At 51.6% G+C, this 57,671-nt stretch carries 42 protein-coding genes and 1 tRNA gene (1 of these 43 running past the window's edge); 21 read left to right on the top strand and 22 right to left on the bottom strand.

Going from position 1 to position 57,671, the window contains the following annotated elements:
- On the top strand, positions 1-1,333 hold the 3' end of the coding sequence (gcvP, locus tag ABD843_RS10850; protein ID WP_345082883.1) for an aminomethyl-transferring glycine dehydrogenase. Its footprint begins 1,541 nt before the window's first position; 1,333 of the gene's 2,874 nt are visible here — the last part of the coding sequence; its start codon lies beyond the left edge, outside the window; its stop codon occupies positions 1,331-1,333.
- Between the two features lie 67 nt (positions 1,334-1,400).
- Here the strand turns inward: gcvP and ABD843_RS10845 are convergent, their stop codons facing one another.
- From ABD843_RS10845 to ABD843_RS10815, 7 genes are all read right to left on the bottom strand, one after another.
- Positions 1,401-2,471, bottom strand: coding sequence for an NAD(P)H-dependent flavin oxidoreductase (locus tag ABD843_RS10845; protein WP_345082881.1), 1,071 nt, complete (start codon positions 2,469-2,471; stop codon positions 1,401-1,403).
- 537 nt (positions 2,472-3,008) lie between these two features.
- Positions 3,009-5,777 (bottom strand): tetratricopeptide repeat protein, encoded by a 2,769-nt coding sequence (locus ABD843_RS10840; RefSeq protein WP_345082878.1) that lies wholly within the window; start codon positions 5,775-5,777, stop codon positions 3,009-3,011.
- Between the two features lie 1,271 nt (positions 5,778-7,048).
- Entirely contained in the window at positions 7,049-7,372 is a 324-nt protein-coding gene (locus tag ABD843_RS10835; protein ID WP_345082875.1) for a DUF1493 family protein, read from the bottom strand.
- Between the two features lie 43 nt (positions 7,373-7,415).
- Positions 7,416-9,821: a TonB-dependent receptor gene (locus ABD843_RS10830; RefSeq protein ID WP_345082872.1), complete on the bottom strand. Its 2,406-nt coding sequence runs from the start codon at positions 9,819-9,821 to the stop codon at positions 7,416-7,418.
- Positions 9,822-9,868: 47 nt separating this feature from the next.
- A complete protein-coding gene (gene rpe, locus ABD843_RS10825) occupies positions 9,869-10,522 on the bottom strand; it encodes a ribulose-phosphate 3-epimerase (RefSeq protein WP_345082869.1) in 654 nt (217 codons plus the stop codon).
- Between the two features lie 46 nt (positions 10,523-10,568).
- On the bottom strand, positions 10,569-11,594 hold the full coding sequence (locus ABD843_RS10820; protein WP_345082866.1) for a tetratricopeptide repeat protein: 1,026 nt from the start codon (positions 11,592-11,594) through the stop codon (positions 10,569-10,571).
- A 163-nt stretch (positions 11,595-11,757) separates the two neighbouring features.
- Positions 11,758-12,936, bottom strand: a complete 1,179-nt coding sequence (locus tag ABD843_RS10815) for an acetyl-CoA C-acyltransferase (protein ID WP_345082863.1) — start codon at positions 12,934-12,936, stop codon at positions 11,758-11,760.
- A gap of 338 nt (positions 12,937-13,274) precedes the next feature.
- Here ABD843_RS10815 and ABD843_RS10810 point away from each other — a divergent pair, with 338 nt between their 5' ends.
- Positions 13,275-14,912, top strand: a complete 1,638-nt coding sequence (locus tag ABD843_RS10810; protein WP_345082860.1) for a T9SS type A sorting domain-containing protein — start codon at positions 13,275-13,277, stop codon at positions 14,910-14,912.
- A gap of 76 nt (positions 14,913-14,988) precedes the next feature.
- On the opposite strand, the gene ABD843_RS10805 is transcribed toward ABD843_RS10810, so the two are convergent.
- The 3 genes from ABD843_RS10805 to ABD843_RS10795 are packed head-to-tail and all read right to left on the bottom strand — an operon-like array spanning position 14,989 to position 17,056.
- Entirely contained in the window at positions 14,989-15,573 is a 585-nt protein-coding gene (locus tag ABD843_RS10805; RefSeq protein ID WP_345082857.1) for a DUF3109 family protein, read from the bottom strand.
- A gap of 2 nt (positions 15,574-15,575) precedes the next feature.
- Complete coding sequence (locus tag ABD843_RS10800; RefSeq protein ID WP_345082854.1) at positions 15,576-16,235, bottom strand: CBS domain-containing protein; 660 nt, start codon at positions 16,233-16,235, stop codon at positions 15,576-15,578.
- A gap of 59 nt (positions 16,236-16,294) precedes the next feature.
- Positions 16,295-17,056, bottom strand: coding sequence for an alpha/beta fold hydrolase (locus tag ABD843_RS10795; protein ID WP_345082851.1), 762 nt, complete (start codon positions 17,054-17,056; stop codon positions 16,295-16,297).
- A 267-nt stretch (positions 17,057-17,323) separates the two neighbouring features.
- On the opposite strand from ABD843_RS10795, the gene ABD843_RS10790 reads away from it, so the two are divergent.
- Entirely contained in the window at positions 17,324-17,911 is a 588-nt protein-coding gene (locus ABD843_RS10790) for a DUF4294 domain-containing protein (protein ID WP_345082848.1), read from the top strand.
- 90 nt (positions 17,912-18,001) lie between these two features.
- Positions 18,002-18,355: a hypothetical protein gene (locus tag ABD843_RS10785; protein ID WP_345082846.1), complete on the top strand. Its 354-nt coding sequence runs from the start codon at positions 18,002-18,004 to the stop codon at positions 18,353-18,355.
- An 80-nt stretch (positions 18,356-18,435) separates the two neighbouring features.
- Here ABD843_RS10785 and purL read toward each other — a convergent pair whose 3' ends face one another.
- Positions 18,436-20,640, bottom strand: a complete 2,205-nt coding sequence (gene purL / locus ABD843_RS10780) for a phosphoribosylformylglycinamidine synthase subunit PurL (protein WP_345082843.1) — start codon at positions 20,638-20,640, stop codon at positions 18,436-18,438.
- Between the two features lie 197 nt (positions 20,641-20,837).
- Here purL and ABD843_RS10775 point away from each other — a divergent pair, with 197 nt between their 5' ends.
- From ABD843_RS10775 to ftsZ, 14 genes are all read left to right on the top strand, one after another.
- The gene (locus ABD843_RS10775) at positions 20,838-22,424 is read left to right on the top strand and encodes a hypothetical protein (protein ID WP_345082840.1); all 1,587 of its coding nucleotides are present in this window, start codon (positions 20,838-20,840) and stop codon (positions 22,422-22,424) included.
- Positions 22,425-22,826: 402 nt separating this feature from the next.
- A complete protein-coding gene (gene mraZ, locus ABD843_RS10770; RefSeq protein ID WP_345082837.1) occupies positions 22,827-23,282 on the top strand; it encodes a division/cell wall cluster transcriptional repressor MraZ in 456 nt (151 codons plus the stop codon).
- A gap of 10 nt (positions 23,283-23,292) precedes the next feature.
- Entirely contained in the window at positions 23,293-24,204 is a 912-nt protein-coding gene (gene rsmH, locus ABD843_RS10765; protein WP_345082833.1) for a 16S rRNA (cytosine(1402)-N(4))-methyltransferase RsmH, read from the top strand.
- Between the two features lie 74 nt (positions 24,205-24,278).
- Positions 24,279-24,641, top strand: a complete 363-nt coding sequence (locus ABD843_RS10760; RefSeq protein WP_345082830.1) for an FtsL-like putative cell division protein — start codon at positions 24,279-24,281, stop codon at positions 24,639-24,641.
- A 27-nt stretch (positions 24,642-24,668) separates the two neighbouring features.
- The gene (locus tag ABD843_RS10755; protein ID WP_345082828.1) at positions 24,669-26,762 is read left to right on the top strand and encodes a penicillin-binding protein; all 2,094 of its coding nucleotides are present in this window, start codon (positions 24,669-24,671) and stop codon (positions 26,760-26,762) included.
- Positions 26,762-28,225 carry a UDP-N-acetylmuramoyl-L-alanyl-D-glutamate--2,6-diaminopimelate ligase gene (locus ABD843_RS10750; protein WP_345082825.1) on the top strand — a complete coding sequence of 488 codons (1,464 nt, stop codon included), beginning with the start codon at positions 26,762-26,764 and terminating at the stop codon, positions 28,223-28,225. Before ABD843_RS10755 ends, ABD843_RS10750 begins: the two co-directional genes overlap by 1 nt.
- Before the next feature lie 10 nt (positions 28,226-28,235).
- Entirely contained in the window at positions 28,236-29,507 is a 1,272-nt protein-coding gene (mraY, locus tag ABD843_RS10745; RefSeq protein WP_345082822.1) for a phospho-N-acetylmuramoyl-pentapeptide-transferase, read from the top strand.
- A 2-nt stretch (positions 29,508-29,509) separates the two neighbouring features.
- A complete protein-coding gene (murD, locus tag ABD843_RS10740; protein ID WP_345082819.1) occupies positions 29,510-30,871 on the top strand; it encodes a UDP-N-acetylmuramoyl-L-alanine--D-glutamate ligase in 1,362 nt (453 codons plus the stop codon).
- Positions 30,872-30,915: 44 nt separating this feature from the next.
- Entirely contained in the window at positions 30,916-32,232 is a 1,317-nt protein-coding gene (locus ABD843_RS10735) for an FtsW/RodA/SpoVE family cell cycle protein (RefSeq protein WP_345082815.1), read from the top strand.
- Positions 32,233-32,236: 4 nt separating this feature from the next.
- A complete protein-coding gene (gene murG / locus ABD843_RS10730; RefSeq protein ID WP_345082812.1) occupies positions 32,237-33,337 on the top strand; it encodes an undecaprenyldiphospho-muramoylpentapeptide beta-N-acetylglucosaminyltransferase in 1,101 nt (366 codons plus the stop codon).
- 8 nt (positions 33,338-33,345) lie between these two features.
- Positions 33,346-34,704: a UDP-N-acetylmuramate--L-alanine ligase gene (gene murC / locus ABD843_RS10725; protein ID WP_345082808.1), complete on the top strand. Its 1,359-nt coding sequence runs from the start codon at positions 33,346-33,348 to the stop codon at positions 34,702-34,704.
- Positions 34,704-36,083 carry a cell division protein FtsQ/DivIB gene (locus tag ABD843_RS10720; RefSeq protein WP_345082805.1) on the top strand — a complete coding sequence of 460 codons (1,380 nt, stop codon included), beginning with the start codon at positions 34,704-34,706 and terminating at the stop codon, positions 36,081-36,083. Before murC ends, ABD843_RS10720 begins: the two co-directional genes overlap by 1 nt.
- 31 nt (positions 36,084-36,114) lie before the next feature.
- Positions 36,115-37,533 carry a cell division protein FtsA gene (gene ftsA / locus ABD843_RS10715; protein ID WP_345082802.1) on the top strand — a complete coding sequence of 473 codons (1,419 nt, stop codon included), beginning with the start codon at positions 36,115-36,117 and terminating at the stop codon, positions 37,531-37,533.
- A gap of 89 nt (positions 37,534-37,622) precedes the next feature.
- Entirely contained in the window at positions 37,623-39,299 is a 1,677-nt protein-coding gene (gene ftsZ, locus ABD843_RS10710) for a cell division protein FtsZ (RefSeq protein ID WP_345082799.1), read from the top strand.
- A gap of 72 nt (positions 39,300-39,371) precedes the next feature.
- Here ftsZ and hemW read toward each other — a convergent pair whose 3' ends face one another.
- Complete coding sequence (gene hemW, locus ABD843_RS10705; protein ID WP_345082796.1) at positions 39,372-40,658, bottom strand: radical SAM family heme chaperone HemW; 1,287 nt, start codon at positions 40,656-40,658, stop codon at positions 39,372-39,374.
- Between the two features lie 69 nt (positions 40,659-40,727).
- Here hemW and ABD843_RS10700 point away from each other — a divergent pair, with 69 nt between their 5' ends.
- Positions 40,728-41,498, top strand: coding sequence for an FkbM family methyltransferase (locus ABD843_RS10700; RefSeq protein ID WP_345082793.1), 771 nt, complete (start codon positions 40,728-40,730; stop codon positions 41,496-41,498).
- A 70-nt stretch (positions 41,499-41,568) separates the two neighbouring features.
- Here ABD843_RS10700 and ABD843_RS10695 read toward each other — a convergent pair whose 3' ends face one another.
- The 6 genes from ABD843_RS10695 to ABD843_RS10670 form a co-directional block, all read right to left on the bottom strand.
- Complete coding sequence (locus ABD843_RS10695) at positions 41,569-43,020, bottom strand: TolC family protein (RefSeq protein ID WP_345082790.1); 1,452 nt, start codon at positions 43,018-43,020, stop codon at positions 41,569-41,571.
- A 30-nt stretch (positions 43,021-43,050) separates the two neighbouring features.
- The gene (locus ABD843_RS10690; protein ID WP_345082787.1) at positions 43,051-46,197 is read right to left on the bottom strand and encodes an efflux RND transporter permease subunit; all 3,147 of its coding nucleotides are present in this window, start codon (positions 46,195-46,197) and stop codon (positions 43,051-43,053) included.
- A 74-nt stretch (positions 46,198-46,271) separates the two neighbouring features.
- Entirely contained in the window at positions 46,272-47,375 is a 1,104-nt protein-coding gene (locus ABD843_RS10685; RefSeq protein ID WP_345082784.1) for an efflux RND transporter periplasmic adaptor subunit, read from the bottom strand.
- Between the two features lie 108 nt (positions 47,376-47,483).
- On the bottom strand, positions 47,484-47,861 hold the full coding sequence (locus ABD843_RS10680; RefSeq protein ID WP_345082781.1) for a hypothetical protein: 378 nt from the start codon (positions 47,859-47,861) through the stop codon (positions 47,484-47,486).
- A 202-nt stretch (positions 47,862-48,063) separates the two neighbouring features.
- Positions 48,064-48,136, bottom strand: a tRNA-Lys gene (locus tag ABD843_RS10675).
- Between the two features lie 138 nt (positions 48,137-48,274).
- Positions 48,275-48,688: a DUF6157 family protein gene (locus ABD843_RS10670; RefSeq protein ID WP_345082778.1), complete on the bottom strand. Its 414-nt coding sequence runs from the start codon at positions 48,686-48,688 to the stop codon at positions 48,275-48,277.
- An 88-nt stretch (positions 48,689-48,776) separates the two neighbouring features.
- On the opposite strand from ABD843_RS10670, the gene ABD843_RS10665 reads away from it, so the two are divergent.
- Positions 48,777-49,349 (top strand): pentapeptide repeat-containing protein, encoded by a 573-nt coding sequence (locus tag ABD843_RS10665; RefSeq protein WP_345082775.1) that lies wholly within the window; start codon positions 48,777-48,779, stop codon positions 49,347-49,349.
- A gap of 86 nt (positions 49,350-49,435) precedes the next feature.
- On the top strand, positions 49,436-51,343 hold the full coding sequence (locus tag ABD843_RS10660; protein ID WP_345082772.1) for an adenylate/guanylate cyclase domain-containing protein: 1,908 nt from the start codon (positions 49,436-49,438) through the stop codon (positions 51,341-51,343).
- Positions 51,344-51,352: 9 nt separating this feature from the next.
- Here the strand turns inward: ABD843_RS10660 and ABD843_RS10655 are convergent, their stop codons facing one another.
- The 4 genes from ABD843_RS10655 to ABD843_RS10640 form a co-directional block, all read right to left on the bottom strand.
- A complete protein-coding gene (locus ABD843_RS10655; RefSeq protein WP_345082770.1) occupies positions 51,353-52,144 on the bottom strand; it encodes a uroporphyrinogen-III synthase in 792 nt (263 codons plus the stop codon).
- Positions 52,145-52,204: 60 nt separating this feature from the next.
- A complete protein-coding gene (locus ABD843_RS10650) occupies positions 52,205-53,074 on the bottom strand; it encodes a DUF4271 domain-containing protein (RefSeq protein ID WP_345082767.1) in 870 nt (289 codons plus the stop codon).
- Between the two features lie 157 nt (positions 53,075-53,231).
- Complete coding sequence (locus ABD843_RS10645) at positions 53,232-54,008, bottom strand: enoyl-CoA hydratase-related protein (RefSeq protein ID WP_345082764.1); 777 nt, start codon at positions 54,006-54,008, stop codon at positions 53,232-53,234.
- A 197-nt stretch (positions 54,009-54,205) separates the two neighbouring features.
- The gene (locus tag ABD843_RS10640; RefSeq protein WP_345082761.1) at positions 54,206-57,394 is read right to left on the bottom strand and encodes a T9SS type B sorting domain-containing protein; all 3,189 of its coding nucleotides are present in this window, start codon (positions 57,392-57,394) and stop codon (positions 54,206-54,208) included.
- Between the last annotated feature and the right edge of the window lie 277 nt (positions 57,395-57,671).

Here is a 57,671-nt window from a genome sequence, read left to right as displayed (position 1 = left end):
CAATGCCGCCAGCGAAATGATGCCCCTTAGCTGGCCGCACTGGAGCAAGATGCACCCCTTTGCCCCCAGGTACCAGACAGAAGGCTACCTGCAGATAGTGAAAGAACTTTCTGCCTACCTCTGCGAGATCACCGCTTTCGACGCATGCAGCCTGCAGCCCAATAGCGGCGCCCAGGGCGAATATGCCGGCCTGTTGGCCATACGCGGCTATCACGAGAGCCGTGGCGACCACCACCGCGATGTGATGCTCATACCCATCTCTGCCCACGGCACCAACCCTGCCAGCGCGGTAATGGCAGGCTACAAGGTAGTAGTGGTAAAAGCCCTGGAGAACGGCTACATAGATGTAGAGGACCTGAAAGCCAAAGCTGCCCTCCATGCCGATAAGCTGGCAGGTATTATGATCACTTACCCCTCTACCTACGGTGTCTACGAAGAGACCGTTAAAGAGATAACTGCCATAGTGCATGCGCATGGTGGCCAGGTATACATGGACGGTGCCAACATGAATGCCCAGGTGGGCCTCACCGCCCCCGGCCTCATAGGTGCCGATGTTTGCCACCTCAACCTCCACAAGACCTTCGCTATACCGCACGGCGGCGGCGGTCCCGGCATGGGCCCCATATGTGTGAAGCAGCACCTGGCACCCTTCCTGCCATCGCACGACGTGCTAGATACTGCTACAGGCAATGGCAACCGCGCTATATGCGCCGCGCCATACGGCTCTGCCAGCATACTGCTCATATCTTATGGCTACATACGCATGCTGGGCAGCGCAGGTGTACGCAACTCTACAGAGTATGCCATACTCAATGCCAACTATATGCGTGCCCGCCTGCAGAAGGAGTACGACATACTCTACACCGGCACCGGCGGCACTTGCGCACACGAGTTCATCGTCGATCTGCGCCCGTTCAAGAAGAGCGCCGAGATAGAGGCCGAAGATGTGGCCAAGCGCCTCATCGATTACGGTTTCCATGCTCCCACCCTCAGCTTCCCCGTAGCAGGCACTATCATGATAGAGCCTACCGAAAGCGAGGACAAGGCCGAGCTGGACCGCTTCTGCGACGCCATGCTGGGCATCCGTGCCGAGATACGCGCCATAGAAGAAGGCACTGCCGACAAGCAGGACAATGTGCTGAAGAACGCGCCTCATACGCAGTTCTCCATCACTGCCGATGAGTGGGCCCACAAGTATGGCCGCCAGCAGGCCGCCTTCCCGCTGCCATATGTAAAGCACAACAAGTTCTGGCCCAGCGTAGCCCGTGTGAACAACACCTATGGCGACCGCAACCTGGTATGCACCTGCGAGCCTACCGAGGCATACGCATAAGCGAACAGAATAATAAATAAAAAAGTAATGGCCCCACTTATCGGTGGGGTCATTACTTTTTACTCGGTCATGTGTTTTCTTTCTTTAGCTCTTCTATTTCTCGTACCAGGTCTTTAAAAATGACCGCCGATGGCCTTTCGGTGACCTTTGCTGTGCATTGCCCTGTCCACAGGTTGGTCATTTCCTTGTTATCTAGTTGCTGCGCTATTGTTCTTATTTTTCCGGTAAGGCTGTTTTGTATAGGGTATGGCGGTATCGGTATATTCGCTGCCTCTACTTCCTCCATAAATGCATTGCGCAGGCCACGCGCCCACCTGCCAGAAAATGCCCGTGTGAGCTTGCTATCGGTATCCGATGCACGGCATACTGCTGCCTTGTACGATGGTATGGCAGCGCTTTCGGTACTGGCAATGAACAATGTACCGATCTGTACACCCGCAGCGCCCATGGCCATTGCGCCATGTACCGATCGGCCATCGCATATTCCGCCGGTCGCCAGCACCGGCGTTCTGGTATGTGCTCTTATGGTAGTGAGCAAAGACATCAGTCCCACCTGCGGCAGTGCACCCTCTATGAACGAGCCGCGATGGCCACCTGCCTCTATACCTTGCGCGGTTATAATATCCACCCCCTTCTCTTCCAATGCCATTGCTTCAGCACATGATGTAGCGGTGCCGGTCAGCGATATGCCCGCCCTTTTCATTATACCTATACTATCATCATCCGGTATGCCGAATGTGAAGCTGACCGCCTGTACCCCTTCCTTTACCAGTATCTCAACCTGTTCTTTGTAAGAAGAAAAGTGGAACGGCTCGAAGTCTCCCTCTTCGAATGGCAACCCGTATTTCGAACAAAGGCCCAGCAGCAACATCTTCATGGGCGCTACCTGCTCTTTGTCGGGCACAGGTATGTCATGAGCAAAGAAGTTTACTGCGAAAGGTTTGTCGGTAAGCGCCCTCGTAGCGCGAATAAGGTCTGTGGTCCTTTGCGGGGAAAGGCCCCCTACTGCCAGCGACCCGAGCCCACCGGCATTCGATATGGCCGCCGCCATTTGCGGCGTAGATACGCCCAGCATAGGCGCCTGTACTATAGGATACGTCACACCCAGCAACTTAGTTATCTCGTTCTTCCATTGCATACATCATGCGTTTATGATCGGCAAAATGAATATATGCATATTTGCTTGAATAATGAATTTTCCCGTTACCGGTCTGAGAATAGTGATCAAATGATCTTTTTCTCTCAAAAATGTATACCGGGTAAAATGGCATTTTCTATGCTGATGACGCTCCGTCTTAGCCGGGTCTCCCGTGCATAGCTTGTGGCAGGCAGGGACCCGGCGCACTCAAGGGGGACATCAAAAAAAAGAGCGCCAGGGGGTGAGCGCTCTTTTATGTTTCAACCGGGTAAGGTGGGGAGGTCTGTAGTAGACCGATCAAATAAGGGGCCTGATATTTTAGCAAAAAGCATATTTCTTATAAGGTATTATATAAGGTATCAAGGCTCTCTTTTGTACCGGAAAATTAGAAAAGCCTCAGTAGAGAAACCTGCCAAATACCCTGACAAACCTGCCATATACATGTAACTACATGTTTTTCAATACACTATAAAAAAACGAAACAGGCAATACCAATGAAAATTCTTACCAGAGAAATGTAAGTGAAATATACTTTCGCTATAAAAAGTCGGCAGGGCGCTTGCCAAAGCGCTCGTAGAACTGCCGGGAAAAATAGCTGGCATCGTCAAAACCCACCTGTTTTGCAGCGTATTCTACCTTGTGTACGCTACCGCTTACCAGCAATTCGTATGCTTTTTGCAGCCGCACTTCTTTGATAAGCTGGGCAGGGGTACAACCCGTCACGCGCTTTGCGAACCGGTACAACTGGCGCTCGCTCATACCCAGCTCATATGCCAGGTCATACACCGATACGTCTATGGTCTTCATTCGGGCCAGCACGAACTCGGATATACGCTCTTTGAATGTTTCTGCCTCGTTGCTTTCCAGAGGTATATCATCGGGCTCGCTGGGCACACTCTCGAACTGGCGGCGTTCCCGCAGGTTGGTAAGCAGGTTGTATACCCTGGCGCGCAGTTCCGATGCGTCGAAAGGTTTTACTATATGATCGTCTATCCCCAGCCGCAGCAGCGCTATCTTGGTAGCCCCTTCGGCAAGGGCGGTGAGGGTTATCACAGGTATATGGCGGTATGCTGGGGTCTTCTTCAGGTTGGTTATCAGCTCCTCGCCGCCCATTTGTGGCATCATCAGGTCGGTTATCACCAGGTCTACCCGGGTGTCTGCCATCTTATCCAGCGCTTCCCGGCCATTGGCCGCCTCTATCAGGTCTACTTTATCGCCTAGTACCTGCCGCAGGTAGTAGCGCATTTCCACATTGTCTTCGGCAATAAGCACGGTCTGCTTTGCAGAAAAATGTTCCCATTTTTCGCCGGGGACCACCATAGGCTCCCGGGGTATATCTGCCCGTGATGATACTTTTTCTGCTATAGGGAACTGTAAGGTGAAGGTAGTGCCCCCTTCTTCAGAGCTATCTACATATACCGTACCCCCCATCAGTACCGTAAATTCCTTTACAAGGCTAAGGCCTATACCTATGCCCTGTGCCTTAGCAGTATTGGTATCGGCCTGGTAGTATCGTTCGAAGACGTGTGGCAGGTCTTGCTGGCGGATACCGCTGCCCGAATTGCTGATAACGAATACCAGGTCGTTACCCGCGATAGCGGTAACAACTTTTATCCACCCACCGGGGGTATTGAATTTTACGGCATTATATACAAGATTGTTGATCACCTTCTCCAGCATCAGCTCATCTACCTGTACATATATACCCGTAGCACGGTCGGATGTGAAGGAAAGTATAAGGCGCTCGTTCTCTATAAAGGTCTCGAAGGCATATACCATTCGCCTGAGCACGGGTACTATGTCCTTTATTTCCAGGTTCAGGCGGGAATTGGTGGTCTCCAGCCGCGACAGGTCCAGTATCTCTTCTACCATATACTGCAGGCGGCGGCTGTTGCTGTAGGCTATATCCAGTTGCTCGCCTATGCGCGGGTTCTGCACTTTGCCGCCTGTTCGCATAAGGTCCAGCATACCGGTGAGAAGTGTAACGGGGGTGCGCAACTCGTGACTGATATTGGCCAGGAAGCGCGATTTCATGCTGGCCGCATGTGTGAGCTGCGAGGCCAGCGATTCTTTTTGCACCAGCGATTCCTGCAGGTGTACCGCCATATCGTCAGACCGTTGTTTTTCCTCGGCTATCTGCTTGTTGGCGGTCTCCAGCTTTGCTTTCTCTGCCAGCAGCCTTACATTGGCCCCCCGCTGGCGGGCATAGTTGCGCCCTATGAGCAATATAATGACCCCCAGCAGCGCTATACTGATGAGGAAGAGCGCACGTTCCTTCTTTTCATTGGCAGCCTGTATCCTGTTCAGTTCTATTTGCTGTTCTTTCAGGTCGGCCTCTCTTTGGGTCTCCAGTGTTGCCACCTTCAGGTGTATGTCTTCAGAGAGCATAGAGTCTTTGTACTGCATATGCTCCTTATAATATCTCAATGCCTCCAGGTGATGGCCGGATGCCTCCAGTGCCTGGGCCAGGCCCAGCGATATGTCTATGGGAAGAAAAACGGGGTTCCTATCGTAGACGGCGTGCGATCCGCGGAAATAATATATGGCTTTCGCCAGACGGGCAGCGCGACCGGCAGGTAGCAGGCTGTCGGCCAGCGTGACGCCGCTGCTATCGTTGGCAGCATCAAGGTATATGCGTCCGAGGTCGCGGAGGGCGATAGCATAGTTATAATTATCATCGGCAATGGAGCTGAAGATGCGCACTGCCTTGTGGGCATAGGCAAGCGCATTCCCTATATCGTGCAGGGAATGGTAGCAGTTGCCTATATTGCCCAGCGCAGTAGCTACCTTGCGACCATCGCCTATCTCTTCGTAGTACTTCAGCGCAGTACGTTGGCATTCTATGGCCTTGTTCAGGTCGCCGAGAATGGCATAACATTCCCCGATATTGGTGAGCGTACGCGATAGGTCGTACTTGTCATGGATCTTGGCATACAGGTCATATGCCTTTCGGAAGTACTCCATAGCCCGCGTAAAATTCTTCATATTGAAGTACACACCGGCCATCACATCGTATGTGCGGGCTGTCTGGTATTTATCATTTATCTGCTCGAAGATCTTTAGCGCCCTCAGCAGGTGATCGAGCTGGTATTCGAAATTACCTTCTATACCGCCAAGCGTAGCCAGACATATACCCTGGCCGTACCTATGGTCTATATCCTGCGCCAGCTGCAGGCCCTGGCCTGCATAAAAGATCACCGAATCTTCTTTGGAGAGCTGCAGGTATGCCCTCGCTACGTTGCATAGCAGGCTCACTTTGCCCGTATCGCGGGCATCGCGGTATGTGTCGGAGGATAACTCTTTCAATAGGGAGTCGAGCCTTGCGCGGGGCTGCTGCGCAAAGGAGAGAAGGGGAAAGAGTAGAAGAAGTAAGATCTTTTTCAGATGACCAAAGTACAGATCTCGGCAGACTGTGCAAAATGTGTAGGGAAATGCCTGAGAAGAAGGGGTATAAAATGCCGCTTTCCGCCTTATTTTACGCACAAGCCCATGAGCTAACTATACGCTGGAGATGGGGTGTCGCTGTGACGTAGTTGGAGGCTGTGCCAAACGAGTCCAGACAAGATAAGTTGTGACCTCTATTTATCGCGTCTTACAACGGAGCCTAATAAAGTTAGCTTTATAGATGTGGTCCCATTGTCGCAGAAGGTAACTAAGCGCAGTCGTTTCAACTCTGCAAGCTGTGCCAAAAGGCTATCGGAAGTGAGAGACAATTCCCTCGATATCTGAAGTACAGTTATCATAGGCCGTGGCTTTATACCGCGAACACTGATCTCCTTTATTTTCCTGAACACTACATTTTCTGTCGACATGGTATCATTTCCGATAAGAATAGGATCATATCTTTCCCCTGCTAAGTTTGTTTAACAATGTAACATATACGGCCTTAGCAGATGGCGATAATTGCTGAACTATTTCTGACTGGATATCCGGATAAGAATGTTCATCTTTCCAGCTAATGGTACCATCCCATTTTTTTTGTATATCGAGGGGCAAAGTTCTTACGAGCTTTGAGAAAGATCTTTCGAACTGCGTGCGCAGTTCAGGGGTGGTAAGCATAGTGTTTATGGCGTTAGTTATAAAGTTAGCCAATTAGATCCATATTAATTTTTTTATTTGAACATGAGTGCAAAATAAGATCAGTAGTGGCAAGACCGTGACAATAGACGAAGGAAGGTCCCATCATAGTCCGGTCGCATCGCTGCTATTTGCCGGTCTGGAGAGCGGGTGTGCAGTGACGTGGTGGGAGGGATACGCAAAAAACGGAAAATGCGGTATTTTTTCGCAAGCGAACGCTTGCTAGAAAGTAGGACGAAGCGGGGCACTGCAACCAGATGGGGAGACCTGTTAAGACAGTACATTTACACGCCGGTCGGGAGACCGGCTACCACTACGACGAAGTCTGGAGACCTCGCCGAACTATTATGGATAAACTACGCCAAACGGATTCTCGCAAGCGGACGCTTGCAGGAAGGTAGGACGAAGTGGGACACTTCGACCAGGCGGGGAGAAATTAAAGAAAGCGTGTAATATCACGCTTGCCAGTGCTATTATCCAAAGTCCAAATTCTATTCTTTTCATATGGTTGAATTAATAACGGTCTCGTCAAGCCGGCCTGCAGCTATTCCCTTTAACAAATGCTTGAAAAGCAGTTTCTTTTTATTCGGTATAGTTCTGGGAATTAACCAGTTCATCCCTTCAGGTTCGAAATATTCTGCCGCCATAAAATTAGAAACATCGACATTGAATTTTTTGCTGTACCAAAGAATCAAGTCAATAGCATCAGCTGCAATTATTTTTAGATCATCATCTATACAACTATCATGCTGTATATAGCATATGTCTACCGCAAATTGTTTTTCCAGATACTTCTTCAAGATATACTCTACCTCATTTTCCATTTTAACGCATTAATGTGGCACGAGCTAATTTATAGCCGTTACCCTAAAAAGTAAAATGCAGCTTCACGTTCAGCAGGCGCGTTGTGAGGCGGTTGGGCACGGCATACATGCTGCCTGAGCTCTGGTCCTGGATCCAGGTGTAGGAGAGGGTGTTCTGGATGCTGAGGAGGTTGAAGACCTCGAGGCTGCCCCATATACTGTGTATATGATTGAAAAAGCTGTGCGCACGGTATTCTTTCTTCAGCCCATCGAGCAGTAGGGCCGAGAAGCCTATATCTACACGCTTGTAATCAGGTATGCGCAGTATGTTCTGATACAGGTGGCCACGGGGTGGGCCTACAGGCAGGCCGCTGGCATACATCACATTCACATGGGCCTTGAAGTTCTTGTTCTTTCGCAGATAGTCCTCGAAATACATGCCCAGCATGAAGCGCTGGTCTGTAGGCATGGGGAAGTAATTGTCGTAACCTGCAATAGAGGGGCTATCAGTGATCTTCTGCTCCGCTTTAAGCATACCTATGCTGATCCACGATGTGGCACCTTCTACAAGCTCGCCATAGAGGCGCACCTCGCCACCGTATACGCGGCCTATGGCATCGTTCTTGCCGGTATAGCGTATACGCACATTGTCGTAGCGGTAGGGGTCCTGGTCCCACAGGTATTTGTAGTAGGTCTCTCCGGTGACCTTGAACGGCCTGCGGAACATGGAGAAATTATAGTCGGCGCCGAGTACGAACTGCCATGACTTCTGCGCCAGCAGGTCTTTATTGACACCACCGTTCACATCGCGCATCTCGCGGTAGAAGGGTGGCTGCACATATTTGCCTGCGGCAAGCTTCAGCACCAGGTCGCGGGTGCGTGAGCGCGGCCTGTAGGACATTTGCAGGCGCGGGCTGATATTAAGCTCGTCGTTGAGGAGGCTATGATTGAACCGTATACCTGCGGTGGCAGTGAGGCGGCCGGAGTCAAGCTTGAAATAATCCTGTACAAAACCGCTGAGGCGGGTATAGTTGAGGTCGGTAGAGGAGTGGTAGAGCGATACCATGTTCACCCCATTGGGATCGTATGGCTGCGAGAAGGCTGCCGAGTCGCGGCGCTCCCACTCGTGCAGTTCATCGCCGATGGCGGTAACGGTGGCATTAGCGCCGAACTGTATTAGGTGATCGCCTGCATCGTAAGAGCCGCGCGTGCCCATGTCGCCCACGTTCACATTAAGATAGTTGCGCGCAAAGTTGTGTATAGCGCCGGCACCGAGATAGGTCTTTATCTGGCCGAAGTCGCGCTTGCTGAGGTCGGTCTGGAGCTCGCCAAGAAGGTAGGCGCCAAAGATATCGTAGGTCTCGTACTCGTTGGTACGGAAGCCCGAGCCCAGGAACTTGATACGGAATTTAGAGCCGACCTTGTGATAAGTGGCCGACAGGCCGCCAAAGCGGGAATCGAATTGATCGAACTCGCCACCCTCATAGAAGACATTGAGCACATAAGCCTGGTTGAGCACACCGAAGCTGGACGAGGAGGTCTCGGGGAAGAAGGTGAACCTGTTGCGGGCATAGTTGGCTATACCTTCCAGTTCCCAGTTGCCCACCCTGTAATTAAGCAGGGCCTGAATGTCGGTGAAGGAAGGATTGTATATACCCTTTGTAGGCTGTGCCTGCAGCACATACTGGTTACTCTTTTGCCGTGCGCCTACCAGGTAGGTAAGGCGCTGGTTCTTGGAGGCGCCCTCCAGGTGCATACTGGCACCCAGCAGCCCCGTAGTGACAGAGCCTGCGAACTCTTTCGGTTTTTTGTAGGAGACATCGAGCACACTGCTCATCTTATCGCCATACTTGCTCTGGAAGCCACCTACGGAGAAATTGACATTGGCCACGAGGTCGGAGTTGACGAAGCTGAGGCCCTCCTGCTGGCCCGTGCGCACAAGGAAGGGACGGTATATCTCGAAATCGTTGACGTAAACAAGGTTCTCGTCAAAGTTGCCACCGCGTACATTGTACTGAGAGGTGAGCTCGTTATTGGTGCCCACCATCTGTTTTATCATGGCAGTGACACCATCTACCACGCTGGGCATGTATACCGCACGGCTCACATCCAGTATCACAGACCCTGCATCCTCGCGCTTGCGCTGGTCCTTTATTACGATATCGGGACCCTGAACGGCCTGCAGGCGCTCCATCTGCACATCGATGATACGGCTGGCACCGGGAGACAACAATACCTCCCTCCGCTTCACAATGTAGCCCTGCGCTATGTATATGATGGTGACCTTTTTGTTGGCAGGCACCTCCATGTAGTAGTAGCCCTGGGTATTGGTAGTGGCGCCAAGGCCGGTCACCTCATCGGCAACGAGGGCCTGGCCGAGGCCTTTATCCATTTCGTTGCGTACCACACCCGATACGATGGCCTTTTGCGCATGCGCGCAAACAGCCGTCGTGAGCAACAGCAAGAGCAAAGAGAGCCTTTGAAGAGTCATGGTATGATAACGCAATGAAGATAAGATCATTTTCCTACCTGCTTCAATCTTTTTATGGTATCGGTGGGATCGGGCGAGGCAAAGACGGTATTGCCAGCCACAAGAGCATCCGCGCCCGAGGCTATGATAGCCGCAGCATTATCGAGCGTGACACCGCCATCTATTTCTATAAGCGTACTGGCGCCGCGCTCGGTTATCATCTGGCGGAGGGCCTTTATCTTCTGGTGGGTATGCTCTATGAACTTCTGTCCGCCGAAACCGGGGTTCACACTCATCATACATACCAGGTCCACATCATGTATCACATCGGCAAGGAGGCTTACAGGTGTATGGGGATCGACGGCCACACCTGCCTTCATGCCCAGGGCCTTTATGGCCTGCAGGCTGCGGTGCAGGTGGGGCGATACCTCCAAGTGTACACTCAGGATATCGGCGCCGGCGGCGGCAAAGGCCTCAAAGTATTTTTCGGGCTCCAGTATCATGAGGTGAACATCGAAGGGCTTGCGGGCCTGCTTCTTCATCTGCGCTATTATGCTCATGCCATAGCTGATGTTGGGCACGAAGCGGCCGTCCATTACATCGAGGTGGAACCAGTCGGCCTCGCTGTTGTTCACCATTTCAATATCGGCTCCCAGCTTCAGGAAATCGGCGGAGAGTATAGAGGGGGCAATTATCGGCATATGGTCATGTTTTGCGGCCACCTGCAGGTGGCCTATTTATAGTTTTTTACATTTTTTGTTTCAATCGCTGCAGCGCCTTTCGGGGCGCAGCATAGCCGGTATCCATGCGGGCGGCCGTGCGGTAGTCGGCCACGGCGTTGGAGAGGCTATCCATTATCTCGCTGCATAAGCCGCGGTTGAAGTAGGCGGTGGTATTCGTAGGATCGGTCTTGATGGCCATATCGAACTGGCGCCATGCCTTGGCAGTAGAATCCTGCTGTAGCAGTATGTAGCCCATATTGAAATAGGCATCTGTAAAATGCCTGTCGGCAAGGATGCAGCGGCGATACTCTGCCTTGGCCCGCTCATTATCGCCACGCTCCTGGAAGTATACTCCCTTGGCATATATGGGAAACACATCGGTAGAGTCCATTACGAAGGCATTATTGAGGTATCGTAGTGCTATGGAGTCGTTCTTTGCGCTGTAGAGCAGGCCCAGCTCCACTACGGCATCGCGGTGCTCGGGAGACACCTGTATGGCGGTCTGCAGGTTGGATATGGCACGCGCAGTGTCCTTGAGGTCCTTATAGAGCATGGCCTTCAGGAAGTATGCCTCGGGGTCGTAGACATTCTTGCGGAGCACTATGTTTATCTCGGCAAAGGCACGGGCATGATCGCCGGTATAGAGGAAAAGCTTGGCTATCTTGAGGTGGGCCTTTCGGTCTTCGGGGTTCTTCCTGATGGCGAGCTGTATCCATTCGAGGGATCCATTTATGTCCTTGTTCTCGAAGAGGAGGTCGCCGATAGCGCTGTAGTATTCGCTCTTGGAGCTATCGAGCGATACGGCATACTTGAAGTCCTTGAGGGCCAGCGAGTCGTAGCGCAGCTTGTGCAGCTGGCGGCCACGCTCGAAGTAGAGGGCAGCGTCTTTGGGGCTTTTGTGTATCTCGTCGGTGATACTTTTGAGCGTGGGGCTGCTGGTAAGCATAGGGTCTTCGCTGGCGCCTGCACCATCGGTATGCTTACCACCGCAGGCAGCGAGGAGCACTAATGCGATGATGAGTGTGAAATGCCTCATCCAAGAGATCTTCATGCGCGCAAAATTATCGAAAAGAAAGATGGGGAGCAAGAAGCCCCTCCCGGAGCTACGCTCGTTCACTACGTTCACCCCCAAGGAAGGAGATGTGCTTCAGATATGTAGGAAAAAGCAAAAGGGGCGCATCACTGCCCCCTTTTGTATTCTTATTAAGAAATAATTACATCCTTTCTATAACTATGGCACTGGCACCGCCGCCGCCATTGCAGATACCTGCGGCACCGTAGCGGGCGTCCTTCTGGTTGAGCACACTGATGAGGGTGGCTATGATGCGCGCACCGCTGCAACCCAGGGGGTGACCAAGAGCCACTGCACCGCCATTCACGTTCACCTTTGCAGGATCGAGGTTCATTTTCTGGGTATTGACGATACCTACCACGCTGAAAGCCTCGTTGAGCTCGAAATAGGAGATATCCTCCATTTTCAGGCCGGCCTTCTGTACGGCCTTTGGCACTGCCAGTGCAGGCGACGTGGTGAACCACTCGGGAGCCTGCTCGGCATCGGCATAGCCTACTATTTTGGCTATAGGCTTCAGGCCCAGCGCCTCGGCTTTTTCCTTGCTTACCAGTACCAGTGCAGCAGCGCCATCGTTCATGGTGCTGGCATTGGCGGCGGTAACGGTACCTTCCTTAGAGAAGGCAGGGCGCAGACCGGGTATCTTGTCGAACTTCACGTTCCATGGGTCTTCGTCCTTGCTGAAGATGATGGGGTCGCCCTTTTTCTGGGGCAGCTCTACAGGCACTATCTCGGCATCGAAGCGGCCTTCGGTCCAGGCGGCCTGGCTGCGTTTGTAGCTTTCTATAGCAAATTCGTCCTGCGCTTCGCGGCTTATGTTGCATTCTTTGGCGCACATATCGGCAGCATTGCCCATAGCATAGTTGTGATATACATCGGTAAGGCCATCCTTGGCCAGACCATCTATCATGGTAGTATTGCCATATTTATTACCCCAACGGAGGGTATCGCTGTAGAAGGGTACATTGCTCATGCTTTCCATACCGCCGGCCACTACTACGTCGGCATCGCCGAGCATGATGGCCTGTGCGCCCTGCATAACGGCCTTCATACCGCTGGCGCATACCTTATTTACAGTAGTACATGGTACATTGTCTGGCACACCGGCAAAACGGGCTGCCTGGCGGGCGGGAGCCTGGCCCAGGTTGGCCTGCAGCACACTGCCCATCAGTACTTCATTCACTTCACCGGCGTTCACACCGGCCCTTTCAAGCGCGCCTTTTATAGCTATTGCGCCAAGACGGGTGGCAGAGAGATCTTTAAGAGCGCCGCCCCAGCTACCCATGGGTGTGCGTACCGCCGATACTATATATACTTCTTTCATTTATAAAGTGTTTTTTTATCGTGAAAAGCGGTGCAAAGGTAAGTAGATAGTCGAAAGTAGAAAGTGAAAAGTCGAAAGCAGAAGTATAAGGTCGAAAGCAGGAAGCTGTGAATAGGGGACAAAAGTTAAGACATAGCACATTTGCAAATGTTGCACAGATGGTCATTCGGGAAGGGTAAGCACCAATAATATCGTGTGCAACTAACATATTCAGTATCATATCCGTCCTTTTAAAGAGGTAGTATCTAAAAACCTGAGAAAAATAGAAACGAATACATTATTTTTACCGTGACTTATCGCTATCTGCCAGGGGCAGGTATGCACAAACTATTTGATGTATGATGCGTAAATTTATTTTGCTGCTGTTATTGTGCATTGGTTCTTATGGGTTTGCGAGCGCGCAGACAGAGGATTCGGTCCAGATATACCTACCCTGGGGCAGCGACACTACATGCCCCGGCACACAGCTCACCTTTACGGCGGTAGAGACCAACGATACTGCGATAGGCACCATATTCAGGTGGTATGCCAATGGGGTGTATACGGGTGTATCGATAGATACGTTCATAACCACGGCCCTGAACGATGGCGATACTGTACACTGCGAGATATTCTTCACGAACAGTGGTGGTTTCCTGGACAGTGCCCTGTCTAACACCATAACCGTACACCGCAGCAACTCTATAATGCCTGCTGTACTGATAGCGCTGACAGCCGGTAGCAACCCCGACTGCCCCGGGCACCCGCTTACCTTTACGGCATACCCTGCCACAGGCGGCCCCAGCCCACTGTACCAATGGCGCGTAGATGGTGTGGATATAGCCGGTGCTACCAGCAATACATACACCAACATCTTCAACGATGGCGATACGTTATCGTGCATGATGGTATCTAACTCGCCCTGCGCTTCCCCTACCGATACTGCATACTCTAACATAATAGAAGTAGTACACGACTCGCTGACGGCAACACTGGGCATAACTGTGGACTGGAATCCCATATGCCAGGGCACGCCCGATACCCTGAGGGCCACTACAACAGATGCCGGCTTGGGATCGACGATATACTGGTTCGTGAACGGAACGCCTGTAGTAGGTGCGCTGGGACCACAGTACATGACCGACTCGCTGGATAATGGCGATATAGTATATGCCATGCTGGTGGCTACCGATGCGTGCGTGATAAATGACACCACGATATCGAGCCCGATAACCATGACGGTACTGCCCAACCTGAACCCGACCGCACACATAGTGATGACACATGGCGCGAACCCGGGCTGTATAGACTCTGCTCTCACATTTACCGCTACCTATACCGATGGCGGCCTGGCGCCAGACCTGCTGTGGCTGATAAACGATACAGTAAGGGGTACAGGATCTACATTCACGCGCACATACAGGGACGGAGACCTGCTCACCTTCAGGCTGCGTACTACCGATGGCGGCTGCTATGTGAACGACTCTGTGACCACTACCGCCGTGCTGATGGTGCGCGACAGCACACCTGTAGCGCCACTGGTATCGCTGATAGACAATATGCTGGTGGCCAATACAGGCGGCAGCTATGTATGGTACTTCAACGGGGTGATAATACCCGGCGCTAACTCGCATACCTACCACCCGGGCACTATAGGCTACTACTATGCAAGGCGCGATACGGGCAACTGTCTTTCAGAGCCATCGAACACCATATACATAGCACTGCTGAAAGCAGGTATGGTGGGTGCAGGCTCTTATGTGAACGTATACCCCAACCCAACGGGAGGTATGGTGACGGTAGACCTGGGCGACCGCAGTAATGTACAGGCAAGGATAACAGTGGCGAACGTAATAGGACAGGTGGTGTACAGCGCCGAAACGAACAGGCAGAAACATGAGGCCGACCTGGGCAACCTGCCAAACGGTAACTACATACTGACGGTGAGGGATGATGCAGGCAATGTATCGACACACAAGGTGACGCTGGCAAAGTAGCACCTACGATGATATAAAGAACGAAAGCTACCTCATGAGGTAGCTTTCGTTCTTTTACGCTGTTCTTAGATGATGCTTATTTGTCCTTCTGGTCGAAGTGCTTGAGGGCTATATGATCGAGGGCGTTGTAAAAGTCCTCGCCATATTTGCGAATAAGGGGCTCTTTGAGAAATTTGTATACGGGTACCTTCAGCTTGCGGCCCAGCTTGCATGCGGGCTTGCAAAGCACAGGACGCGGCTCGTAATTGACAGCCTCATACCCTGGATGCGATGTGATGCGTATGGGATATAGGTGGCAGGATATGGGCTTGCGGAAATCGGTAAGGCCCTCGCGCCACGCCTTTTCTATGCCGCACTTCACAGTGCCGGTCTCATCGGTATAGCCGTATACGCAAATGCCACCATTGACGGTGGGCGTTACATAGCCATACTCGCTGTCTATAGTATGGGTACCCTGGCGTTCTATCTCGGGTATATATGCCTCGTCGAGGCAAGGCTTGATATGGGGGTAGATACGGGCTATGATGTGTGTCTCTTCCTCGGTGAGGGGCGCACCACAGTCGCCATCTACACAGCAGCCACCTTTGCACTTGGTGAGGTCGCACACGAACTCTTCCTCTATTATCTCATCGCTCAGCAGTACATTATCTATGGCTATCATTGTTACATATTGATGTAGTTCATCAGCAGGTTGTATTTCTCCAGCATATCTTCCTTATCGCTCTCCCTGCCATACACCTCGGTAACATGATAATTGTGCCGGCTGAAAGATGCCACTACGGCATCGAGCACGGTGCGGTTCAGCTTCAGGGTCACCTCCAGCATACCTTCCTGGCCGGTGTGCAGCTGCATGCCCAGTATGGCCACATCCTCGTTCTCGCATATGCGGGCTATCTCGTACATAGAGTAGTTGCGCGGAGACACCTCCAGCACCAGTATACCACCCGGGCTGCTGATGCCTGTTTGCGTAGCAAAGTGATCTATAAGGGTGTCTTTGGTGATGCTGCCCATGTATTTGTTCTCTGTATTGATAACAGGCAGGACCGAGAGCTTGGCCTCGTACATGATGCGAAGGGCATCGAACGGATGCGAGAGCGATGAAATGGCAGGCCGGAACTGCAACATGCCCGGGTCATCGAGCGCTACACTATCGTCTGCGGCTTCCAGCAGGTGATCTTCTGTTACCAGGGCTATATACTCCTCGTCGCTCACTATGGGCAGGGCGGCCATCTTGTGCTCGTCCATCATCTGCAGGGCCTTGCCTATGGTATCTGCCGGGGACAGGGTGGGCGTGGACAGGGAGACCGATCTTTCTATACTCATCTCTATTAGAAGGGGGTAATGTCCTTAGGTATGTACAATAAACGTACCAGAAGTACTTTTTAACCTTTGTGTTTCTCCAGGAAGGGTGCAAGGATCTTGTTAAATTCTGCGGGCACTTCCATCATGGGCGCATGGCCGCATTTATCTATCCAGTGCAGCTCTGAATTGGGGAGCAGCTTATGGAACTCCTCTGCCACCATAGGCGGCGTAATGGTATCGTTGCGGCCCCATATGAGGCATACGGGCAGTTTTATCTGCTGCAGCTCCTCGCCCAGGTTGTGACGTATGGCAGAGCGTGCCAGGGTGATGATCTTTATGGCCTTCAGGCGGTTGTTGATGATGCTGAACACCTCGTCCACCAGTTCCTTGTTGGCTATTTTGGGGTCGTAGAAGGTGAGCTCTGTTTTCTTCTGCACATAGTTGTAGTCGCCGCGCTTGGGGTATGTTTCGCCCATACCGTTCTCGAACAGGCCGGAGCTACCCGTGAGGGTGATGGTCTTGATGAGCTCGGGATGTTTGAGCGCGAATACCAGCCCTACATGGCCGCCCAGGGAGTTGCCCAGGAGGTGTACATTGCGCAGTTTCTGATGTTCGAAGAATTTGTTGACGAATTTGGCAAGGCCGCCCACGCTGGTCTCCAGTACTGTAAGGTCGTAGAGAGGAAGTATGGGAATGATAACGCGATGGGTCTGCTTGAAATGGTCTACAAGGTCTTTGAAGTTGCTGAGTGCGCCGAACAAGCCATGCAGCAGTACCAAGGGTTCGCCTGCTCCTTCTTCTACATACTTGAATTTGCCTGAGTGTTTTACTTCGTAGTCCATTGATCGTCTCGAGAGTGTGCTGCTAAAATACTACTGTTTGCGATAAAAAAGTAAAAACGCATGAGGTAGGGCCTAAAAAGCGTAAAGCTCCAGAGAACTGGAGCCTTACTTACACCTTATGAAAAATATACCCACCACAAATGTACGATCAGTTTTAATAAAACAAAGGCTATTTTTTGTTAAAAAGGATCTATACCCTTCATTTTGGAGATAAATGGGCATGGAAGCAGCTATTTTTGGTACAGGTATTGATATATGAACGGTATCATGAAGCAACTGATAATTATAGCTACGCTCATTTTTTCTGTAGGCAATGCCCATGCGCAGGGCCTGGGCGGGTATATGCTGGATACCGTATATATGCTGCCGGAAGCAAGGGTGACCGAAAAATTCAAGAACGATACCGACCGCTACCACTACAACCAGACCAAATATTATGTGACCACTATACTACCCTACCTCGATGCTGCCACAAAACTCTTCAGGGAGATAGACAAAAAGGTGAACGAGCCGGGCATAAGCAAACGCGAACGCAAGGCATATGTGAATGCCAGGGAAGATGAGATGCGCAGGGAGTTCGAGGACAGGGTGAAACAACTGAACGTGACGCAGGGTACCCTGCTGGTGAAGCTGGTAACCCGCCAGACCGAACTGAACATATATAAGATGCTGCAGGAGTTCAAGAACCCGCTGACGGCAGTGAAGTGGCAGGCATGGGCTCGCTTTAACGGGCTGAACCTGGACAAGAAGTACGACCCGAACGAGGAAAATATGCTGGAACTGATAATGGAAGACCTGGGTTACCCGCTGCCGGTGGGCTATAGAGCCGCGGTATACGCCAATGGCGCAAGATAAACTGCTGAAAATGTTTACGGTATGTTATGGGGATAAGATCTTCATTAGATCTTTTCAGAAACACATAACTTTATGCGTCACTACAATGTTATGAAACTCCCCCCTTACACTTACCACGAAGCTAAAGCGCTGAGCGGCGAACACCAGCATATAGTTGGTCTTTCGTACGACCAGCAATGCACTACTACCGTAGATATGGTAGTAGTAGCCCCTCACGACCAGAATAGCAGGAACAGGTTCCTGATGCTGTACCTGATGCTGAACGATGCCGATGCCGCATTATCTCTCGACTACTCGGGCACACAATATGATGTAATGGTCATATCAGGATCGTCGAATGTTAGCGGCATGCAGCAATGCAGCCTGCACCAATGGCTGACCCAGGATGCACAGGACATGGAAATGCAGTGTGCCGATGAAGATATTCGCCAGGTAACATTATAACATAAGCCGGTGGGCTAAAAAGAATGGCGGCGATATGATGTACTCATATCGCCGCTTCTTATTTTATAAAATGCTGCGTGTTATGCATTGAGCATACGCTCCAGGGCGGTATCGTAGGCTTTCTTCCAGTCGCTGATGTAGCCCCAGCCTTCTTCATCTATACATATCTCGGGCTCGGCGGTAACGAAGCCCAGTTTGGTGAAAGGCACATCGGTAAGCTCGGCCTCGAAAAGAGGCTGCAGCTCAGCGCTTACAGACACCACTACACGGCTCTGCCCCTCGCCAAAGAGGGTACCGTCCTTGCGCACATCGCTACGGGTGCTGATGTTGAAGCCAAGACCATTTACCATGCTGCTTTCCAGCAGGCAGGCAAAGAGGCCTCCCTCTGAGATATCGTGCGCAGAGCGGATGAGCTTTGCCCTTATGAGCCGTAGCAACCTTTGCTGCAGGGTCACCTCATCATCGAGCAGGAAATGAGGTGCGGGGCTGTGCGTGACACCGCATATGTGGTGCAGGTATTCAGAGCAATTGATATCGCCGGTATTGACACCAAGCATATATATGGCATCGCCCGCATGTTTGAAGCCCAGGGACATCTTTTGTGTCAGGTTATCCAGCACACCCACCATACCTATTGTAGGCGTAGGGTATACAGGGCCGTCCTCGCTCTGGTTGTAGAAGCTCACGTTGCCACCTGTAACAGGGGTATCCAGCCTGCGGCAGGCATCGCCCATGCCTTTGATGGCATTGACGAACTGGTAGTATACCTCGGGGTTGTAAGGGTTGCCGAAATTGAGGCAGTTGGTAATGGCCACCGGCTGGCCACCGCTGCATACTATATTGCGCGCTGCCTCGCTCACGGCTATCATACCACCCTTGTAAGGATCGGAGAAAACGTAGCGGCTGTTGCAATCTGTGGTCACGGCAAGCGCCTTGTCAGAGCCATGTACGCGCACGACGGCCGCATCACTGGGCTCGTTGGTATGCGTATTGCCGGTGCCTACCATGCTATCGTACTGCTCGTATATCCAGCGCTTAGAGGCTATGTTGGGTAGCTGCACCAGCTCGTAGGCCACCTCTTTCAGGTCGCCGGGAACGGGTATGCTATTGGGGTCGAAGCTGCGTATCTGCTCGAAATATTTAGGTTCGGTGTACTCCCTTTCGTATACGGGTGCGCCACCGCCGAGAACGAGGCTTTCGGCAGGCACATCTGCCATCAGCTCGCCATTCATGTAGTACTTCAGGTTAGTATCTTTTGTCACCTCGCCTATCTGCACACAGTGTATGTCCCATTTATCGAAAATGGCCTGTACCTCGGCCTCGCGGCCTTTCTTCACTACTATGAGCATACGCTCTTGGCTTTCGCTCAGGAGCATTTCCCATGGCTTCATGTTGTGCTGGCGGGTAGGCACCTTGTCCAGGTGAATGATCATGCCATGCTCGCCCTTGGCGCTCATTTCGCTGGTGCTGCAGGTAATGCCCGCTGCGCCCATGTCCTGCATACCTATGAGGGCACCGGTGGGTATCATTTCCAGGCAGGCCTCCAGCAGCTTCTTCTCTTCGAAGGGGTCGCCTACCTGCACGGCAGGCAGTTGCTCGGCGCTCTTCTCATTTATATCGGCCGAGGCGAAAGATGCACCGCCTATACCGTCCTTGCCTGTAGATGCGCCCACTATGAAGACAGGATTGCCAACGCCATGCGATGTGGCAGATACCGTTTGGCCCACTTTCACCACACCCACGCTCATGGCATTCACCAGCGGATTGGTCTGGTAGCAGCTTTCGTAATATACCTCACCGGCCACGGTAGGTACGCCAAAACAGTTGCCGTAATGGCCTATACCCTTTACCACACCCTTTATGAGCCAGCGGGTCTTGGGATTATCGACCTTGCCGAAGCGAAGCGAATTGAGGGAAGCTATAGGCCGCGCACCCATAGTGAAGATATCGCGGTGTATGCCGCCCACACCCGTGGCCGCACCCTGGAAAGGCTCTATGGCCGATGGGTGGTTGTGGCTCTCTATCTTGAACACACAGCCCAGGCCATCACCTATATCTACAAGGCCTGCATTCTCCTCGCCGGCCTTTACCAGCAGCCTGGCTCCATCGCGGGGCAGGGTCTTCAGCCATTTTATAGAATTCTTATAGCTACAGTGCTCGCTCCACATTACGGAGTACATAGCAGCTTCGTTGAAGTTGGGCGTGCGGCCCAGTATCTGTTTTATCTTTTCGTATTCGTCTTCGCGGAGGCCCAGTTTCATGGCCTGTTCGAGTGTGGCTAACATGCGGTAAAATTACGATCTTAGGAGGAGAAGTAAAAGCGTGAGTATCAATGAATACATGTGCCGGCCGAAAATATATGACATATGCTGCCATGCGCACCACCGGCACCAGCCACTGGCGACGGCCCGATATATGTACCTGATAATGTGCGTGTAATGTAATGAACGCAATGTATTTTTGGCGGCCGAATACCCACCTTATGAGAAAAATATCGTTTTTGCTGCTGCTGCTTTGGACCATAACGCCCTGCCATGCACAAATACCTGCCATAGAAAAAAGCGCCCCGGTAGATGTGACCTTTACAAGCTGGAACAGGCTGCTGCAATTAAAGAACGGGAATACACATTATTTCAGTGCGGGGATGAGGGGAATGGAGGTGAACGTATATGACGCAACGAGGAAGATAGTGGCCAAACAGGTAATAAAAAGCAAATACCTGAAGCACAGAAAAATGAAGCGGGTATTCGTAGCTGGGCTGTACGAGATAGGCGGACAGCCTGTACTGTTCTACTGGCAGGCAGAGAAAAGCAAGCCTGTGATGTACCGTATGCGCTTTGATGCAGGCAACGGCAGCCTGGTGCAGGAAGAGCGTATAGGAGATATGCCCGAAATAAAGCTGATGAGGCGGGACGGCAGCGACATATATGTAGAGAAAGACCCGGCGACGGACAACTATGCCATCATATTCTTTAACGGCAATACAACGAAGATAACGCAACGGGTGCGGGTGATACACTATAACGGCAGCCACAATGTGATAAATGCCGCCTACTGCACCCTGCCCGAGGACCATGACCACCAGCGATATATAGGAGCCGTAGTAGATGGAGATAAAAGAGTGTTCCTGGCGTCATTCGCCTTTAACAGGGATGCTAAGGAGAGCTCCCCCGTATATATATCGCGGCTGGGAGTGGGCGATGCCGCCTTTTTTACCAAACGGCTGGCCCTGGGGCAGGAGATGGGCAGAACGGCATCGGTGATGCACTACGACCGGCAGACCAATGCGATAAGACTGCTATCGGCAAAGCTTTCCAGCGCGAAGTATCCCTTTGGCACCCCTACCTTTTATTACAGGGCGTTCCTGTGTTATATAGATGCAGAGCACCTGGGCCTGAAGAGCGAAAAGCCCATACTGAACAAGAAAGTGAACGCCTATGCTATGACCACACTAGGGGCAGAGCAAGGGTTTGCGGGCGTGCCACAGCAAATGATCATGAATGCGGACATGTCCATCACATTGCTTTCGGAAGAGATAACACAAACGATAGTAAGAACACGCAGCACCTACAATGAATACTCTGTGCTGGGCACTATGGTTATATCAGAACTGGATGCCGAGGGGAATGAAACGGACGGCTATATGATAAGAAAGAAGCAGGAATGCGATGGCCTGGTAGAAAGCATGTATATGGCCGACAGGACCAGGGGAAAATGGTATATGAAGCAAGGTGGCGATGAGCATTCATCATTCGCGTACATAAGGACGGAGAAGGGAAAGTATATCATTTTCAATGACAACCGGAAGAACTTTGACCGGGAAGAAGATGATGCAAAACGAAAGATGGCAAGGGGGCTGCACCAATTCGAAGCGGCCTGCTATAAGATAGATGAGGGCGGCGTTAAACGGTCCTACCTGTTCGGCGACCCTGAAAAAACCGATGCAAGACATGTGGTAATGATAACATCGGCCCACCAGCACCCTACCACCGGAGTATATGCTACACTGCTGCGCGAGTATACCGATAAGGGTGAGGCTGTGCGGGTAGCATGGCTTAGATTTCCCTAGCCAAGAGGGGTAAAAAGCTATTTTGGTGCATTTTCCTGCAACGATCCCACACTTTTCCCCACCGTTTCCGGGAGGGCAGGGCTATCATTTATATGATCTTTTTGCTCCCCTCCCCTTCCAAAAACGAAAATATCACCTGTTCTCTCGGCTTAGAATGCATAAAAAGCCACCTTTTCACCCTCCTGAACAGGGTTTTGCACAGTAATCCACAACATTTAACAGGTAATTCACATTAGGATAAGGCAAAAATGAGGCTAAAACAGTCTCAAAACCTTTACTGTAAAGGCTTTCGGCGGAATAATACCGTGTGGAAAAATAAGGGGTCCAAATTATTCAAATAATTATGTTTTTAAGTGGGAAAAGGTGTTACTTTGTGTGAACAAAACGTAACTCTCAACATCAATGACCCGCTTTCTAGGTGAAAATGAAGTAGCTGTGGACGCAAAAGGGCGTTTTCTACTGCCTGCGAGCTTTCGCAAGCAGATAGCGGACGGACTGGGTGAGAAGTTCGTTGTGAAGTGCGGCCTGGAGAAATGCATAACCATATATACCACAGATTCATGGGCAGAGTCGTACGATAAGATATCGAAGCTGAACGACATGAAGAAGGAGAACAGGGATTTCAAAAGGGCATTTCTCTTTGGCGCATCGTATGTGGACATAGATAGCGCCGACCGCCTGCTGATACCCAAGACACTGCTGGAGTATGCAGGCATAGAAAAAGAGGCCGTGCTGATAGGTTCGGGCAAGAAAATGGAGTTGTGGAGTAAAGATACATACTATGCTATGCAACTCAAAAATGTTGCAAGGCTGGAAGATATGGCAGAGAGCGCTGAGATAGACCTGGGAGAACTGTAAAGAAGCAGCAATGGCAACAGAAGGTTTTTACCATACTACGGTGCTGCTGCATGAGGCGGTGGACGGGCTGGCGATAAGGCCGAACGGTGTATATGTGGATGCGACATTCGGGGGAGGAGGGCACAGCAGGCTGATACTGGAGCGGCTGAACAAGGACGGACGGCTGATAGCCTTTGACCAGGACGCGGACGCATGGAGGAACAGACCCGATGACGACAGGCTGATAGCGGTGACGGAGAACTTCAGGCATATGCGCCGGTTTTTGAGACTGCATGGGTATAACGAAGTAGATGGGATACTGGCAGACCTGGGAGTGAGTTCTTTTCAGTTCGATACGGCAGAGCGGGGTTTCTCTATAAGGTATGACGGGCCACTGGACATGAGGATGGACAAACGCGGCGAGCTGACGGCGGCAGATGTGCTGAGGACCTATACCGAGCCACAACTGCACAAGCTCTTCGAGCAATATGGAGAGGTGCGCAACTCGAAACAACTGGCGAAACATATAGTAGAGCAGCGGGGCCGGGCAAAGGTGCAGACGATAGCAGGGCTGAAGGGAATGCTGGCACAGGTGGTAAGGGGCAACCCCAATAAATATATGGCGCAGGTGTTTCAGGCGCTGAGGATAGAGGTGAATGACGAACTGGGCGCGCTAAAAGATCTTTTACAACAGGCGGCAGCGAGCCTGAAGGAAGGTGGAAGACTGAGCGTGATATCGTTCCACTCGCTGGAGGACAGGGTAGTGAAGCAGTATATGAAGCGTGGCAGGTGGGACGAGGCGAACGAATATGAGGAGACCGCACCACCGCCGCTAAAGCCGGTAACGGCAAAGCCTATAGAGCCTACCGAAGAAGAGGTGAGGCAGAACCCGAGGGCCAGGAGCGCCAGGCTGAGGGTGGCAGAAAAGAACCCCACATACTAAGGGGACAAAAGAGTAAAAAATAATTGCGGTACGCCGCAGTGCTACAATAAAGAACGCCCGGTGGGGCAAAGGGTATGAGCAGCGAGGATAAAAATACACAACAGCAGCAGGCCGGTATGGCGCCTGCTCAGAGGGTCAGAAGCGACTGGCGGTCGTTGGTGGAGAAAGTATCTTATAAAGCGATAGTCAATAATATTCCTTTCCTGTCTTTTGTAGTGCTGCTGTGCGTGCTGTACATCAGCAACAGCCAGCGTGCCATAGATATGCAACGCGAGCTGAACAAAAGGAACAAGGAGCTGAAGGAGCTGCGATGGAAGTACATAGACGTAAAGTCGCAGCTGATGGATGTGAAAACGGAAAGACAGGTGATGATAAGTGCAGACAAGATAGGACTGAGGCCATCGGTACTGCCCGCATATAAGATACAGAAACACTAACGATACCAAGCGAGTTCTGAAGTGAACGTGAAGAAAGACATACGATTCAGGGTATACATAACATTCACATGTATGTTCGTACTGGGCTGCGCTATAATAGCGCGCGCGGTATACATACAGGTGAAGCAGGGACCGGAGCTACGCTCTATGGCCCGCGAGATGCATACCCGCTTCGAGACACTGGAAGCAGAGCGCGGCAACATACTGAACGAAGAAGGCAGGCCACTGAGCACATCGATACCGGAGTTCGATGTGCATATAGACTTCTCTGTGATAGACACAGCGCTATTTGCCGACCAAATAGACTCTCTGAGCCGCTGCATGGCCATCCTGTTCGTGAACAAGGGCAAGAGCGCGGAAGACTACAAGGAAGAATTCGTGCAGGCATACGACAATGGCAACAAATACTACCCCCTTGGCCGCAAGCTGAAATACTATGAGTATGAGGCGCTGCGCAATTTCCCCATATTCATAAAAGGCAAGAGCGGTGGCTTCATAGCAGAGCCGAAGGAAAAAAGAAGACTGCCATATGGCGAATTCGCAAGGCGTACACTGGGCATTTTTCGCGACAGCAATATAAACGGCCTGGAGGCAAAGTACAACAAGGAACTGGCAGGTGAGAACGGCCGCAGGGTGGTACAGAAAGCCGCAGGCGGACTGTGGGTGCCCGTGGACGGGAGCGAGGCCGAGCCAGTGAACGGAAAGGATATAGTGACCACGCTGGACATGGACGTACAGGCCGTGGCACATGATGCCCTGCTGAGCAACCTGAGGAAATACCAGTGCCTGTACGGTACATGTATAGTGATGGAAGTGGCCACGGGCAAGATACGCACACTGGTGAACCTGGGCAGGCAGAAGGATAGTACCTATACCGAGGACTTCAACTATGCTACGATACCTACAGAGCCGGGTTCCACCTTCAAGCTGATGACGCTGACCGCACTGCTGAACGACAAGTATATAAACGTGGACAGCATAGTGGATATACAGGGCGGCAGGCGGCAGTTCGCCAACAGAGTGATGGAGGATTCGCACCCCAACCCCTCGCTGGGACCTATGCCTATATGGAAGGCATATGCTATATCCAGCAACGTAGGTATGGCAAAGCTGGCCGACAGGTATTACCACGACCAGCCCCAGAAATATGTAGACCACCTGAAACGCCTGCACCTGGACAAGTACACAGGTATAGACCTGCTGGGCGAGCGTAAGGCCAAAGTGATGGAACCATCGGGCAAGCAGTGGAGCAAGACATCGCTGCCATGGATGGCCATAGGCTATGGCGTACTGATAACGCCACTGCATACCTGCATGCTGTACAATGCCGTTGCCAACAATGGCAAGATGATGAAGCCCTACCTGGTGAGCGCAATAAGGGAGTACGGAAAAGATGTGAAGACCATAGAACCAGAAGTGGTAGCCACGCTGGGCGACGAAGAGGTAGTAAGGCAACTGCGCAAATGCACAAGGGCCGTGGTAGTAGAGGGTACAGGCAAGGATATAGCATCGCCCTACTATAGCATGTCGGGCAAGACAGGTACGGCTCAGGTGGCCGATAAAGGTATAAAGTACACCGATGGTGTGTACCAGGGATCGTATGTGGGCTATATGCCGGCAGAGAACCCAAAATATACCATATGTATAGTGATAAGGACAAAGCCTCATTCATCGGCATACTATGGCGGCACCATAGCTGCGCCGGTATTCAGGATGGTGGCCGATAAGATATTCTCGCGCAATATGGGCGCATGGACCACACCTCTGGACAGCATGGCAAAGACAGGATCGGCAGCATTGCCTGCGAAGGCAGCTACGGCCAGCGCCTACGAGATACTGCTGGGCGCCATGCACAAGAAGATGCCCATACCTGTAGAGCAGCGCAACCTGATGGTGCAGGCCGTGACCGACACCACAAAGCGCACACATGTGCAGGAGAAGGTAGTATACAAAGGTATAATGCCCGATGTAACAGGCATGACCCTGAAAGATGCGGTATACATGCTGGAGAACTACGGTGTGCATGTGCAACTGGCAGGAAAAGGAAAAGTAATAGCACAGTCTGTACCTGTAGGTACAAGGCTGCAAAAAGGACAGAGCATAACACTGCAACTGGGATAATGAGTACGCTAAAGAACATATTGACCGCTATAACGCCCGTGCAGGTACAGGGCGATACCTCTATGCAGGTATCGGGTATCTGCATAGACTCGCGCAAGGTGGGGGCAAGTAGTGTGTTCGTAGCGGTGGCGGGTACGGCGGTAGATGGGCATGCATTTATAGATAAGGCCATAGCGCAGGGCGCGGCAGCCATCGTGTGCGAGCACATGCCACAAGCCATAGCAGGTGTAACATATGTACAGGTGCAGGATAGTGCAGAGGCCGCAGGGCTGCTGGCAGCAGCATTCTTTGAGCATCCATCGCAGGAGATGAAGGTGGTGGGTATAACCGGCACCAATGGTAAGACCACTACGGCCACACTACTCTACAAACTGTTCGAAGCGCTGGGATATAAATGCGGTCTGATATCTACCGTGCAGAACCATATACATGATAAGGTAGTGGTGGCCACGCATACCACGCCCGATGCGATATCGGTACAGGCGCTGCTGCGCCAAATGGCCGATGCCGGCTGTACACATGTGTTCATCGAAGTTAGCTCTCATGCCGTACACCAGCGCAGGATAGCGGGTATAGCATTCGCGGGCGGGGTCTTCACGAACATCACGCACGATCATCTTGATTACCACAAGACGTTCGACGAATATATAAAGGTGAAGAAGCGTTTCTTCGATGACCTTTCATCAACAGCATTCGCTCTGACCAATATGGATGATAAGCGTGGCGCGGTGATGCTGCAGAACACGGCCGCCAGCCGCAACACATATAGCCTGAAAGCACCTTCTACCATAAAAGGCAAGGTGCTGGAGAACAACCTGACGGGACTGGTGATGAATGTGGACGGGCATGAGGCGCACTTCAGGATGATAGGCACCTTCAATGCATATAACCTGCTGGCAGTGTACGGATCGGCAGTGCTGCTGGGCGAAGACAAGCTGAATGTACTGGCCACTCTGAGCGGCCTGCATGGCGCACCGGGCAGGTTCGAGACCATATTGTCTCCGGAAGATAAGATACTGGGCATAGTGGACTATGCGCATACGCCCGATGCACTGGTGAACGTGCTAGCCACTATAGAGCAACTGCGTACCAACGGGCAGCAACTGATAACCGTGATAGGCTGCGGTGGCGACAGGGACCGCACCAAACGCCCTATAATGGGACAGGTGGCCTGCGAGCACAGCGACAAAGCGATATTGACATCGGACAACCCAAGGAGCGAGGATGCCGAAACGATACTGAACGATATGGAGTCGGCACTATCGATGTCGCAGAAGAGAAAGAGCCTGCGTATCACCGACAGGCGCGAGGCGATAAAAGTAGCCTGTACCCTGGCACAGGCCGGAGATATAATACTGGTAGCGGGCAAGGGACATGAGACATACCAGGAGATAAAAGGAGTGAAGCACCATTTCGATGACAGAGAAGTATTGACAGAAACTTTTAAAACACTGAATAAATAAACAAGCTACAATGCTCTACTACCTGTTCACATACCTGCGCGATAAGTTCCACCTGGCTGGGGCGGGGGTGTTCAATTACATCACCTTCAGGGCGGGTATGGCTATAATATTGTCGCTTGTTATCTCGCTACTGTTCGGTAAGAGGCTGATAGAGTTCCTGCGCCGCAGGCAGATAGGCGAGACCGTGCGCGACCTGGGCCTTGAGGGCGAAAAGCAAAAGAAGGGCACACCTACTATGGGTGGCATCATCATCATAGCCTCTATACTGATACCTACACTGCTGTTCGCAAGGGTGACGAATGTGTATATAGTGCTGATGCTGGTGTCTACACTGTGGCTGGGTGTGGTAGGATTTCTTGACGACTATATAAAGGTGTTCAGAAAGAACAAGGAAGGTCTTGCAGGCAGGTTCAAGATAATGGGACAGGTAGGCCTGGGTATAATAGTGGGTCTTACCATGTACTACAACGACCATGTAGTGATAAGCAGGGAGGTAACGAAAGGCCAGCAGGGCGTATATAGCAAGGCTGAGAAACCCGAGCCCGGCCGCTTTACCCGTAAGGACGACAAAGGCCGCGAACACACCTATGTGAACGTGCGAACCGCCACTACTACCATACCATTCATAAAGACACATGAATTCAGGTATGAGAAGATAGCGGCTATATTCGGTGCCGACAATGTAGGTGTTACCACTCCCATCATTTATGTGCTGTTCGTCATCTTCATCATAGTAGCTGTATCTAACGGCGCCAATATAACAGATGGTATAGATGGGCTGGCCACAGGGGTATCGGCCATCATAGGCATATGCCTGGGCGTGTTCGCCTATGTATCGGGCAACTATGTTTTTGCCGGCTACCTGAACATAATGGACATACCCAACCTGGGCGAGCTGTCCATATTCGTAGGCGCGTTCGTAGGTGCGTGTGTGGGTTTTCTTTGGTACAATGCCTATCCCGCACAGGTGTTCATGGGCGATACCGGCAGCCTGGCGCTGGGTGGCATTATCGCATCGCTGGCCATCATAGTGCGCAAGGAGCTCCTGATACCTATCATCTGCGGTATTTTCCTTGTAGAGAACCTATCGGTGATAATACAGGTATGGTACTTCAAACGCACGAAGAAAAAATATGGCGAGGGGAGAAGGATATTCCTGATGTCGCCACTGCACCACCACTACCAGAAGAAGGGATACCATGAGGCCAAGATAGTGACGCGCTTCTGGATAGTGGGCATAATGCTGGCCATAATGAGTATAGTAACACTGAAGCTGCAATAACAATGAGCAACAACGAGACCTTGAAAAGACTGGTGATACTGGGCGCCGCTGAAAGCGGTGTAGGCGCTGCCATTCTGGGCAAGGCCAAAGGGTGGAATGTGTTCGTGAGCGATGGCGGTAAGATAAAGCCACAGTTCAAAGAAGCACTGGAACAGAACGGCATAGCATACGAAGAGGGCGGCCATAGCATGGACAGAGTACTGGCCGCCGACAGCATAGTGAAAAGCCCCGGCATACCCGAAAAGACCGATGTGATGAAGAAGGTGCGTGCAGCGGGTATAGAGGTGTGCAGCGAGATAGAGTTCGGCTACAGGTATAAAGGCGATAGCAGGATAATAGCCATAACCGGCAGCAATGGCAAGAGCACTACTACCATGCTCACCTATACGCTGCTGAAGGATGCGGGCTATGATGTGGCCCTGACAGGCAACATAGGGTACAGCTTTGCCCGTCAGATAGCAGAGCGACCGTGCGAGTGGTATGTGATAGAGGTAAGCAGCTTTCAGCTGGATGATATACACAGCTTCAGGCCGGATGTGGCGATACTGCTGAACATAACACCCGACCACCTGGACAGATATGAATACAAGTTCGAGAATTATATAGCATCTAAATTCAGGATAACCCAATATCAGAAAAGTACAGATCACTTTATCGTGAACCAGGACGACAAAGTGATACAAGAATACCTGGCCACCCATTCTATTCACGCAACTACAATTTTCTTCACAATGAGTAACAATATTCCGGAAAATGATGGCGGTTTCATCGATGACGGCATGATGCACATCCGTTATAACGGTGAATATTTCGACATGTCCATTCATGACCTGACAATAAAGGGCAAGCACAATCAATATAATAGCATGGCAGCAGGCATATCGGCCCGAATAGCAGGCATCCGCAAAGAGAAGCTGCGGGAGACATTCACCCGCTTCAAGGGCCTGGCGCACAGGCTGGAATATGTGGCCACCATACGCGGTGTAGATTTCATAAACGACAGCAAGGCCACGAATGTGAACTCGGTATGGTTCGCGCTGGAGAGCATGGATAAGCCCACTATACTGATACTGGGCGGACAGGACAAGGGTAATGACTATACCGAGATACTGGCCCTGGTGCGGCAGAAGGTAAAGGCCATAATATGCCTGGGCGTGGACAACAAACCTATACACGATGCCTTTGCACATGTGGTAGATACTATAATAGATACCACCAGTGCGCACGAGGCAGTACATGCGGCCTACTCTTATGCCGAGAATGGCGATGTGGTGCTGCTGGCGCCCGGCTGTGCCAGCTTCGACAGGTTCAACAACTTCGAGGACAGGGGTGAGCAATTCAAGGAAGCAGTAAGGAACCTGTAGTGATATGAGTGACCATCAATAAAGCAAAGTATATGGCAGACACAATGAAACAAATACTGAGAAGAACGAAGGGTGACAAGGTCATCTGGGGCGTTGTGCTGCTGCTATCTTTCATCAGCCTGCTGGCGGTGTACAGCTCTACCGGCTCGCTGGCATACCGAATGGTGACCAACCCGGGCTACTACCTGGCCAAGCAGGTGATGGTACTGGCGCTGGGGCTGGTGATCATATACTTCGTACATACCATCAACTATACAAAATTCGCAAGAGTAGCTGTGGTGCTCTACCTGCTGAGCCTGCCACTGCTTGTGTATACACTGTTCTTCGGCACTACCCTCAACGAGGGTTCGCGCTGGATAAGGCTTCCGGTCATCAACCTCACCTTCCAGACATCAGACCTTGCGAAGCTGGCGCTGTTCATGTTCCTGGCTCGTGTACTGAGCATAAAGCAAGAAGTGATAAAAGACTTCCGTAAAGGTTTTTTACCTGTACTCGTCCCCATGCTGCTCACCTGTATGCTCATAGCGCCTGCGAACCTGTCTACGGCGCTGATGCTGGGTATCACCTGCTCTATAGTGTTCTTCATAGGCAGGGTGCAGATAAAACATCTGCTGCTGATGGCGGTAGCTGGTTTCATGTGCCTGTGTGTGGTATACACCGTATCGAAGATAACAGGCAAGGGCAGGGCCGCTACATGGGAGCAGCGTATAAAGGATTTTGCCGGAGGCGGCAATAAAAAAGATGTAAAACATAAGGACCAATACCAGGTAGAGCAGGCCAAGATAGCGATAGCGAATGGCGGCATCACTGGTCGCGGGCCGGGCAAGAGTGTGCAGAAGAACTTTCTACCACACCCATATTCCGACTTCATTTTCTCTATCATCATAGAGGAGTATGGTATCATAGGCGGCGGCATAGTAGTGTTGCTCTACCTGCTGTTCCTGTGGCGCAGCGTGCTCATCTTCAAGCGATGCCCGTTCGCGTTCGGGGCTTTCCTGGCGGTGGGGCTCAGCATCACACTGGTGTTCCAGGCGCTGCTGAACATGGCAGTGAATGTGAACCTTGTACCTGTGACCGGCCTTACCCTGCCTATGATAAGCATGGGTGGATCGTCGATATGGTTCACCAGTATAGCTATAGGCATAGTACTGAGTGTGAGCAAGTATGTGGATGAGATGGAAGGACAGAAGAAAAAAGCGGCAGCACTGGCAAAGACACCCGCAGGCGACCTGGTACAGGTAGCCATGGAAGATGCTGCTGCAGAAGCTGCGGAGGCAGAGGAAGTAAAAGCTGAAGAACCCACAGCTGAAGAAACGCCTAAAAAGAAAAGAAGAAAAGTATCGCAGATACCATTGGACTAAGACCATGAGCGAACTACGAGTGATAATAGCAGGAGGGGGCACAGGCGGGCATATATACCCGGCCATAGCCATCGGTCATGCCTTGCAACGGCAGCGACCCGGTACCCGTTTGCTGTTCGTAGGCGCCAATGGCAAGATGGAGATGGAGAAAGTACCGAAAGAGGGTTTTGATATAGTGGGGCTGGATATAGCGGGCTTCGACCGCAGCAATATGCTGAAGAACATAACACTGCCTTTCAAGCTGCTAAAGAGCCGCATGAAAGCACGCAGCATCATAAAGGACTTCGGGCCCGATGCGATAGTGGGTGTGGGTGGTTTTGCCAGCTTCCCCATACTGCATGCAGGGCAGGGAATGGGCGTGCCTACACTGATACAGGAACAGAACTCCTACGCAGGCAAAAGCAATAAGATACTGGGCAGGAAGGCCAAAGCCATATGTGTAGCATATGAAGGTATGGACCGTTTCTTCCCCGCCGGCAAGCTGATACTGACAGGCAACCCTGTACGGAAGAACATAGCGGAGATGAACAGGAGCCAGGCAGAGGGCAGAGAGGTATTCGCGCTGAAAGCGGGTGTAAGGACACTGCTGGTAGTAGGTGGCAGCCTGGGTGCCCGATCGGTGAACGAGACCATAGATGCACAACTGGAAGATATAGTAAGCGATGGCACACAGGTGCTATGGCAGACAGGCAAACCCTACCTGGAGAAGGCAAGGGCGCGTGCAGCGGCATTCGGAGACAGGGTGAGGGTGCATGATTTTATCACTACCATGGACCTGGCCTATGCTGCGGCCGATGTAGTGATATCGCGCGCGGGAGCGCTGGCCATAGCAGAGCTGTGCATAGTGGGCAAGCCCGTGATATTCGTGCCATACCCGCATGCTGCCGAGAACCACCAGGAAAGCAATGCCATGGCGCTGGTGAACAACAAAGCCGCGCTGATGGTGAAGGACAAGGACCTGCGCACAGATCTTGTAACAAAATTGAAAGAACTGATGAAGGACGAGCCATTGCAAGCCACGATGGCGCGTAACATAAAAGCAATGGCCATAAAAGATGCGGCTGACAGGATAGCGGCAAAGGTGATAGAAATAGCAGGCAAGTAAACAGGTATATGAACGTAACGGCAATAAAAAGAGTGTACTTCGTAGGCATAGGCGGCATAGGCATGAGCGCCCTGGCCAGGTTCTTCAGCGACCGTGGCGCAGTGGTGAGCGGCTACGACCGTACAGAGACCGAGCTTACGCGCAAGCTGGCAGCCGAAGGCATGGCCATACACTATACCGATGACGTGGCACTGTGCGATAAGGCCACAGAACTGGTGGTGTATACACCTGCCATACCGAAAGACCACAAAGAGCTGAACTGGTACAGGGACAATAATTATCCCGTGTACAAGCGCAGCGATGTACTGCAGTGGATAACAGAGGCTATGCATGCTATAACCGTGGCAGGCACGCATGGTAAGACTACCATATCTACCACTATAGCCTACCTGCTGCGCGAGACCAGCTATGGCTGTAACGCCTTCCTGGGTGGTATATCGGTGAACTATGAGCGTAACTACTGGCATAGCGACAACAATACTGCTGTGATAGAGGCCGATGAATATGACCGCAGTTTCCTGAAGCTGTTCCCCGATATAGCGGTGCTGACATCGATAGATCCCGACCACCTGGACATATATGGCACGCCCGCAGAAATGGAGGCCGCCTTTATACAGTATACAAAGAATATAAAGCCCGGCGGCACACTGCTGGTAAAGCATGGCCTGCACAGGCAGAGCGAACTGAAAGGGCCGAACACCATTACCTATAGCCTGCAGAACGATGCGGCCGATGTATATGCCGAGAACATAACACAGGAGCATGGCGGCTATATATTCGATGTAGTGGGCAAAGGATGGCGGGCAGAACAGATGAGACTGCGCATAGGCGGTATGCACAATGTAGAGAACTCTATAGCTGCCATAGCAGTGACACAGATGCTGGGCATAGACATAGCAGCCGTGCGCAGTGCGCTGGCAACGTTCAGGGGTATAAAGAGAAGGTTCGAATACCTGGTGCATACCGATGAACATGTGTATATAGACGACTATGCACATCACCCCGAAGAGCTGGCCGCGCTGATAAAGAGCGCGAAGCGGCTTTTCCCTAAAAGGAAATGCGTTATCGCCTTTCAGCCGCACCTCTTCAGCCGCACACGCGACCTGGCCGATGGTTTTGCCCATAGCCTGGACATGGCCGACGAAGTGATACTGCTGGACATATACCCGGCGCGTGAGCTGCCCATGGAAGGCGTGACCACAGAGACGATAACCAGCAGGATGGCCAACCCGGCACATACCGTACTGAGCAAGGAAGGACTGGTGGAATATGTACGCAGGGCACGGCCGGCATTGTTCATAACGGCAGGCGCGGGAGACATAGATAAATTGACAGGAACTATAAAAGAGATACTGCAACAGGCATAATGGCGCAGAAACGCAAAATATCGATACGCAAAACATTGCAGGTGCTGCTTACGGCAGTAGTGGGCACCTGCTGTGCCATAGCTATCGTCAGTGCATCGCGCATAGAGGGTTCGTTGTCGCTGAAGGGCGAGCCACAGGTACACATCAGCAACAACAGGAAGTATCACTTCATAGACCAGAAGGAGATAATGGACCTTGCCATAAATAACCGCAATGTGGATGTAAAGAACACACCGGTATCGAAGCTGGATGTGCGTGGTATAGAGCGGGCCATAATGGCCGACCCATGGGTGGCCGATGCGCAGGTATATATAGACATAGACCGCGTGATGCATATGTATGTGACACAGCGTGTGCCTATAGCAAGGCTCTTCAGGGAGAACGGCGACAGCTACTACATGGATAGCTCGCTGCATACCATGCCCCTGAGCGAAAGCCACACCTACTACACCATGGTGGTGACCAATGTACCTGATGTAGCGAACGATACCGCCCGCAAGGCGCTGATGAAGAAGATATCGACGATAGTAAATGCGATACGCATGGATAGCTTCTGGAACGCACAGGTATCGCATGTAGTGGTAGATAGCGCAGGAGAATTCGAGCTGATACCGGTGCTGGGCGAACAGAAGATACGCTTCGGCGACACATCGCGTGCGAAGGAAAAACTGGCGAACCTGGTAGCATTCTACCGCAATGTGCTGAACCGCATAGGCTGGGACAAATACCAGACACTGGATGTGCGCTTCAAAGGACAGGTAGTAGCATCACCGGCGCTCTTCAAAGAGGATGACCCTACCTTCAAGCGCATGAGCTGGGTGGCAAGCATAAAGGCCGCGCAGGAGCAGTCGCACCTCACCGACTCTGTACGCACAGCGGCAAGGGTAGCGGCCCAATCCGCAGCAGAAAGGCTGACACAGGCAGCAGTAGCACAGCAGGCAGCACTGAAGAAAGAGAAGAAGGACAAGAAGAACAAGAGCAAGGATCCTAAAGAGAAAAAGGTAGTGGGCAAGGGAAAAGAAGTGCTGGAGAACTTGAAGAACTCGCTAAGGGGCAAAGGAAAAGAAACAAAGGGCAGAACAGCAAAAGAAAAGGATAAGAAAGCTACAGCAAAGAAAGAAGATGCAAAAGCAGTAGCCACTAAAAAGCCTGCAGCAAAGGAAGCGGCCACGAAGCAGAACGCCAAACCCCACCAGGCACCGGCGGCAGCAAAAAAGACCACACCACACAATGCTGCCACTGCAAAAAAGGCAGCAAAAGCACAGGCGAAAACAAAAGAGAAAGAAAAGGATAAGAAGAATAAGGACAAAGGCAACGACAAAACAAAAAAACAGGGTGCAGCAAAATACTCGTACCCCGATCAGCATAAAGGACATTAACAGTCAACAGGCATTCAAATATCCATACAGTATGAACAAGAAAGAGAACCCAATTATTGTAGGGTTAGACATCGGTACTACGAAGGTGGTGGCCATTGCCGGCCGTAAGAACGAGTTCGGCAAGCTGGAGATACTCGGCTTTGGCCGGGCAGATTCAGAGGGCGTTACCCATGGTGTTGTAATGAACATAGAGCAGTGCGTACAATCTGTGGACCTGGCCATGAAGCAGCTAAAGGAGAACGCTCCCCTGCTGGATGTAAAGGAAGTATATGTAGGTATAGCCGGGCGCCACATCAAGAGCATGCAGCTGCAGGGCAGCCGCGTACGCACCAATGTAGATGTGGAGATAAGCAGAGAAGATACCGAGAAGCTGATGCAGGACCAGCGCAGGTCTTACCTGCCATCCGGCGATCAGATAATCGATATCATAGCGCAGGACTATACGGTGGACAACATCAGCAACATCGTAGACCCGGTAGGTATGAGCGGTGTGAAGATCAGCGCGAACTTCCATGTCATCACCGGCGACAGTACTGCCATACGCAACATCAAGCGGTGCGTGGACAGGTCGGAGCTGAAGACGTGCGACCTGGTATTGCAGCCATTGGCATCGGCCGCAGCAGTGATGAACGAAGAAGATATGGAAGCCGGTGTGGCCATTGTGGATATTGGTGGCGGCACTACGGACATAGCTATCTTCAGCGACGGCATACTGAAGCACACTGCAGTGATACCCTATGCAGGTGTGAACATAACTACGGACATACAGTCTGGCCTGAGGGTGCTGAAAGCACAGGCAGAGCAGATGAAAGTACAGTTCGGCGTAGCGCATGTGAGCGGCGCACCTGCCAATTCCTACATCACCATACCCGGCCTCAGGGGTCTGCCTTCCAAAGAGGTGACCATAGTAAACCTTGCACACATCGTACAGGCCAGGATGGAAGAGATACTGGAATATGTGATGTTCCATATAAGGCAGGTAGGGCTGGAGCACAAGCTCAATGGCGGTATCATACTCACAGGTGGTGGTGCGCGCCTCAAGCACATCACACAGCTTACAGAGTATGTGACAGGTATGGGCGCACGCATAGGCTACCCCAACGAGCATCTTGCCGGTGGCCATAGCGATGTGCTGATGAGCCCCATGTATGCTACCTGTATAGGTCTCATACTGCGCGGCTACCACGACTTTGAGAATGGCCGCATGGAGTTCACAGGCATGAACGGCAATGTGCTGCGAAACAGCGTAGATGAAGTAGTGGAAGAAGAAGAGGAGGAAGAAGACGACTTCGTGGTAGAGGCCCAGGTACAGCAAACGGTAGCTGTGGGCGCCGGCCGCAGCGACAAATTGAAGAAGCGACAAGACAATATGAAACAACTCTTCGACAGGCTGAAAGGCAAGTTCATGGACCTTTTCGAAGATATAGACGAAGATCCCCCACTGGAATAAAGAAAAAATATGACGGACAATAACAACAAACCATTATTTTTAAATATTCACAACTCTAACTCCAATTAACTAACCCAAAAACACAGTATATGATACATTTTGAAATTCCCAAAAATCAATCTTCCATCATCAAAGTGATAGGTGTAGGCGGTGGCGGAAGCAATGCCGTGAACTACATGCACAGCCTGGGCATAGAAGGGGTGGATTTTGTAGTGTGCAATACGGACTCTCAGGCACTGGCCCTGAGCCCGGTGTCGAACAAGGTGCAGCTCGGGCCGCATCTTACACAGGGTCTGGGTGCAGGCGCCAATCCGGAGATAGGCAAGCAATCCTGCGAAGAAAGCATAGAGGACATCTCGAAGATACTGAAGGTGAACACACGCATGGCCTTCATAACTGCAGGCATGGGCGGTGGCACCGGTACAGGTGGCGGCCCCGTAGTGGCCAAGATATGCCGCGAGCTGGGCATACTCACTGTGGGTATAGTTACCACTCCATTCACCTACGAGGGCCGCAAGCGCATGGCGCAGGCACAGGCAGGCATAGACCGCATGCGCGAGCATGTAGATACGATACTCATCATATCGAACGACAAGCTGCGCCAGCAGTTCGGCAACCTGCCGTTCACCAAGGCATTCGCAAAGGCCGATGATATACTGGCCACTGCGGCCAAGTGTATCACTGATGTGATAACATCTACCGGCCAGATAAATGTGGACTTTGCGGACGTATGTACCGTAATGCGCAATGGCGGTGTGGCCATACTGGGCGCCTCACAGGCATCGGGCGAGAACCGCGCGCGCAAGGCCGTGGAAGAAGCCCTTAACTCTCCGCTGCTGAACGATAGCGATATACGCGGCGCCAAGTGGCTGCTGCTCAATATCACATCTGCATCGGGCGAGTTCGAGCATACGATGGATGAGGCCGAGGACATACAGGCATATGTACAGATGCAGGCAGGCGAGAACTGCGATGTGATACTGGGTATGGGCCACGACCCCAACCTGGGCGACCGCATAGCTGTGACCGTGATAGCCACAGGCTTCAACTACAAAGAGATAGACACCAACATGTCTGCCAGGAAGAACGAGCCTGAGAAGATATCGGTGACACTGAGCGAGATAAGCAACACAGCAGAGCCCCGCCCCGAAGAGATAATACAAGCTTCTTACAGGCCCGAAAGCATGGCGCCCGTACTGGTAGAAGAGCCCGTGGCAGAGCCTGTAGCATATGTACCCCAGGTGACATCGTACATACCCGCCACCGAAGAACCGGTGATAGAGCGCGAGGAATTCGTGCTGCGCACAGAAGAAGAGCAGCGCCCTATAGTAGTAGAAGAGCCTGTGATGCAGGTGCAGGAGCCGCGCAGGGAAGAGCCCGTACAGCAGTACTATGGCTATACTACCATGCACCGCGAAGAGCCTGTACAAGAGCCCGTGCGCGAACCGGTAGTGATGAAGATAGGCGAACGCTTCCTTACCGAGGATGAGATAGAGGAGAAGAAAAGGTTCGAAGAGCAGAAACGCGCGCTGGAAGACCGCGCTGCACGCCTGCGCAGCATGAGCATGAATGTGCGTGCATCTGAGACCAGCGACCACATAGAGGACATACCCGCCTATGTGCGCAAGAACATGTCTATAGAGAACCCTACGGTATCTAACAACTCGATATACAGCGACATCACTGTGGGCAACAATGGCCGCAACGATGGGCCTGCGGGCATACAGACCGCTAACTCTTTCCTGAACAGCAGGAGGCCCGACTAGTAGGTCAGGGAGTTAGAAAGGGTAAATAGTTAATTGGCGAAATGGCCGACCGGGAGACCGATCGGCCATTTTCTATTTTTCTTCTACGATAAAAAGTTCAGAGGCTATGCGATCGGCAAAGAGCTTGCCTGCCCGGGTGAGGTATAGTTTACCACCCTCATGTACTATCCATTTTTTCTCTTGAAAAAGTTCGCTGCTTTTGGCTACTGCCTTTGTAGTAGTAGCATCCCATTGTGCAGTTATGTACGCGAGATCGCAGCCCCACTGGGTGCGTAGCGATGTCATGATGTATTCGTTCAGGCGGTCGTGAGGGGTGAGTACCTCCTCTTCATACTGCAGCTTATGGTCTTGCAGTATGCTCTGTGTGTATAGTGCATTGTTGGCCACATTCCAGCGGCGGCGTATACCTCCGTCGAACGAGTGGGCCGATGGCCCTATGCCCAGGTATGGCAGGCCACGCCAGTAGTTGGTATTGTGTACCGCATAGCGGCCGGGCAGTGCCAGGTTCGATATCTCGTAATGCTCATACCCCATTGCAGCGGCCGTGTGCATCAGTATCTCCAGTTGCGCGGCAGAGCGCTCGTTGTCCACGGGTGCGGCTTTGCGCTGCGCTATGGCATGGTAGAGGGCCGTGCGCTCCTCTACCGTTAGTGCATAGGAAGAGAAGTGGGGAATACGCAACTGCCCTACCCTATCCAGGTTCTGTTTCCAGGCCGCATCGCTGAGGCCGGGTATGCCATATATGAGGTCTATGGTCAGGTTCTCGAAACCCGCATCCTGCGCCCCTTTTATGGCGGTATCTGCCTGCTGTGCGTTGTGGGCGCGCTTCATATAGCGCAGGTCTTCATCGCGAAAGGACTGAACACCTATGCTGAATCTGCTGACAGGTGTATGGCGCAGCGAACGCAGGTAATTCTTGTCCAGGTCATCGGGGTTGGCCTCAAGCGTGCATTCTTTTAGGTCTTTGACAGGATAGTACCTGCATATGGCATCGAACAGGCGGTTTATCTCATCGGCAGTTAGCAGAGAGGGGGTACCACCACCGAAGTAGATGGTCTCTATGGCAGCGCCCTGCAGGTGTTCGCGCTGCATAGCTATCTCCTGCAGCATGGCGGCCAGCACATCGTCTTTGTGACGAAGCGAGGTAGAGAAATGGAAATTGCAATAAACGCATGCCTGCCGGCAAAATGGTATGTGCAGGTAGATGCCTGCTGAAGTGGGCGCACTGTGCTGTAGCTGCATGGTACAAAGGTAGGCGCAAAGGGAGAGGAACGTAAGCGGGTATGCATAAAAGGCGGGTAAAGTATAGGACACGCCATTCTTTATGGTGCGCGTATTACCGCGATCACAGTTCGGCATTATTGTATATTTTTGCCACCATGCATGTATTTCATATATAATGCATACCAATTTGACGATATGAAAAATATGCTCAGAAATACCTTCAGGTCATTGTACTATATGATGTATGGCGCATCGGGGAAAAGTATCAAGATCAACGACAACGATTATGTTGTCTCTGCACATATAGCCAGGGGCATAAGCAGTGAGATAGATGAGTTGCCGATGAAACTATTGATGAGGCTGTCGCGAAATGCCGATACGGTCTTTGATGTAGGCGCAAATGTGGGCATCATATCTACCATAGTGGCCAAAGAAATGAAGCCCGGAAGTGTTATCTACTCCTTCGAACCCGCACCACTGAGCTATAAATACCTTGCCGACACCGCACGGGTACAGAAAGGCAATGCCGGTGTAAAGCCATTCAATTTTGCGGTGAGCAATGCCACAGGCAAACTATATTTTACGAATGACGGCAATTCCTGCACCAACCATGTGGCCAAAGAAAATGAAGCAAATGTGATAGCAGTAGATGCCATTGCGCTCGATTCGTTCTGCAAGCAGCATGGAGTGATACCCGATGTGATAAAGGTGGACATAGAAGGCGCTGAGTACTGGGCGCTGCAAGGCATGGAGCAGCTTCTGAAAGAGAACGACATCATAGTACTGATGGAGATCCATTCGGTATTCCTGGCCCAGAACAATATAACCGGCGCTATGTTCGCCGACATAATAGACCGTGCCGGATATAAGGTATACAACGTAGATGGCAGGGAAATGAAGAGCACCGATATCCTGAACACAACATGCGCTATCATAGCGCGCCAGCAGCCCCTGCACGCATACGCAGGTATGTAAAACAGTGAATGAAGTAACTGAAAAAGTATTGTAGATATGCTCTACAATACCTTTTCAGTTATCTGTGATCTTACTGCCATCCGCCACCCAAAGCCCGGTACAGCTCTATATTGGAATGTATGCGGTCGCGCCTTATGTTCACAAGCTGCAGTTCTGCATCCAGCTTGCTTTTCTGGGCGGTCACTATCTCCAGGTAGCTGGCATACCCCGTAGTGTACAGGTCGTTAGAGATATCTATACCTAAGCTAAGGGAGGCCACCTCCTCTTCTTTCAGTAACTGCATCTGCCGGGTGTTCTCTATCATGTTCATGTCATTGAGCACCTCTCGGTATGCATTAAGGGTGGCCTTTTCATAAGCATAAAAAGCCTCCTGTTGTTTAGCATTGGCAATAGCGAATTGCGCCCGCAGCTGGTGCCGCTGAAAGATGGGAGCCGTTAGTCCGCCGAATAGTTGATAGCCCAGCGAGGAAGCTGCAAAAAGCATATTGCCGCTGAAAGCATTATAAGCCGCGTATGCAGATATAGTAAGGCTGGGAAAGAACGCGGCCCTTGCAGCATTCGCATCGGCCTTTGTTGCTTCAAGCTCTGCATGGGCCTGCCTTACATCGGGTCGCATGGCCAGCATGGCCACCGGCGTACCTGTGCCCATACGTTCATCAAAATGATGCCCCGGCTCCAGGTCGGGGCTTCTTTCTATTTTCATAGTGTACTTGCCTGCAAGCGCACTCAGTTCGTTCTCTGTTTCCAGTATGCGCTGCTTTATGGCATATTCCGCCGATCGTGTGTTCAGCAGTTGGGCTTTGAACTGCTGCACGGCCAGCTCTGTAGCTCGCCCACCGGCCTTTTGTATGGTCACTATTTCCAGTGCGCGCTCCTGCAGGCGTATGTTCTTGTCTATTATCTCGGCTTCCTTATCAAGAGCTATAAGGTCGTAGTACAGGGTGGCGGTCCGCGCTATCAGCATACTCTTTACCCAGCTCACCCCCTCCTGCGATGCCAGGTAGCGCATACGCGCAGCATGCTTCATGTTAGAGAGCTTGCCCCATATATCTACCTCCCACGATGAGCTGAACCCCAACAGGTAGTTGGGCGTAGGCCGGGTGCCTATCACCTGCGCATCTTCTATGTTCGGCGACAGGTTGGTATCGTAGTTGCCCACACCCTCCATAGTGTATTTCCCGTACCTGGTGCCGCTGGCGCCTGCATTGGCCTGTAGTGACGGCAGCAAGGCACCCCTGCTTGCCAGCAAGGTAGCATCTGCTATTCTTACATGCTGCAAGGCTATGTTCATATCGGGATTATGTTGCAGTACGTCCCTGATGATGGTCTGCAGTTTCTTGTCTCTGAAAAATGTATGAGGAGAAAGGCCTGCAACAGCGGGGGTAGCAGCAGTATCGGCCATGAAGGCCGTGGGAACGGCCTGGGGCCGGGGCAATGCGGCTTTGCGGGGGATGGAGCACGATGCCAGGAGACCACTGGCCAATAAAGAGAATGCTGCAAGCGCTGATATGTATCTGTTCATGTAGTAAGAATGAAATGGCAAAAGATGTAGTTATATGCTTTCTTCAGGCGCGTAAGTAGTGGGCGGTTTGGCACGGCCTTCGTGCAGCCTGGCGAACAACACATACAGACCGGGTATGATAAGCACACCGAACACAGTACCTATGAGCATGCCGCCTGCTGCTGCTGTACCTATAGAGCGGTTGCCCATGGCGCCCGCGCCCGATGCGATGCATAGTGGTATAAGCCCAGCTATGAATGCGAAGGAGGTCATGAGGATGGGCCTCAAACGCTGCGCTGCGCCTTCTATGGCGGCCTGTAATATGGGGTAGCCTTGTTTGCGCCGCAGTATGGCGAACTCTACTATAAGTATCGCATTCTTGCCCAGCAGGCCTATGAGCATCACCAGCGCCACCTGCGCATATATGTTGTTCTCCAGCCCGGCCAGCTTCAGCGTAATGAAGGAACCGAAGATACCCGCAGGCAGGCTAAGTATAACAGGCAGCGGCAGGAAGAAGCTCTCGTACTGCGCGGCCAGCAGCAGGTATACAAATACAAGGCAGATGATGAATATGATGGTGGTCTGGCTGCCCGAGAGTATCTCTTCGCGTGTCATACCGCTCCACTCATAGCTATAGCCGCGTGGCAGTTTTTCTTTTGCTATACGCTCTACTGCTTTAATGGCATCACCACTGCTACGCCCGGCCTCTGCATTGCCGTTTATCATGGCCGACAGGTACATATTATAGCGCGTGAGCTGCTCGGGCCCATATATGCGCTCCAGGCGAATGAAGGTGGAAAATGGCACCATCTCACCATTATTGTTCTTTACATACAGCCCCAGGATATCCTGTGGCGACGTGCGGTAACCCGCACCTGCCTGCACCATTACCTTATACATCTGGTTGAACCGTATAAAGTTGGTGGCATAGTAGCTGCCCAGCAGTGTTTGCAGGGTGTTCATGGCATTGTCTGCCGTCACCCCTTTTTTGGCGGCCATGTCTTCATCTATATGTATCATGTACTGCGGAAAAGAGGCATCGAAGCTGGTGAATGCACCCGTCACTTCCGGCGATGCATTTATGGCCTCCACGAATTCCTGCGTCACTTTAGCCGTCTGCTGTATATCGCCCTTGCCCGTCTTGTCCAGCAGGCGCAGCTCGAAGCCGCCCATATTGCCGAAGCCGGGTACGGTAGGCGGTGCGAATACTTCTATCTTGGCATCATGTATATTGCCTGCAAGGGTCTCTATCTCTTTTATTATCTCATGCACATCCTTTGTTCTTTTATCCCATGGCTTCAGGTTTATCATGGCCATGCCATATGATGCGCCTGCTATTTCATTTACCAGGCTATACCCCGCCAGCGATGTTATGTTCTCTACGCCCTCTATTTTGCCTGCTATGTCGGTTATTTCGTCCAGCACCTTATCGGTACGTTCCATGGTGGCGCCGGGTGGTGTGGTAATGTTCACATATATCATACCCTGGTCTTCGGTGGGTATAAAGCCACCGGGCAATATAGATGCAGCGCCCCATGTAAGTGCAAAGAACGCCACCAGCATACCCAGTGTAATGACACGGCGGCCCGCTATGCGGCCCAGCAGGCCCTTGTAAGCATTGTTCGTAGCATCGAAGCGGCGGTTGAAACCATTGAAGGCCCGCTGCAGCCAGCCCTTCTTCTGCGAGGCATCGGTATGCTTCAGCATAAGGGCGCATAGGGCCGGGGTAAGTGTAAGGGCATTGATACCCGAGATGACAATGGATATAGCCAGCGTGAGCGAGAACTGCCGGTAGAACACTCCCACGGGCCCGCTAAGGAACGCGACCGGGATGAACACCGCCGACATCACCAGCGTGATGGCAATGATAGCGCCTGTTATCTCCTTCATGGCCTCTATGGTGGCCTCCATGGCAGGCATATGTTTCTCGGTCATTTTTATGTGCACTGCTTCTACCACTACTATGGCATTGTCTACCACTATGCCTATGGCCAGCACCAGGGCAAAGAGGGTAAGCAGGTTTATAGAGAAGCCCATCATCATCATAAATGCCAGCGTACCTATGAGCGCTACAGGCACGGCCAGCGCAGGTATGATGGTAGAGCGCAGGTCTTGCAGGAAAATGAATACCACGAATGCTACCAGCAGGAACGCCTCTATAAGGGTATGTATCACCTCGCTGATAGAGGCATCCAGAAAGCGCGACACATCATATGCCAGGTCATAATCCATGCCGGGCGGGAAGGATGTTGTCTTCAGCTCGGCCATGCGGGTCTTTATATTGTTTATCACATCCCGCGCATTAGAGCCCGGGCGTTGCTTTATCATTATAGATGCCGATGGTCTGCCGTTGGTCTTGGAGACCATACCATAGCTCATAGACCCGAATTCTACATCGGCCACATCCTTCAGACGCAGCAGCGCACCATCCTTGTTCGATCGCAGTACCACCTGCTCATACTGTTGCGGCTCGTAGAATTTGCCGGTATACCGCAATACATATTGTACTGCCTGCGGGTCCTTGCCCGAGCTTTCGCCTGTTTTTCCCGGAGCTGCCTCTACGTTCTGGTCTCTCAGGGCTTTTATCACCTCATCGGCCGATATGTTGTAGGCCAGCATACGGTCGGGCCTCAGCCATACACGCATAGCATATTCCTGTTGTCCCATTATCTCGGCACGGCCTACACCGTCTATACGCTTCAGCTCCTGCAGTATGTTTATGTCGGCATAGTTGAAGATGAACTGTTCGTCCATAGTGGTGTCTGTGCTGGTGATGTTCAGGTACATCAGCATGCTGTTCACCTCCTTCTCGGTAGTTACGCCTGCTTTTATCACCTCTTCGGGCAGCTCGTCCAGTATGGTGGTCACCCTGTTCTGCACGTTCACCGCGGCCTGGTCGGGGTCGGTACCTACCTTAAAGAACACCTGTATCATGGTAATGCCATCGTTGCCGGTAACGGTGGACATATATGTCATACCCGGCACACCATTTATGGCGCGCTCTATGGGCATGGCCACAGCCTTGGCCGATACATCGGCATTAGCGCCGGTATACTTTGCCGTCACCACTACCGATGGCGGTACAATGTCGGGGAACTGGGTAACGGGCAACTGTAATAACGCCAGTATGCCTATAAGCGTAATAACTAATGATATGACCAGCGACAGTATAGGCCGCCTGATGAATGTTTCTACCATCTGGATATGAATAAATAATGTGAACCACGATGGGGTGCATCGGGGCAATAGCAGCGCATCATGCGTTGCCTTAATTACATGTTCTGTGTGGTTATGGGTACTATCTGCTCGCCATCACGCAGGAATTGTATGCCTTCGTAAATGATCTTGTCATTTGCCGAAAGGCCATCGCCTACTATGTAGTGGTCGTTAAGCCGGTGCGTGGGCTTGAAGCTCTTCATCTTTACCACATTCTTCTGGTCCACTACATACACATAATTCTTGTCCTGTATCTCCAGTACAGACTTCTGCGGCACCATCAGCACCCGCGATGCAGGCTTGCTTATCACCAGCGTGGCCGATGCGCCATGCCTCAGTATCCTATTGGGGTTGGGAAAATCTGCACGGAAGGCAATGGTGCCCGTATTGTCGTTTATTTCGCTTTCGGCTGCTTCTATTTTCCCTTTGAACGGATACTGTGTGCCATCGGCCAGCACCAGGCTTACGGTATTGCTGCTCAGGCTGTCGTCGCCATGCATGCGCACCAGTTGCAGGTATTCGTTCTCAGATATATTGAAATAGGCAAGCACCGAATGTATGTCTGAAATGGTCGTAAGCAGAGACCCCTCGAACAGCAGGCTGCCCGCCTTCATAGGCAGTCGGTCTATCACGCCATCAAAGGGCGAATATATACGGGTATAGGAAAGTCGCTTTTGTACCGCTGCCTTTTCCGATCTCGCCTCTTCTATCTTCGCCTTGGCCACATGCAGTTTAGTTTCTGCCAGGTCTAGCTCCGTTGCCGATACTATGTTCTTGTTCACCAGCATTTTTACCCTTTCCACTTCTACCTCCGCTACTTTGGCATCAGCCACGGCGCTATTCAGTGCGGCATTGGCTTTCGAGAGCGCTATCTGCAGCTCATCATCATTGATGCTGAAGAGCAGCTGGCCCTTATGCACCTGGTCGCCCTCGTCTACATGTATGTGTTCCAGTATACCGGTCACGCGTGTATGTATCTCTACATTCTTTCGCGCCTGTATATCGGCCACATACTGCAGGTGCAGCGAGGTATCCTTCTCTATAACGTTTATGACCGGGTATGCTTTATATTTTTCCGAGGTCTTGGGAGAGGTGTTGCCGGTAGTGCATGCATACAGGCAAAGTACCGGCATAGCCAGTATATAATAATTTTTGAACATATTCTTATTGTTGTAAAATGAATAGAAGCCTTATGGATAAAAGCTTAGAAGAGTCACAGAAGATATCTGTGAACGCATACGAAAATAAAGACAACAAAAGATACGATACTAGAACGGCGATAGCCTGAATATGTACTGGTAGCAGGTAGAGAGGCAATGGCTGCTGCAGGCGATACCGTATATAATATCGCTATTGAGGGTGGGTACCTGTGCAACTGCGCAGTGCCCGCTATGCGGTACAATGCTAAAAAGTGCAGCCAGCCTTTCGTGGTAGCGCCTGTTGATGCGGGCGGCCTCATCGGGCTGAATGGTGTCGTCTACCAGCTGGCGTTCTGTTTCAATGTCACCGGCACAGCTGAAGGTATGATGTGTGTCTGACAGGCCATGTACAGTACCGGCAAATGCCCGTGTATCTGCCACAGACCACACACCCGATGCGAGCATTGCAACGGTAACGAACAGCGCTATTTTCAGATAACGGAACATTGAATAACTCCTATCATTACGAAATGTGCTGCGAAGGTACAGATCCCGATCGGTTCTGGAATGTTAAAGCAGGAACAAATATGTATCGTGAAGAGTATGGGGCATTAAGCATAGCTTTCAGTTCGGCCCCATTGTTGTGCTACCCCTGGCACCACAAAAAGGAAAAAGCGTTGTAAATATTACAACGCTTTTTCCTTCTCTGTGATCCCGTTGGGACTCGAACCCAAGACCCATACATTAAAAGTGTATTGCTCTACCAACTGAGCTACGGAATCTTGTTTTGTGGAGCCAGGCGGTTCGATACCCGGCCCTTACCGGTCTGTTTTTCAGATCGGATCGCAAAGATACGCATCCACATGCTTTCTCAAAACATTTTCAAAAAATATTTTTTCCTGCACCGGCATGCATATGCTTCAGCGGCTTGTGCGCATGGCCTTTACCACCTGCAGGTCTTTGTTCCGTATCATTTGCTCATACTCCGGCGTGCCGCAGGCATATATGGCTATCTTACAGTCCGCGTCGGCATGTACGCCCCAGCCATAACGCTTGGTGAGGGGCGATGCCCTGAGGCATGGCTGCCCCTTGGCAAAGAACTGCGCACGCGCCTCCTTCAGCTCACTTTTGGGTATGTTGTTGCGTAGGGCATATACCCGGAAGAGCACATCATCGGATGTGTACTTATACGGGTTATCTACAAGCATATGGAACTGCATACCGGCCACTGTAGGGTTGTCGCCCTTCTGCGGCGGCACCTCGCCTGTCGTTGCAGGGCTGTCATCGGCTATAGCTATAAAGGTGTTGTGGTAATTGGTAGTATGTACTTTCATAGTTAGGAAGTGTTATGTAACAAAGCTAAGGCGATACAGTTATTTTTTGAGGTGGTACCGATGTATCTTCGGCCATCACTTCGCTACTATGAGCCATTTGACAGAAGGTATGACATTCGACAGGGCGGCCCTGGCGGAAAAGCCCCTTACCAAGGGCGAGTATGATAACTGCACCTTCACGGGCTGCGACCTCTCCGGCGCCGACCTTTCGGGCATGCGGTTCATACAGTGTACATTCACGGGCTGCAACCTGAGCATGGCCCGGATAACAAAGACCGTATGGATGGATGCCACATTCAAAGATTGCAAGATGCTGGGCCTGCGGTGGGATAGCTGCGATCCCTTTGGCCTGGCACTGATGCCTGACGGCTGTGTGATGGACCATTCATCTTTTTATGGGGTGAAACTGCGCAAGGCCGTGTTTCGCCACACACAGATGCGCGAGACAGACCTTACAGAATGTGACCTTACCGGCGCTACCCTGCACCACTGCGACCTGGCAGGTGCCACCTTTGATAATACCATACTGGAAAAGGCCGATCTTTCTACCGCACTGAACTACACCATAGACCCCGATCGCAATAAGATAAAGAAAGCGCACTTTGCACTGCACGGCCTGCCGGGCCTGCTGGCCAAATATGATATAAGGATAGACATCTGACCACTGTTGCCTATGCTTATGGTATAGCATTAAAAATAACGTGTATCTTGCGGAGGCTGTTCAGCTTTTGTTATCACCATATTCTCATGAAAAAGCGATACCATTTATTGCTATTTCTCCTTGTGCTGTCGTTCTGTACAGGCAGGTCTCATGCACAGGGTGTGGTAGTGGTATCGCCACATGGCGGGCTTGCAGATGTATCCAGGCTATCTGCCATCTTCCTGGACAAAGAGGGACAAGTAGATGCAGCGGACATAGCCGCCGGGCGCGTTACAGATAAATTCAAATACACGGGTAAAAGCGTAGTGAACTATGGCATCACCATGGGCACATCGTGGAATAGTTTTCGCCTTACCAATACCGGCACCGACAGGATATACATATCCATACACGATCCCATGGCCGATACCGTACGCCTCTACAAGGTAAAGAACGGTCATGCCATACTGATAGGTATGGGCGGCAACTATATGCCCATCGCCGAAAGGCAGGTGCGGACAGAGGACATTCTGCTGGACCTTGGCGCGGGCCCCGATACCACCACCTACTTGCTGAGTATCCGAAACTCGCGCAACCATGTGTATTCGCTGAATGCCGGCAGTCTTACCGACCATATACATGTCATCAACCATACTTCGCTGCTCAATATAGGCTTCATAGGTTTTGCACTGCTGTTGGCGCTGTACCACCTCTTCCTTTTCTTCTCCATCCGCAATCTTCCCTACCTGTACTATACGGGCTATGTGGTCTCTTATGGCCTGTTCATGGCACACCTCAATGGCAGCGCCTTCCTCTACCTGTGGCCCTCCCACCCCGAATGGAACCATTACGACATTATTTTCAGCGCAGCCATAGGCTTCTTCTCTACCCTTTTCACTATATCTTTTCTAGACCTGCGCAAACATGCCCCCCAATACTGTACGGTAGCATGGGTAATGGCTTGGCTCTATGTGGTGGTAGCTATCGCTACATTGCTCGGCTTCTCCTTCGCTGCATTCATCTTCATACAGTGTATCATCCCCTTCGGGCTGGTGTATACCATTGTCGCCTCTCTGGCAACACTGCGCAAAGGGTACAAACCCGCCCGCTTCTTCCTCACCGCATGGTCGGTGATAGGTCTTGGGGTGGTCATCTTCATCCTCAACAATCTTAATGTAATAGAGTACAACTTCTTTACCGAGCACTCTATGCAGATAGCGGCCCTCATAGAGTGCCTGGTACTCTCCTTTGCACTTGCCGACAGGTTCAATAACTACAAGAAAGAGAAAGAGGTGCTGATGCGCACCCAGAACGAGATGCTGGAACAAAAAGTGGCAGAGCGTACCGATGAACTGAGGAAACAACAGCACGAGACCGAACAACTGCTGCTGAACATACTGCCCGAAGAAGTGGCCGCAGAGCTAAAGCAGAAGGGTGCAGCACGCAGTCGCAACTATGGCTCGGTAACGGTGCTCTTCACCGACTTCAAAGATTTTACCCGCATAGTAGAAAGTATAAGTCCCGAGCAGCTTATCAGCGATCTGAACTATTGTTTCTCGGCCTTTGACAAGATAATAGAGAAATACGGCATAGAGAAGATAAAGACCATAGGCGACTCTTATATGTGCGCAGGCGGCTTTGGTACTGCTGTACCCGCCAGTGCGCTGAACGTGGTACGCGCAGGCATAGAGATACGCGACTTTATGGAGCAGCGCAACCGTGAAGAGAAAGCGCGTGGCGGCAATGTCTTCGAGGTGCGTATAGGCATACATACAGGGCCGGTGATAGCGGGTATCATAGGCATCAAAAAATTCGCCTATGATATTTGGGGCGATACCGTGAATATAGCCTCGCGCATGGAGTCTGCGGGCGAGACAGGCAAGGTGAACATCTCAGGCATCACATACGAAATGGTAAAGGACGACTTCCGGTGTACCTACCGCGGCAAAATGCCCGCCAAGAACAAGGGCGAGATAGATATGTACTTCGCTGAGAGGAAGAACGGGGAAATGTAAGCAGTACTATTACTTTGCTGCTGCCAGGAATAGTTCCAGCGCCGATACCATAGATGGGGCATTGGGTGCGGGCGCTTTCACATCCAGCCTCATGCCGCTATCCTCTACCGCCTTTGATGTGGTAGGACCGAAGGCGCCTATCATGGTGCCATTCTGCTTGAACATGGGATCGTGCTCGAAAAGGGTCTGCACGCTGAACGGGCTGAAGAATACGATCATATCATACTTGTCGTTCATCACCGGGCTTATGTCGTTCGACACCATTTTGTACAGTGTCACATCGGCATATTTTATGTTGTGCTTCTCCAGGTGCTGTGCTATATCGTTCTTACCATTGTCCGATACTGGCAGTATGTATTTTTCGTTCTTGTGCTTACTGATAACGTCCTGCAGGCCGCCGGTGCTGCCATCGGCAGAGAAGAACACCTTGCGTTTGCGATACAGTATGAACTTTTGCAGATACAGCGCTACGGCCTCGGTGATGCAGAAATACTTCATATCCTGCGACACCTTTACCTTCAGCTCTTCGCATATGCGAAAGAAATGGTCTACGGCATAACGGCTGGTGAATATGATGGCGCTATACTCCATTATATCCACACGCTGCTTGCGGAACTCCTTACCACTTAGCCCTTCCACTCTTATGAACGGATGAAAATCAAGCGTCAGTTCGTATTTCTTCGCAAGGTCGAAATAGGGCGACTTATCCGTCTCGGGTCGGGGCTGAGTGATCAATATACGGCTGATCTTCACTTCCTTTTTCTCAGCACTCTTTTTTTGCGAACGCACTGCTTTGGCCATATACTAAGATCAATAAAAGAGGTTTCGCCGGAATTCACCCCATATACAATTGAAACATCATTAGTAAAACATTAATCCTTTTACCAATAATTTCATCAATACTGCCAGTGGTAATAATTCCGAGGCGCAAAGGTACATAAAAAAATGGAATTTGGAGTACTGGAAGAACGAGCCGAACACCTTCCACGACCGCATATACCTGTTCAGCAGCAGCGCGCCGGCCGCTATGAACGACACCACTACCACCTGCTGCACCCACTCGCGCCCGCCAAAAGCCAGTACTATAATGAAGGGCAGCAGGGTGATGGCGAGTATCTTATTGATGAGAAAAACATTGAAAAGATAGTGCTCTGTGATACCCTCTACCCTGAAGGCCCAGCCGCTGAAGCGCACGGCTGCATACTTGGCCACATATATGATACCCGTACCTGCTATGAGCATAATGATGAGCAGCGATGGCGGTACACTGCCCTGCGGCTCTGCCGTGAAGAATTTTACCACATAGTATATATAGGCGCCTCCGGCAAAGGCAAAGAACACGTTCATGAGGAAATTGGGCAGCCCGGCGCTCTGCAGTTGCTCTTTCAGTTGCCTGTTGCTCAGTGTAGGGTTCACGAAGGCCCGCCACAGGTTGGTGAAGTAACGCGTATCCATATACCGGATAAGCCCCAATATGAAACAGAGCGAGAGCAGCAGGTAGAAGTCGGACGTTTGCGATACCCACTGGTGCAGCGACTGCACATCGCCTATCACATATGGGCTTGCCAGCATAGGGTGCTCGGCAAATGTGCTGTCTATGCGGTAGGTGGCCCATGCGGCCAGTGTGGCGCTATCGGTAAGCGTATCTATGCCATAGGCCACCGGGTCCGGCGCCTGTGCCTGCACATTGGTACCGGCCAGCAACAACAATACGAGAAATATATACCGCATAGCTACTGCAAAAGTACTCTACTACAGGCATGCGCTGCATGACAGTGCAGGCCCGTCATGCATATATTTATCCACCACACACTGTGAATATCATGCCGCTCCGCGGCATACCATATGGTAACAGAAAAATAATGGCACCCTTACCCTGTAAGCAAGGTCATTTACCCTTGAAAACCGGCTTCCTCTTTTCCAGGAATGCCTGCACCCCTTCGCGGAAGTCGTAAGAGCTGCCGGCCTGTACCTGCACCTCTTTTTCCATATCCAGTTGCTGCTCTATACCATGCTCAAAGGTGCGGTTCAGCAGGCGCTTGGTGAGGCCCAGCCCTTTGGTAGGCATCTGCGCCAGCGTGGCGGCCATTTTCCTGGTCTCGGCCTCGAACTGGTCATCGGCATATGCGCGGTATATCATACCCATGGCCACTGCCTCGGCAGCAGTTACTTTGTCGCCCGTCATCATAAGGGCGGCAGCGCGCTGCAGGCCTACCAGCCTGGGCAGGAACCATGTGCCACCGCTATCGGGTATCAGGCCTATCTTGCTAAAGGCCTGTATGAAGGATGCGCTCTCTGCGGCCAGCACTATATCGCACGCCAGGGCTATATTGGCGCCTGCACCTGCGGCCACACCGTTCACCGCGGCTATCACAGGCTTCTCTATATTGCGTATGCGCAGTATGGTAGCATTGTAATGCTCTGTCACCATACGCTCAAAGTCTTCGGGCGAGGGGTTCATTGCCTCAGAGAGGTCCTGACCCGAGCAGAAACCCTTGCCTGCGCCGGTAAGGTATACACACCTTATCTCGTCGTCGGTGGCACAGGTGTCCAGGTGCTGCTGCAGCAGCAACGCCATCTCGCGGTTGAAGCTGTTGTATTTATCGGGCCTGTTGAGCGTTATGTAGGCTACGCCGTTCTCTTTGCTGAATGATACTGCTGACATATACCCTCAAAGATAAGACAAGTAATACCGATAATAAGGATCGGCATGGCAAATAGAAATTATAAGGCGAGAGACACCACCCTCCCTTCGGGGGAGGCCTGCCTGCCGCAGGCAGGGATGGGGAGGGGCTTTCTCCATTAACGAACGATGCCACTGCATTTCTGCAGTGGCATCTCGCTTTATAGTTCTTACTGTTATTATCGTATCAGCATCACATCGCCCTTTGTTTCCAGGGCTTTGCCGCCGCAGTCATACTTCAGGTAGAAGAAGTATGTACCCATATCCTGTGGTACGCCATTGTATGTACCATCCCACGATGGGTCGGAATTGCCGCTTTCGAACACGGTCTGGCCCCAGCGATTGGTGACCCTGAACACATGGAACCTCCTGTAGCCGTCGAATATTGGGCGGTACCTGTCGTTGCGGCCATCGCCATTAGGCGTAAAGGCATTTGGCATGGTCACAGAGCAGCACTCGTCGGGGTTTATCTGCTTGGTGTAGGTAGCATCGCAACCGAACGCATCGGTAACCGTCAGCGATATCCTGCTGCGGGTAAGCTCTACTTTGCCCCACAGTTCGGGCTTGTTCTGGTTGGCAAATGAATGCTCGGGCTCCCACTTGTAGTTGTAGCCATAGTCCTTCACATTGGCAGTGAACAGTACGCTGTCCTCTACACACAACTTGTTGGGTATCTGCGATACAGTGAACCTTGGGTCGGGCAGTGCATGTACCTTCACTGTATCGCCCCTGGGCTGTGCCGTACAGCCTTCTTTTGTGATACCGGTAATGTTGAAGATGTGCAGACCTACCTTATTGAACGACACCAGGTAAGGGCCGCCTGAGTTCACATTTGCAGTTACGATGTTTATATCCGGAGACGACAGCATTGGTGCGCCATCCATGATCCATGTATAGGTATGCGAGTTCGCACTATGGCTGTTCAGGGCCAGCGATACAGTATCGCCAAGACATACATCGGGGTTGATGTACAAGCGTGCATCAGGCGCGGGTATCACCTTTATAGGTATGAACTCGGTAGTAGAGCAGCGGCCTTTATAGGTGCTGATGGTGAGGTACACATCGTGCCTGCCCCATACGGTATCGAAACGTACCTCTACCGACGGAACGCCGGCATTCGTACCGTTCACGAACGCTGCGCCTATAGGCAGCTGCCATATAAAGCCGGGGTCTACCATACCTGCAGGTGCGGTATTGCCCAGTACCAGCGAATCGTACTGGCACACCCAATCCTTGGTGGCTGTTATCTTGAACTCAGGCTTGTACAGTACTGTAACGGTAAGCGCCGCTTTGGGGCTTTCGCAGCCAAGCTGTTGCTGTGTCACATAATATGTAGTTACACCCGGATTGGTGACAGATGGTGTAGGCGCTATGAACGAGCCTGAGAAACCGGGTGCGGTAGAAGTAGTATACCACCTGAGGCTGTCGCCAAAGGCTACCACAGGGGCTACCAGCGGATCGTGCTGGCAATAGCTGGAATCCTGGGTGGCCGGCCTTGCAGGCTCCGGAACTATGCGTACCGGGAACCTTACGCTATCGCTCACACAACCGAAAGGCGATGTCTGCGTTACCCAGTATTCTGTAATGCCGGGCACATCGGTAGCAGGTACTATAGTACTGTTGCCGCTGCCAAATGGCATGGGCGGTGTTACGCCCGGGCCGTACCATGTAGTAGTATATCCCGGTCCGGTAACAGTAACAGACAGCGCACCCTGCACTGTGAACTGGCAGGGACGTACCTCTGGTACTATTGGCGGTAGCGGTTTGCCGTTCACGGTAACGGTAGTGGCCGTTCCGCAACCATTGGGCATGGAATAGCTTATGGTCACCGTACCCGGTGTAAGGCCCGATACCACGCCACCCGTTGTTATAGATGCTATGGCAGGGTTACTGCTGCTCCACACACCTCCCGGTGTCGCATCGGACAGGGTAATGGAGAAATACTGGCATACCTGGCTAGGCCCTATGATAGGCGCAGGACCGGGTTTTACCAATACCGAACCCGAGCCCTTACACCCATGTGTGGATGTGGCCGTGACAGAGTAGACGCCTTCTTTAGTTATATCGAATGGATTGATGATGGGGTTCTGCAGGCCGGAGGAGAAACCTGCCGGGCCCGTCCATGACCATGCAGAGCATACCGAGTCGGTATTGCAGAAAAGGTTCACTGTGCTGGTAATAGGGGCGCAGAGACCCATACTGCTGGTAGCCGTGACCACCGGGGGCCTGTAAACATTGACGGTACCATAAGCTGTATCCCTCATGCCGCCTACTATCTTTATAACACGGTATGTACCGGACATAGCAGCAGTAGCAGGGAAGCGGAAGAACTTCTGCGCAGTAGAAAGCACAGGGCCTGTATACGGTGCAGGGCCCTGCCACTCATAGGTAGCGCCCGTAGAATCTCCCGATGCGTTCAGCCACAAAGTGTCGCCGACGCAAGGTGCATTGGACTGCACTGCAAGGCAACCAAAAGGAACCACAGTATAATATGCCTTTGTAGAGTCGTTACAGCCAAGTGCAGCCGCCATGTAGGTGGTAGGCACTGTGGGGTTCACAGGCAGGTAAGGACCAGAGCCCAGATATGCGCCCGTAGTGGCATTGTACCAGTAGATACCTGATGTAGCATATGGCATGGGAGCATAAGTAATGGAAGCTACGGTATAGGTAGCGCCCGATGGTGTGAAGCGCCATGCCTCTGGCGGTGCTATCACTGTCCACGATGGGTTCCAGTCGCGGCCGGGGGCCACTGTGGCCACGGTACCTGCTGCGTTCTGTACACCTGTTATAGCGCGGCCGCTGTTCCATGCACAGGCGGTCTTGTGCGCTGTATGCACTTCTATGATGTTGCTGGTCTCGTAAATGATGATCTGTGTGGTGGTCCACTCTGCAGTACATGAATACATGCGTGTGCCGCACCAGGTCACCGCGAACTTCCTGTTGGGCGCCACACCTGTAGAGGTACGGGTTATAGAGCCACCCGCGCCTATCAGTATGTCGCACCAGGGACCGCATATGGCATTGCGCATGTTGGCATTACCCAGCAGCTGTCCGGTTATAGACCATGGGCAATAAGCACCTGCCAGTGCCGCATTAAAATTCAGTACGCCGTTCGATCCTATGACCAGCTGTGTATAGTTGGTGCCATAGAAGTTGAACGTGAACCCTATCGGGAAGAGGCCGGAGTAGTCATCATCACCCGTTAGGCCTGTACCTGTAGGCAGCGTACCCGTTATCTGGGCCCGAAGCACATGCGAGCTACAGGTATTGGCCGTGTCGGTGATAGTAAGCTGGCCGAACGACACGGAAAAAATGAACGAGAGCACAAGGCTCAGTCCGGCGATCTTCTTTAAAAAGGTATATGTCATCTCAAATTCCTGTTTACGATCATTGTTTACAAAAAGAATAGCAGCCTTCAATTCAAATTTACTGTTAAAATCATAAGACATGTCATTCCCCAAACAACGTTGGTTCCCGGTCATTATTTTTTTATTTCAGTAAAGTGATAGGGAGAGGAAAAGGAGGGTCTTACGCTTTTACAAATGTATATTTTGTTATGTATATTTCCTAATAATCGGTAGTGTCTCAGTTTGAAAATCCATGCTTGACCGACTAAGCACGAACTGTATTACCTTTGTGAAATGG

This window comes from Nemorincola caseinilytica, from assembly GCF_039540515.1.
Taxonomy (GTDB): Bacteria; Bacteroidota; Bacteroidia; order Chitinophagales; family Chitinophagaceae; genus Nemorincola; species Nemorincola caseinilytica.
This window is presented reverse-complemented; position numbering and strand designations above follow the sequence as displayed.

Bases quoted from the DNA above. Each gene is read 5' to 3' on its own strand.
- ABD843_RS10845 (WP_345082881.1), bottom strand. From the start codon at position 2,471: ATGCAATGGAAGAACGAGATAACTAAGTTGCTGGGTGTGACGTATCCT.
- ABD843_RS10835 (WP_345082875.1), bottom strand. From the start codon at position 7,372: ATGGAAAATGAGGTAGAGTATATCTTGAAGAAGTATCTGGAAAAACAA.
- rpe (WP_345082869.1), bottom strand. From the start codon at position 10,522: ATGCCGATAATTGCCCCCTCTATACTCTCCGCCGATTTCCTGAAGCTG.
- ABD843_RS10820 (WP_345082866.1), bottom strand. From the start codon at position 11,594: ATGAAGATCTCTTGGATGAGGCATTTCACACTCATCATCGCATTAGTG.
- ABD843_RS10815 (WP_345082863.1), bottom strand. From the start codon at position 12,936: ATGAAAGAAGTATATATAGTATCGGCGGTACGCACACCCATGGGTAGC.
- ABD843_RS10810 (WP_345082860.1), top strand. From the start codon at position 13,275: ATGATGCGTAAATTTATTTTGCTGCTGTTATTGTGCATTGGTTCTTAT.
- ABD843_RS10805 (WP_345082857.1), bottom strand. From the start codon at position 15,573: ATGATAGCCATAGATAATGTACTGCTGAGCGATGAGATAATAGAGGAA.
- ABD843_RS10800 (WP_345082854.1), bottom strand. From the start codon at position 16,235: ATGAGTATAGAAAGATCGGTCTCCCTGTCCACGCCCACCCTGTCCCCG.
- ABD843_RS10795 (WP_345082851.1), bottom strand. From the start codon at position 17,056: ATGGACTACGAAGTAAAACACTCAGGCAAATTCAAGTATGTAGAAGAA.
- ABD843_RS10790 (WP_345082848.1), top strand. From the start codon at position 17,324: ATGAAGCAACTGATAATTATAGCTACGCTCATTTTTTCTGTAGGCAAT.
- ABD843_RS10785 (WP_345082846.1), top strand. From the start codon at position 18,002: ATGAAACTCCCCCCTTACACTTACCACGAAGCTAAAGCGCTGAGCGGC.
- purL (WP_345082843.1), bottom strand. From the start codon at position 20,640: ATGTTAGCCACACTCGAACAGGCCATGAAACTGGGCCTCCGCGAAGAC.
- ABD843_RS10775 (WP_345082840.1), top strand. From the start codon at position 20,838: ATGAGAAAAATATCGTTTTTGCTGCTGCTGCTTTGGACCATAACGCCC.
- mraZ (WP_345082837.1), top strand. From the start codon at position 22,827: ATGACCCGCTTTCTAGGTGAAAATGAAGTAGCTGTGGACGCAAAAGGG.
- rsmH (WP_345082833.1), top strand. From the start codon at position 23,293: ATGGCAACAGAAGGTTTTTACCATACTACGGTGCTGCTGCATGAGGCG.
- ABD843_RS10760 (WP_345082830.1), top strand. From the start codon at position 24,279: ATGAGCAGCGAGGATAAAAATACACAACAGCAGCAGGCCGGTATGGCG.
- ABD843_RS10750 (WP_345082825.1), top strand. From the start codon at position 26,762: ATGAGTACGCTAAAGAACATATTGACCGCTATAACGCCCGTGCAGGTA.
- mraY (WP_345082822.1), top strand. From the start codon at position 28,236: ATGCTCTACTACCTGTTCACATACCTGCGCGATAAGTTCCACCTGGCT.
- murD (WP_345082819.1), top strand. From the start codon at position 29,510: ATGAGCAACAACGAGACCTTGAAAAGACTGGTGATACTGGGCGCCGCT.
- ABD843_RS10735 (WP_345082815.1), top strand. From the start codon at position 30,916: ATGAAACAAATACTGAGAAGAACGAAGGGTGACAAGGTCATCTGGGGC.
- murG (WP_345082812.1), top strand. From the start codon at position 32,237: ATGAGCGAACTACGAGTGATAATAGCAGGAGGGGGCACAGGCGGGCAT.
- murC (WP_345082808.1), top strand. From the start codon at position 33,346: ATGAACGTAACGGCAATAAAAAGAGTGTACTTCGTAGGCATAGGCGGC.
- ABD843_RS10720 (WP_345082805.1), top strand. From the start codon at position 34,704: ATGGCGCAGAAACGCAAAATATCGATACGCAAAACATTGCAGGTGCTG.
- ftsA (WP_345082802.1), top strand. From the start codon at position 36,115: ATGAACAAGAAAGAGAACCCAATTATTGTAGGGTTAGACATCGGTACT.
- ftsZ (WP_345082799.1), top strand. From the start codon at position 37,623: ATGATACATTTTGAAATTCCCAAAAATCAATCTTCCATCATCAAAGTG.
- hemW (WP_345082796.1), bottom strand. From the start codon at position 40,658: ATGCCGAACTGTGATCGCGGTAATACGCGCACCATAAAGAATGGCGTG.
- ABD843_RS10700 (WP_345082793.1), top strand. From the start codon at position 40,728: ATGCTCAGAAATACCTTCAGGTCATTGTACTATATGATGTATGGCGCA.
- ABD843_RS10695 (WP_345082790.1), bottom strand. From the start codon at position 43,020: ATGAACAGATACATATCAGCGCTTGCAGCATTCTCTTTATTGGCCAGT.
- ABD843_RS10690 (WP_345082787.1), bottom strand. From the start codon at position 46,197: ATGGTAGAAACATTCATCAGGCGGCCTATACTGTCGCTGGTCATATCA.
- ABD843_RS10685 (WP_345082784.1), bottom strand. From the start codon at position 47,375: ATGTTCAAAAATTATTATATACTGGCTATGCCGGTACTTTGCCTGTAT.
- ABD843_RS10680 (WP_345082781.1), bottom strand. From the start codon at position 47,861: ATGTTCCGTTATCTGAAAATAGCGCTGTTCGTTACCGTTGCAATGCTC.
- ABD843_RS10670 (WP_345082778.1), bottom strand. From the start codon at position 48,688: ATGAAAGTACATACTACCAATTACCACAACACCTTTATAGCTATAGCC.
- ABD843_RS10665 (WP_345082775.1), top strand. From the start codon at position 48,777: ATGAGCCATTTGACAGAAGGTATGACATTCGACAGGGCGGCCCTGGCG.
- ABD843_RS10660 (WP_345082772.1), top strand. From the start codon at position 49,436: ATGAAAAAGCGATACCATTTATTGCTATTTCTCCTTGTGCTGTCGTTC.
- ABD843_RS10655 (WP_345082770.1), bottom strand. From the start codon at position 52,144: ATGGCCAAAGCAGTGCGTTCGCAAAAAAAGAGTGCTGAGAAAAAGGAA.
- ABD843_RS10650 (WP_345082767.1), bottom strand. From the start codon at position 53,074: ATGCGGTATATATTTCTCGTATTGTTGTTGCTGGCCGGTACCAATGTG.
- ABD843_RS10645 (WP_345082764.1), bottom strand. From the start codon at position 54,008: ATGTCAGCAGTATCATTCAGCAAAGAGAACGGCGTAGCCTACATAACG.
- ABD843_RS10640 (WP_345082761.1), bottom strand. From the start codon at position 57,394: ATGACATATACCTTTTTAAAGAAGATCGCCGGACTGAGCCTTGTGCTC.